Below are 57135 nucleotides of genomic sequence, written 5' to 3' on the forward strand. Positions count from 1 at the left end.
TGCCGGAGAGGATTGAGTGCTAGGTCAGCGGGTCCACTGATCGAGGTTTTTCGCCAGACTCTGCTGTCGTGGGCCAGCAAGTCTTTTGGGGTGGGACGCACTGCCAACAGCTGCTTTTCCGGTGGTCAGCTGACCACAGCTACAACACTCTGAAAAGAAGCGACATTTTCGGGCGCTACTATGGACGGCGCATGACCCGCTCCTCGCGCCACCTCTCACAAGATCGGTTGTGTAGAGATAGGTACCGTCCTGTCGCCGCCATGGGTCGCGGGGTCTTGGCGGTCATTTTTGATCGTACATGACGTTCTAAGGGCATTGGTCATGGTTGCCCGGGTAGAATGGCCGACAGCCCTTCTATGCGGCTGGTGTAGTAAGGTCAGTTGATGCACGGAGCCGATTGAGCGGCTTCGTGTTCGAACGAACAATCGCGGTGTTTGTCACGACTGAAAGGAGACATTGCTTTGTAATCTTAACGGCGGTCTCCGCAGGATGCTTCAGGACGAAGACCTCCCAGGCTTCGAGGACAGTCGAAATTTGCTGGTCGTAAAACGAATGTTTGCAGATCTTCGGCCGTAATCATTCTTGTAGGAAATATAGCTGGCGGCGCGGACAAATGGCTCAATCAAATTGTCGAGCATCCTTGAAAGAACGCCGAAACGCGGACGGATTGTAAAAGAAACAAATACTGTCTGACTGAGTTCCGGCTCGCGCCCGAATTCGTCGTGCAGCCGAGACGGCTTTTTGGTAGCGAGGGGAGCGGCTGTCCTCTGCTTTTACCCGCGCCGCCGAGGGTCATGGCCCGCGCGCCTCTGCGGATCATAATCACCGCGGCTGAAGCCTTCAGCACGTTCCGGGGGAGGGGGCGAGCAGGCGGAGGAAGCCGGCTCCGCGGCGAGGATGTAGGCGCTGAGCTGAAACCGCGGAGCGATAGCGACTAGCGGTCCTGGCGCTACAGATCCCCAAAGGCCGGACCTGACGGCTATGCAGTCGAATAGCGACAAGAAAAGACTCTCTGCCATCGGGCGTCGGATGAACCATGCCCTCAACGGCGAATGAGGCCAAATCGGTGGGCTTCGTCCAGCAGGACCCGCACCGAGGACGGTTGCCAGTTCTTGCCGCTGCGCACAGGCCGTTCTCCCATCTGGTCCAGTTGCGCGGCAATGTCGCGCAGCGACAGGTTGGGATCGGCAATGGCAATTGCCGCCACCAGCTTCATCAGATAGTCTTCGGGAGCCCGGCGAGGGGATCGAGCAAGGAGTTCCTTCTCCGCGAGCTTTTCGCGTACCATGCGATGAACAGCGCGACGAAGGCGTTCGACGGTCCAGTCGTGGCCACGGCGATTGAGAACCCGCACGACATTGTCCCAACTGTGCTGCGGCCGGAGTTGACGCACCATCGGCAGCCACGTCTGCGCCGATGCAATGAGTTCATCGAGATAGAGCTTCTCCCGTGCCTGCGAGATTGCCTTGATCGCCTCCGGCCGTCGTTCTCGCAGACCGGGATTTCCAGGAAGCTTGCCGCGTGCCTTCGCCGCCTTAATGCCGGCTTTGGTACGCTCAGCGATTAGCGCCCGCTCGAGCTGCGCGACGGCGCCGAGGACCTGAAGGGAAAACATGCCCTGCGGGGTCGACGTATCGATTGGATCGCGGATCGACCGGAAATGCACGCCGCGGGCCTCGAGGTCCTCGATCACCGACAAGAGATGACTGACGGATCGGGCCAGTCGATCGAGGCGCACGACAATGAGGACGTCGCCGGCGCTAAGTTCAGCGAGTAATCGCGTCAGCACCGGTCGAGCCCGCGATGCTCCGGAACCATGCTCCTGATGGATCCGATCGCAGCCGGCTGCACGCAGCTCGTCCAACTGGGCATCGTGGACCTGTTCATCCGTCGACACCCGGGCATAACCGATCAGCCGCTTGGGAGATTGTTGGTTGTCAAATGTTTGTGGCTTTGCCATCGCGCTTGTAACGGCCCTGTCTCGAAGTAGTTTGTACAGATAAGGCATGCGTTAGAAATCGAACAGTTGCAAGCGTGTTTTAGGCATCAAATAGCGGCCCGCCAGACTCAAATCGCCGCCCGAGATAAGCAACGGAGCGTCCGCACTGACAAACCCGCGCCAGCGGGCTCCTGTGGCGGAAAGGCCGGAAAAACAACCGTTTTGGAGATGCCGCGAGAGCAGGGGCCCTCGGGAGGTCGCCGGCACATTATGCCGGAAGAAGGGTCGGGATTATGCGGGGCAACTGCGGCGGCCGAATTCTGTCTCGGGGAGTCCGGTCATCCCAGACGAAATCGGCCGAAAAGCCTGGAAAACCGCGCATTTCCTGCGATCCATGGTGACCGACACCCTAATTTGCGGCGTTATAGCAATCACTTCCGATAAGCGGTACTTATCGGTGGCGAGCCGCCACGGGCTCTTTTATAGCATGTGGGGAACCGCAGTGACCTTATAGCTTTCGTTTAAGACATCATTTACCATAATTTCAATGGCTTACGATCTCTCGAAAATCAGCCTGAGTGTCTTAATGCGGCCGGCTTTCGACGCTGTTGTCGCTCTGACGCGTCTGGACGAGCGCATTGAGCGCTCCGTGGTAGGATCAGGCTGGCTAGAACGCCAAAACTTTGCCGACGCCTGCGCCTCGCTGTGGATCGACGGAGAACTCGTCCATCTCGAAGACCTCGTCCTCCACGACGCCACCCGCGATATCCGCACCCCCACTCACGAACTGACCATCGCCCGCGACGTGCTGCGCACTCGCCGACGCATTTGCGGCCAGGCGCCTGACTGGGCGCTATCCGCCGAAGGTTTGCGGACGCTGAGGCAGACATCGGAAACCACGTCGGCCGCCGCGGGCGAGGCGGAGACGGCCGGAGTCATCAGGCCCAAGGCCCCGATCGAGCCAGAAGGGGAGGGTGATGATGGTGATGACGTCAAAGATCTGCCGGGCGTCGACTATGCTGCAATCGATGCGCTGCTCGCGCGCTCGGACGCCGCAATCGAACGAGCCAAAAAGCCCGGTCGGACCCCGGCCAATAACCGCGAGCGAGACCCTCTCGTCTATGATCTCGACTGGGACGAAGATGCTCGGCTCGACGAATGGCGCGGCGCGCTGCGCCAGGCCGAAAACTTGCCGGCCGTGCTGCAGGCGATCGTCGCCCTCGATGCCTGGAATGAGTTGTCGGTGCTGCAGCACGCGCCCTGGCTTGGCCGGCTGTTTGCCGCCTCGATCCTGCGCCAGGCCGGCATCACTACCGGCGCCCATCTTGCCGCCGTCAATCTCGGGCTCAAAACGATACCCGTCGATCGGCGCCGCAGTCGCGATCGGAAGACTCGACTGCTCGCGATTGCCCAGGGGCTGATCGCGGCCGCGGAGATTGGCATGAAAGAACATGACCGGTTGACGCTGGCGCGAAAAATGATGGAGCGAAAGCTGGAGGGACGCCGAACCTCTTCAAAATTGCCAGAACTGGTCGAGCTGGTCATGGCAAAACCGCTGGTCTCTGCCGGGATGGTTGCGAAGACGCTCGACGTCACACCGCAGGCGGCGCGGCGGATTGTTTTGGAGCTTGGCCTCAGGGAGATGACCGGGAGGGGGAGGTTTCGGGCATGGGGAGTGCACTAAGGTCTAAGGTCACCGGGCGATTGTTGGCATTCCGTGCAGGGTCGTGGGCCGCTAGTGTAAGCGACTGAGGCAAAGGGACGATGAGCGTGCGTCTAACAAAGGCAGACGTCATTGAGTGTTTCGAAAAGTGCGATAGATAGTATCGGCTAGCAAGCAAGGCTATCCTAGACCACTATGAACGCAACGACAAGGATTGCTACAAGCGCTGCACAATTGATGACCTGGTTGGGGCATCGAGCTTAAGCCGCTATCACGTTCTCGCTACCCCGCAGATCGTCAGGTACATATTCTTTCCCGGAACCAAAGGAATAGATCCGACTGATAAGTTTTCCGTCCCAGACGAACTTGAAGTGGTTGCCCTGAACGGCCCGATCTAGGACCTCACCCCGAAGTACGCAGACACAAAAGCCGGCACCTCGCTCTGGCGGCCTATAGAGCAGGCCGTCGAAACCGGCATCCATGATATGCCGACCGCGCTTGTATCTCGTGTCAATATCAAGGTCCGGATCCCAATCGCGACCATCAACGAAGCGGCCTTTCACGGTGCGCGACAATTCTCGCATCTCAAGTCCAATCGGTGCCTCGCTAGTGCGAGACAGGAACCTCTCTCGTTTCCAAATGGAAACAGAAAGGGCTGTCTGAATGTCGCTAAATAGTTCTAGCACCGGATTTTCGGGGCCGAAAAACCGCGAGCCCTCCGGGTTGTGATATGTGAATGGGGCATGATTCCAGTTCTGAAGAAGTGGGGCGTTATCATCAACAATCGTAGCTCCACCTCGGAGAATGCGCTCTCGGTCTTTCAGGCGCGGATTGGTTAGGGACTCAATCTCAGCCAGTTCCTTACTCCGACCATTCGCTACCCGCGCAAAAACATCAATCGTCGGAAATCGCGACGGAATGAGAGTAAAGAACGTTTGCTTGACGTCGATCACAGTGAAAGAGTTAGCCGCCACGCTGCGCGTCCACATATTGTCTGACACGGAATATATCCATCACTTGGCCGCCGCGCATAACGTCGAGAGCACTCTGCCCGCGGAAAAACTGGTTAGGTCTTCGGATCCAAGTGTCAGCAGCTCTGCTGTCCGGGAGTAGAATCTCAAGGGCCTTATGGATCGCGAGTAGGTGAGAGACTCGCTCGACGGTGTCTCTTGGAATTGAGCCTCCTTCTTTCTTCCACTTAAAGAAGGTCGATCGGCCAGGCGATCCCAGCAGGAGAAGTTGGTCTTCGGTTGAAAGCTCCCACAACTCCGCAAGTCCTTGAAATGCCTCCATGACTGCCGGAATCGATGATCGCCCTTCGGCCGCTGCGGCGACGGGTTCGATATTAGCCACGCATGAATCTCCCGAAAAGTCCCAATATGGACTTGTATTTCAAATAAGTCCCGATATAGATTAGTCCATATCGGGACTAGAATCGCAGTGTAGTCCACTGACGAATCACGATCAAGAGTCGCCGGAGAACGGAGCGCAGTTATGGTAAAAGACAACAAGAAATTCGAGTTCACTGTCGATGGCGCGATTTATAGCATCGGCGATAAAGTCATGGACGGCAGTCAGATTCGGGAGACCGCGGGCAAAGTGCCTGCGAGCGAGTTTGTCCTCATACAGATCGTTGAGAAATCCGGGCGCTCGATTGGCCTTGAGGATGAGGTGAAGTTCGCCCCGGGTGAAACTGCGGTATTCCGGACTTTCGAAAGCGATCGGGTTTACAACTTCACTGTTGACGAACGCGGTTGGGAGTGGGGCGAGGGAGCAATCGCTGCCGCCGATCTCTATCGTTACGCGGACATTGATGAGGACCGCGAACTGGTCCTCGATAGTGATGGTGACACAATCATCCCGGTCGATGGCAAAATCGATTTGAGCGGTAAGGGCGTCGAGCGCGTCCGTAGCCGCGAACCCAAAACCGTGACAATTAAAGTCAACGGGCGGCCGCGGACCGTTGAGAAGCGTCGCCATAGCTATCGCGAAATCGCCGCGATTGCTTACCCGAATCCCGACTTCGAAAACTTCAACTACACCACGACCTACCTTCATGGGGTCGGTGGTGCAGAGGGTGATCTCGTTGAGGGTGAATCTATCATGGTCAAGAATGGGATGGTGTTCAATGTCCGTCGATCTGATAAGTCGTGACCCGTTTCTGAAGCAACTCGAAGACGAAGGCTTCGAGCTTGAGGTGAGCAACGGTCATTTGATTGTCCGTAGCATTCCTTATGTGACGGTCGATGGCTCCTTGGCCCGCGGCGTCCTCACCTGTGCCCTTTCGCTTGAAGCGTCCTCTGGGTTGACCTCGACGCCGCAGGGCGATCACACCATGTATTTCGCAGGTGGGATGCCATGTCATCGCGATGGAAAGCCGATGAACAATATCGTCAACGGTGCCGTTCAGCAGCGCTTCGCTGATATTGATGTTAGCTATTATTTGTCGTCGAAGCCGGAGATCACTCATCGCTACGAGACTATCTACGACAAGGTAGTAGCTTACGAGGGATTGATCGGCGGTGCCGCGAGATCTTTGGACCGAACGGCTAACGCCAGGACGCATGCCCGCGGGTTGATCTCAAATGACGACAGTCCATTCGCAATTCCTGACTCTGCCTCGGCCCGATACCGTATAGGCGCGGTAAACCGAAAGCTTATGGGACGGGTCGCCATCATAGGCCTTGGCGGGACCGGGTCCTACCTGCTCGACCTTCTTGCCAAGACATGGGTCACGGAGATCCACCTGTATGACGGGGATCAGCTTCTTAATCACAATTTGTTCCGGTCGCCTGGCTCGCCTGAAAGGGAATTGCTCAAGGAGTTCCCTTTCAAGGTGAACTACTACACGCAGGTTTACGCGCGTATTCACAAGGGCATCGTTTCCCACCCGGTCCGCGTTACATATGGCAATGTTGACGAGCTCTCGGGCTTCGACTTCGTCTTTGTCTGCATCGATAAGGGCTCGTCGCGGCGCGAAATCGCTGAGGGACTGGTCCGGTTGGCGATCCCGTTTATCGACACCGGGATCGGCGTTGGCCTGGAGGATGGCAGGCTGGACGGATGCGCGAGGGCGACGTTCATCCGCCCAGGCACCGACTGGAGCGAGGTCGAGAGGCTGCTTCCCTTCGGCGATGACGTAGAAGATGACGATGTCTACCGAACGGATATCCAGATCGCGGCCATCAACTCGCTAAACGCAATCATGGCCATCATGCGCTGGCAGCGGTGGGCGGACTATTTTCGTGATGAGCGTAATGAGATGAATTCGGTTTACATGATCGAGGGGAACAATATCTCGAACAGGGCTGCGATATGACGCGGATTAAAAGGCTGAGAACAGTCTTCACAGCGGAGATACCTGAAACTCTCGACGACGGGGTTTTGTATGTTTCGCGGGAGTGTCGCGTCGCACTCCACAATTGCGCGTGCGGGTGCGGTGAGGAAGTATCGACGCCTCTGGTCGCGACCGAATACAAGTTAACTATGCACGGCGACAACGCATCGCTCTGGCCATCGATCGGCAATCACGACTTTGCCTGTGCTTCGCACTACGTCATCGATCAAGGGATGATAGTTTGGGCCAACAAGATGTCACGGGCTGCAATCGAGGCCGGCCGAGAGAAGGATCGGCTTCTTAAGCGACCGCCCGCGCCTTCCCCTATTGCAGAAACGATGGGACCAACAGCCGGAGGTCTATTTGGCTGGTTCAAGTCCATCTTCCGAAAGTTCTTCAACTGACAGGCGGCGGACGCAGGCGAACAAAGACCTGCGTCCTTCTGACATTTAGTGGCTTGCGGTGACGGGAAGGCGGAAAGTTCTCGCTCGGGCTACCCAATCGGTCCACCGTCGGGCTCCAGTGATAATGACTCGCGTCGAGAGCCGGCATAGTGCAATCTGGGGTAGGGGGAATCAGGGGTAGGACATGCATCTCATCTTCGGCTTGGCAGCAGATGGTCGAGTTTATCCCGACGCGCACGACGCATCCGGAAGTTTGGATGAGGATGTCGTTGGACCCTTGGGTCTGGTTCAGACGCTTGAAACCCAGCTAGGAATGCTTGCACCGAGCGTTTCGAAGGCGGTGCGCATTTCGACTTATCTCGCAAAGCTCCGTGCTTGCGGTGGCGATCGTTTCTGGGCCTCGTCATTTTCGAGGGATCCCTGGTCTACGGCCGCCACCCTCCTTGAGTGGCGCGATACGCTGGTGGGCGGTGGCTGGCACGGTACCGCGACCGGTAGCAATCGCCTAGACGATCTCGCTGCCGCAGAGGCAGTCGAGCCAACATTGCCGGCGGGCTTGGAAGATCGCGCCATAGCTTTGCTCGACGTCCTTAAGACAAGGCCTGGCCTAAGAATTCACCAACTCGGTTTGGCAGACCGGCGGGATCTTTTGCCGCCACTGTGGGCACGCATTGTTAAGGCTCTCGAATCCGTCGGGGTCACGATCTTCCAACACGAGCAGCCCGACCTGGCGGCAGAGGGCTCTGACCTGCGCATAGTGCAGAGGGTTCTATCAGGGGAGCCCGTCCAGCCACTGGCAGGCGACGGCACTCTTACAATGGTGGAAGCCGATACGGAGCTCATGGCTGCTGAAACGATCGCCGACTGGTTAGCAGCCTTGCCGTCGGAGGACCTGCGCGGAAGCGTCATTCTCGCTTCCGACGGCGATACGGCGCTCCTGGACCATGCTTTGCGGGCGAGGGGCATTCCAGCCCTCGGGCTCTCCGCCTCATCACCCTGGCGTGGAGCACTGCAGGTTCTTCCTCTGGCTTTCGCCGCCGCGTGGCAGCCGTTCGATCCCCGCGCGCTATTAAACCTCTTTCTCCTTCCCAGGCCACCTGTTGCGGCCTGGGCCGCGCGTCGGCTCGCACGCGCGCTCAGCGAAGAGCCGGGGGTCGGTGGCCGCGTCTGGCGCGAAGCATGGGTCCAAATCGAGGATCGCCTGCTCGAAATCAATACGCGATCCGACGCGGATACAGCGCGCCGTAAAACCGACACGACGCTTGCGGAATGGCGCGCATGGACGGAGGTCGGGCGCTTTGCGAGAGGCGAGGGGATGCCACTGTCGGAGGCGTTGGCGATCTGCGGGAGAGTGGCCGCTTGGGCGATGCGTTCGGACGGTGGCGATGGCGACCGCTTGCTGATGGCAGTTTCGAATGCTGCGGCTGCTGTGTCTGACGCCCTGAGCCGCCTGGAGCTTTCGGTCATTCCCGCCCTCCTTCTCGAGCGGGTTGTCTTGCAAGTCCTGTCGGAGGGCGTTCCCAATCCGGACCATTTTGCGGAAGCTGGTGCTGTTCGTGCCATCAAGGCGCCAGGAGCATTGTGGTCCTCGGCCCTGCGTGTCATCTGGTGGAACTTTGTCGGTCCTGGCGAAAAGATTGCCATCACACCATGGGACAATGCCGAGCGTGAAGCGCTCATTGCCAATGGAGTGGAGATCGATGCTTCACCAGCGATTGCGCGTCGGATCGAGGCCGCCCATAGCAGTGTCATCCGGCGTTGCCACGGAAACCTCATTCTCGTGCGCCCAGCGCTTGCGCGCGACGCGCAGACGACCCTTCATCCAATGGCGCATCGTTTGCGGCCTCTGCTGAAAGAAAGCGGGGCGGCGATCACCTTCAAGGCGGAACGGCTGCTGCGTGAACCCGATGCCATGCTCGCCGGCAGGATACTTCCTCGCCAGCTTGTTGGACGGCAAGTGCAGCCGCCAGCAGGGGTTCCAGTCTGGACAATACCGCCGGGAACGACACGCCTTACCGACACCCGTCGTGAGAGCGCGACTTCGCTGACACGGATGTTGAACTGTCAATTGAGCTGGTTCGCCCAGGATATTCTCAATCTTCGGCCGGGTCGTTTTGCAGAAATCCCAGGCACCGACCAGCTCTTCGGAAATCTCGCCCACGAGATCGCCCGCCGGCTGCTCCTTCCGGGCGCACCACCGGCCGAAGCCGGTATCAGGACGGAAGCAATCAGGCATTTCGAAAGCCTGCTTCCCGAGATCGCAGCTCCGCTCCTCCAGCCCGAACATGCCGGAGAACTCGCGGCCGCTCGCGAAATGGTGCCACGTGCCTTGGAGGCGCTTGTTCGCCTGCTCCATGCTCAAGGTCTGGAGATCGTCGGGTCGGAGCTCGATCGGGAAGGTATCCAGGGGCAGCTCCTGCTTCAGGGCAGACTCGACCTCCTGGTTCGTCGCGGCGACCGGATCGCAGTTCTGGACCTCAAATGGACCCGCTCCGAACGGCGATATAGGGAGGAAGTCGCGTCCGGGCGTGCCATCCAGCTAGCCATCTATCGCGGGCTTTCGGCCAGCGACGGGACGGGTGCTCCGGGAGGCTATTTTCTGCTGCGCCAGCGACGCATAGTAGCGGGTCCGGGCTCCATTCTGACCGGCAATCCTATTGAAGCGGATATAGATGACCTCGCTACGCTTGGCCATGTGAAAAACGATTGGCGTCTCTGGCACGATCTCACCACGAAGGGGACTCTGATTGCGGCCGGCTTCCCCGATACAGGTGATCTGCGACCTGCTGGGCTTGCGATTGATGCAGCGAAAGAACCCTGCCGCTTCTGCAATTTGCGCGGCCTCTGTCGCGTCTACGAGGAGCTTGTTTGATGTCGCGACTGACGACCATTACCGCCGCCGCTGGCGCCGGAAAGACGACGAGGATCGTCAATGACATCGCCGACGAGGTTCTGGTGCGTACGCCCGAACAGATCCTTGCGACGACGTTCACCATCAAGGCGGCGGATGAACTTGTCGAACGCGCCCGTGCCAAACTATTTGAGCAAGGCAAGGCGGACGCAGCTGCCCAGTTGCTCGGTGCGCGCTTCGGCACTGTCAACGCCGTTTGCAGCCAAATCGTCAGCGAATTTGTCATCGACCTGGGGCGCTCGCCGTCGACCGCTGTCATCGGTGAATCCAACATGTCGCTGGTGTTCAGCGTGGCCGCGGACGGTGCAATCGCCGCACGTGCCGAGGTCCTGAACGAACTCGCGGACCACTTCGGCTACAATGATCCTCGTGCGCCGGGGACGGGAGAACCGCCTGACTGGCGCCGGACTGTGCGCAGTATCGCGACCCTCGCGCGGGCAAATGGAATTGAGGCTGACCAGTTAGCCTCGTCGGCGCAGCGATCAATTGAGGCCTTTCTGGCATGCTTTCCACCTCCCGCGGCAGACGCCGCGGACCTCGACGCAGCACTGGCCAACGCGTTGAAGGATGCCTTCGAAATGCGCCCGGCCATCGTGAGCAGCACGGGAGCGGATTCGGTCGAGACGATCAGGGCGGCGCATGAACGCATTTTACGCGGCGAAACGCTCAGTTGGTCGACTTGGGCGCGTTTGACCAAGGTGAAATGCGCGCCCACCAAGGACGGACAGCCTTATAATCAGGCGTTGATCCATCTTATCGCCGCGGCGGGGCGGCACAGCGAGCATCCGCGGCTCCGGTTCGAATGCGAGCAGTTCATCACGGAGACGTTTCATTGCGCCGCCGAGGCGTTGACCGCTTACCAGGATTGGAAGGCCGAGCGTGGGCTATTGGATTTTACGGATCAGGAAGCTCTCGCGCTAGAGATCCTCAAAACACCTCACCTGGCCGCAAGGCTCAAGGAACGTGTCAGCCGTGTCTTCGTCGATGAGTTCCAGGATTCGAGTCCCTTGCAGCTTGCCGTGTTCACACTTCTTGGGGAGCTGGTCGACGAGAGCACCTGGGTTGGTGATCCGAAGCAGGCCATCTACGGCTTTCGCGGCGCCGACACCGAGCTGACCCAGGCTGCGTTTCTCGGCGCTGGGGGGAAGCCCGAGGACAATCCGGTCCTGTCCAAATCATGGCGAAGCCGCAAAAGCCTGGTCGATCTCTTCAATGCCATGTTTACGCCGGTCTTCGAACGGATGGGACTGCCGGCGGCGAAGCACGCGTTTTCGGATGCGGCGCGATCCGACGCTGGCTTTGACAAGCCTTCAGCAGGATGGTGGTGGCTGATGGGCAAAGTCGACGAGCAGGCACAAGCCCTCGCGGAGGGAATCCGGCAATGTCTGGCCGAAGCCGACAACTGGCTTGTCGAAGACGACAAGCACGATCACAGGCCAATCACGCCAGGTGACATCGCCATTCTCTGCCGTTCCAATACCGATGTCGGACGTTTTGCCCTCGCCCTTAGCCGTGCTGGACTTCCGGTGGCAGTTGAACGATCGGGACTTGCGCGTACACCCCATGTGGAATTCGTGCTCGCCGCTTGTCGGCGCGTGGCTGACGCGACGGATCGCCTTGCCCTCGCGGAGCTCGCCCGCTTCTTCGCTGATGATGCCGGTTCCAATGCATGGCTGCAGGCTGCTACCTCTGATGATGCCGACGCAGCGCTCCGGGCAGCCGTGCCGATATCGGATGCGCTTGATAGGCTCGCAGGTCAATTGCTCAATTTCACGCCGGCCGAACTGGTCGACGCCGTACTCGCGTTGCCAGCACTGTTGAGCCATATCGAGAGCTGGGGCGATACCGCGATGCGCTTCGACGACCTCGAGGCGTTGCGCGGTTTCTCACGCGCCTATGAGGAAGAGTGCGCTGCATCCGGCTCGCCTGCGACCCTGCAGGGGCTGCTGCTTGCGCTCGACGGAGCGGAGCCGAAGCGCCCCCCAAGCCTTGCCAGTGATGCGATCCAGGTCATGACCTATCACGGATCGAAAGGCCTTGAATGGCCAATGACGATCTTGACCGGACTTGCCTGGGAATCGAAGGCGCGGCTGTTCGAGCCGGTCGCCGAGACGACCGGCGAGCTTGATTGGCGCAACCCTCTGGCGGAGCGGTGGATTCGCTTCTGGCCGTGGCCGTATGGTCAGAGTGGAAAAGGCGGCACGATCGATGTTGAGGTAGCGAACTCAGAGACGGGGCGGCGTGCTTTGCAACGCGCTGTCGAGGAAGACACCAGGCTTCTCTATGTTGGCGCCACGCGAGCCCGCGACTATCTGATCTTTGCTCCGCCGGCGAAAGGCCCGCTCAATTGGCTGAGCCTGCTCAATGCGCCGGAGGCCGCAGCGCATGTCGTTCCTCCCCAGAACGACGATAACCAGCTTGGGGTTGGGAACCAGAATTTCACAGTCAATGTGAAGGCGCTTGCGACGAGTGGCGAATTGACGGAGCGTGGCAGGCTGCCCACCTACGTGCGAGCGCGAACGACCGAGCCGCAGGTCCGTCCGCCCTTGTTTCTGAAACCAAGCGAGGCGGTAGGTGGAAGCTGGAAGGTCGTCGAAAGGGTTGACCTTGGCGGAAGGCTCCCGATACACGGGATCGCCGACATTGCAGCGCTAGGCGAAGCGCTCCATTCCATCATCGGCTATGATGATCCAGACCGCGACCGAAGTCAGCGCCTTGCCGACGCGTCGTCTATCCTGACGCGTTGGAACGTGATTGGCTTCAAAGCAGATGATGCGCTTATCGCCAGTGACCGACTAGCAACCTGGCGCCGCGGCCGATGGCCGGTGACCAGGTGCATTGCTGAAGTGCCCGTCACGTCACCCGCAGCCGATCAGCTTCTCAAGGGCCGTATTGATATGCTGGTCGAAACCGGGATTGATTTCGCTATTATCGACCACAAGAGCTTTCCCGGCCGTTTCGAGCTTTGGGAAGAACGAGCCGTTGGCCACGCGCCGCAACTTGCTGCCTATGCAGGTGCGGTGGAATCAATCACCGGACGGCGTTGCTCTGAACTCTGGATCCATATGCCCGTAGTTGGCACAATGTTCCGATTGGCTCCAGTGACGCGCGATCCCTGAAACATAAGCCATGGCCGCCGGCGCAACGCCGGCCAATCTCCTCGAAAGTGTTGAGGTTAAGGTGCAGCAACTTAACGACGTTTTTTGTCAGGCTACGGCTTCCATCGGAGGCCTCTACTTTCATCTACCAGTCCATGGAAGCGATCCCAAATTTCGCGAACGCGTATATTGCTATGAATTATATCACCAACTTCGGCAGATCTGGCCGTCGGACACTGCGTTCGTGTTGAACGGTGAAGTAGACAAACAAGGACACGCTCTGATCAAGGCAACCGGCGCCCGTCTCGCGTCGCCGGATCTGCTTGTTCACATCCCCGGATCGATGGACAACAATCATGCCATCATTGAGGTGAAACCTGGTTCTGCGCGGCTTGGCGGCATATGTAAGGATATTCTAACGCTATCTGAATACTGTCGCCTCGTAGGCTACCATCGCGCTATTTACCTGTTCTATGGCGAACTTCCAGAACGTCTGATCACCCAAGCGATCGAGATTGTCACAAAAGTCAACGGGCCGATCACTCCCATAGAGTTGTGGTTCCACCCTCAACCCGGAACACCGGCCGAGCTAGTCGGCACATTGATTCACGGTGACTCTGCGTCCAAGGGCTTTTGAAATGCCTGGGCGCGCTAACGCGTAGGGGAGTTGACTAATCTTGTCCTGAAAGGGAACAAGCAGATTATCACACGGGGCTTTATGCATGAACAAACAGATCGATCCGCAAGACCGAAACATTAAATCTCTTTTCCAAGACTTTTACCGCGTTCCCGATTATCAGCGGGAGTACGTTTGGGGTGAGACGGACCCTCGCGGTGAGGGTGGCGAAGAGGTCGAACAATTTCTGAGCGACATCTACAGCGAGTACCAGAATGCCAGTAAGAACGACGCGCCTGAGTATTTCATCGGGACCGTTGTTGTTTGTCGCGAGGCCGGCGATGTTTTCGACCTCATCGACGGTCAGCAGCGAACTACAACCGCCTATCTCACATTATGCGCGCTCCGCGATAAGCTGGTCGCTTTAAAGGCAGATGTTCCAGAGGAACTTCCCGGACAGATAATTTACAGCTCCACCAACTGGCAGGGCGAGACAACGCAAAGTCTAAGGCTCGACCTTCAATACGAAGATGCGGGCGACGTCCTAAGAAGGTATGCGGAAGGTGCAGGCACCGACGCCCCCAGCGATGGAACGAGGTCAATCCGAAATCTCTACAATGCATATCTGACAATCAAGGAATTTATTGAGACCACGCTTAAAAACGATCCAGCCGAAGTACGCCGTTTCTACGGCTACTTCACCAACAAGGTGAAGATCATCCGGATCGAAACTCCGACCGTAGCCGTGGCGTTGAAAATATTTGAGACGATCAATGATCGTGGCGTCGGCCTCGACGCCATGGACTTGCTCAAGAACCTCCTTTTCATGAACGCAAAAGGTGAGGAGTTTAGCAAGCTGAAAGCTGTGTGGAAACAGCTCACCGATGCTATCTATCAGGCGAACGAAAAGCCGCTACGGTTCTTGAGGTACTATCTGCTTGCGGCGCATGACGTAGACGGAAGGCTTCGTGAAGACGCGATCTACGATTGGTTTCGGAAGAACGCGGAGCAAACCAATCACGAAAAAAAACCGCTCGCTTTTGCCGGAAAGCTGCTTGACGCTGCCAAGGCGTATGCTCACTTCGCGAAGGGACAGAACGTCGCTGGCGAAGAAGAGGCAGGAATCATCAACACCCGTCTGCTCGGAGGAAAGTCCATAAAGCAGCACTTTATTCTCCTGCTTGCTGGTCGCTCCCTGTCCCCTGCGAATTTCAGCAAACTTGCCGACGATCTGGAGAAAACCATGTTCGTTTGGCTACTGACCGGCACGTCAGGTAAAGAGTATGAGAGACGTATTATCGAAGCTGCGCATCAGCTCAACAAAATCTCTGATGCGCAGCTTGAACTGTTTTTGGAGAAAACCTTGCGTGCCGAGCGTCAAACGCTGGCCCTTGAATTCCGGAGGACGTTGCTTGGTTTGAAGACCTGGCAGCTCCGCGGCTTCCGTCTCCGCTATCTACTGGCAAAGCTCACGCAGTATATCGACCTGCAGGCATACGGCTCGAGTGCATCGCGCGACCGCCTGTCCGACTACACGGCCGGCGGCAACGACATTGAGCACATCTTGGCATCGAATGCTTCTTTCGAGGCTATGGAAGAGTTTGGCGAGGGTGCCGCCGATATTCATATTCGCCAGTGTCTCGGCAACCTGTTACTCATCGAGAAAGCGATCAACAGGGCGCTTCAGAACGGCCGGTATTCCGGAAAAATCGTAGCGTATGAGCAGTCGAAATTTCTGCTAACGAAGTGTCAGGCGGATGCTGCAGCGCACGAGGTGGGCAAGGACGACAGGATTACGGCAACCGTGCGCAAGCTTGAAAGCTGGCAAACTTGGAATGCGGTAGCTGTCACAGAGCGTCAGGAGTTTCTGAGTAAACTGGCGGAGGTCGTCTGGGATATCCCAATGCCTTCAGCATCAAGCAACTGACAAGGAGTACCAGCGGCTGCACGAAGGGTTATGCGCGGACTACCTGACACGACTAAGGTGCTGAGCCAGCGCAGGTAACCACATGCGATAAAGCGCTTCGAGCCCCACCTGCAGTGCGGGCCGGCCCGTCAAAAACGTCCGGGTTGAATATCGCTCCGTGGGACTCTGTATGGAAATCGTTAGGGCTGCTTGATTACAGGCCGCATCTCTATCGAGATCTGCAGATCTCGACCGTCACGCCAAGACCGGTTGGTCCGTCTCCGGGCCCAAAGGGTGCCTGGTCTCCAATTCCAAGATCAGCCGTTCGTTTCAGTAATCTCTGTCTGTTTCTATAGGTTCATTACGCCCGTATGCTTCCGTCAGTGAATGGCAGTTTGTTCAGCCAGATGGAACCCTTGAGGTCCCGCCTAGTCATTGGTCTCCATTGCGCACTCATTCGAGTCACCCAGCGTGGATGTTGGTTTGATTCCTCGTCCCGAAATAGCGCCTGCTTAGGCTAAATCGATTGGATGCGCGGTAATCAAAATAGGTGGTAGGCCGTCTCCGTGATCATTCCAAACCGTCCTAATGCAATAACTGCGGCCATTCGGCATCCCGACAAAGCAGTCAACGACTAGCTTCATTCCGAAGGCATGTTTCTCTACTGAAGCGACAGGATTGCAAGCAGCGTGCTCTCGCATCGTTTCCTTAAATGACTCAATGTCTTCACGTTTGTGGCCAACGCCTTCAAAAAATTTGGCCTTCGCTGCTCCTATTGAATGGTTGTTGTTGAGAAGGTAGTCAGCGACCTTATTGTCGGCAATGCGAAGGTCTTGGGGGTTCTCAATCCACGATTGCTCGCCCAATGGCTGCCAAGGCGGGGTGTCATGCATCGATCGGCTCCAGATCACTCCCGAAGACCGTTACTGTCAAAGCCGGGGCAAGCGAAACCTCAACCTCGTATGCATCTCGCGACGGATAGCTATCGACGATGACTCCTTCTGTGCCTGCGGGAATATCGATTCTCGCGGCCGTGAAAGCACGCCGCAGCCTGACTAGGGAATGTGCGGCAAACCGATGGCCCGCTGTCCTACGGATAATGTCCTCAATCTGATGGGGCGCGAACGCTACGTCCCAATCCCAGCGACCGAAGCCACCTGAAGCATTGATTGCCCCGATCCACTCGTCGAGCGCGAGCCTTTTTGCCTTGTCCTGAGGGCTGTCAGTGCCCTTGACTTCCAGCGCCAGCATCGTCCCACCTGTGAGGCGCACAAGGAAGTCCGGAACATAGCGTCGCCGCGAACCCGCCCACATGTAGTAGATCTGGAAGCCGAGATGATCGTTCTTGGCATAAGCGATGACGTCGTCGCGCTTCTCGAAGATGTTCGCTGCATGTCCCTCCCAGGATGAATCCCCAACCAGGTGGCTGATATGCGACTTGGTTGTCGGAAAGCACGGCTTGGTGGTGTACCAGGTCCGCATCTGGCCGGTGGCGCCGATCGGGTTTTCCTCGTCGAACACCGGCGTCAGACGTTCCGTGTTCTGCTCTGTCACGTTGCTCAGCACATGCTGAACGACGAGGTCGATGTTGAGTGCGATCAGAATCCGCCGCCGAAGCGGGTCGGAGTGGAACAGCGACGGGATGTCGAGGCGGTCGGAGTTGAGGAACGCCTCAACGATCTTGACCAGCTGCGCTGCGAGATACTCGTAGTTACCCGAAAAACCGTGGCTGAGTTCGGCGAAGGCCTTCCGTGCTGCCTGAAAGACGAGACGTTGCAGACGAAAGCCGTCAGGCAGTTTCTCGAGGTCGATGGCTGTCACCTTGCCCATGTCGGTCGCGCCGCCGAGCGCGGGGGCCAATTCCGCGCTGATTGGCGTGCTGGCAGGGTCGAGCACGAGCGGTGTTACCTTGCCCCAGTCCATGGCAAGTTGTGGTCTCACGACCGTTTCAACCCGCAGCACGTTCGGCCAGCGAAGTTCCAGGTGGGCCCGCTCGGGCAGGACTTCGATCTGAGTGGTCGGTTTCGGAGGCGGTGGAGCTTCCCCGCCTTCGCCTGTTTCCGAAATGGAAAGCGGCACACCGAAAACGTTGACGTATTCGGGCAGGAACAGGCCATTCTCGTCCGTGTCATAGGACACCCGACGCAATCCGCGCCCGACGACCTGTTCGCAGAGCAGCTGCGAGGTGAAGGCCCGGAGACCCATGATGTGCGTGACGTTCTTGGCGTCCCATCCCTCCGACAGCATCGCAACCGATATGACGTTCTGCAGATCCTGTCCGGCCCCATCCCGCTTTCCGACGTTGTCCACGATCTCACGCAGCAGTTCTTCCTTCTTCAGGGCGCGGAACTGCTGGCGGCGGGTCTCGGGGATGGTCGCAGCGTCGATGATTGCCTTCAGCCGCGCCTCGTAATCCTTGTCGGAGGTCGCGGTCTCGCCGATCTCAGCCTTCTCCAGCACCTTGGAATCGACCCGGAGCGTTCGGGTCGGTGCGTGCAATTCCGGCCAGTGCGCATCGCCCTTGTTGAAATAGGTCTCGATGCGGGCTGCGGTTTCGGTGCGGTTGCAGACCGTCAGCATGACCGGCGGGGAATGATGCCCGGCCTCCTGCCATTGCGCCCGAGTTTCCCGCCAGTCGGCGCCGAGCAGCGTATAGGCGTCCTGGACCAGCTTCGGCAGCGCTTCATGCGCTTCGGCCTTGCGGTTCAGATCTTCGGAAACGGTCGGGTCGCGGTAAATGTGGTAGAGTTTCGAGCGCAGCGTCTTAGCATCCGGAACCGCATCGTCCCTGACCACCACGCGCGGGGTCTTCACCAGCCCGGCCTCGATCGCGTCGTTTAGGCCGAAATCCGAGATGATCCAGTCGAACAGCGCAGTATCGGTGCTCTTCTTACCCGTCGGCGCGAAGGGCGTTGCCGACAGGTCGAAGCAGCGCTGGATGCGCCGGGTCTTGTGGATGCGGTCGAGCCCCTCGATCCAGCGCGTTGCCTCGTCGAGGTCGATGCCATGCTCCTCGGCATGCTTCTTGCTGATCTTCACCTCGGGCGGCTTGCGATAGGCGTGGTGTGCCTCGTCGTTGATGACGATGATGTCCTTGTGCGCCGCCAGCTTGCCCAGCACGCGCCGTGTGAAGGCTTCGTCGGATTCGCGCCCCTTCTTCACCACCGAGCGGTCCGCTTCCTTCAGCGGCATTAGCGTGTGCCAGTTCTCGATCATCACCTCCGCCTGGTTCAGTTTCTGGCGCAGGGCCTCGGACGGGCACAGGTTGAACTCGTCGTAATAGCTGCCCTCGCTGGGCAATAGCACCTGCAGCCGTTCCTTCACGGTTAGGCCGGGCGCCACGATGAACACCGCACGGCTGAAATCCTTGTTCCGCTTCGGATAGGTCAGCGCGTTCAGCACCTGCCAGGTGATGATCATCGCCATCACCGTGGTCTTTCCCGCGCCCGTCGCCATCTTGTTGCAGAGACGCTCCCATACTCCGCCATCGCCGGGGATCGCGATGCCCTGCTTGTAGCCTGCCGCACCCTCGACCCACCAGATCAGCGTCTCGATGGCCTCAAGCTGGCAGAAATAGAACGGATGCTGTCGCGCTTCGTGGTCGTGCCAGTGCTCCAACAGCTTGCGGGTGACGATGGTCACGCCGGGCCAGCCGTCTTCGCGCCACTGATCCACGCGGATGCGGATCGTGTTCACCAGATCCAGCACCTCTGTGCGTTTGGTGTTGTTGCGCGCGTCAAAGACCTCGTAGCTTGCCGGCCGCCGCTCGGGCTTGATCTCCAGCTTGCCGCCCTTGGCCTCGACCCAATGCTGCGCCGGGCAAACGAAGGGCGAATTGATGATGAGGGACATGGGCTTATCCCTCCAGCGACATGATCTTGAGCGACTCGATCCCGCGGTCGTCCACGATCTTGACCGCGATGCGTCGGTTCTCGCCCGCTTCGAAGGGCAGCGAGACGGTGCCGTGGAACTGCTCCAGCAGGTCTTCGTCCAGCTCTGCCCTCACGGTTTTGCGCAGGCGGTTCCAGCCGCCCTTCGCATCCGCTATCGGGAAGAACACCTGATGCGGCATCAAGGATCGGTTGTCGTAATCCACGTCAAGCGACCACATGGCGATCTGCTTGGTGCCGCCCGAGACCAGATCGCCCTTGCGCGGATCGAAATAGTCGAAACCGTTGACCTGAACCTCCCACAGCCCGTCCTTGCGCTTGCGCAGGTCCACATCGGGCTGGCCCATCAGCCAGAAGGACTGGTTGGAACTGCGGCCCTTCTTCAAGTCTTCGGTCAAAAGGTCGGTGTTCATCTGCGCCTTGAGCAGCGTTACGCCCGGCCAGTTCACCTCGGCGATGTCTTTCGCAGCCTCAGGGTCAAAGGTGAAGGCGCAGAATAGGATGAATTTCGGCGACGGGCGCAGGGTCTCGGCTTCGGTCAGCGCCAGTTCCACCTGCCGCTGCTCCAGCGCCGCGTGCTCGGGGCCGAAGCTGACGACGACGCGTTCGCCCGTCTCGGCCAGCAATCCGCTGGCGTGTATGTGTTTCAGCCCCGGCAGCGTCTCGAATTCGGCGAAGCGGAGCATGGCGCCGCCCTTGCCACGCACGCCGGTCTTCAGCAGTTCGTCGCGCCAGAGCGCTTGGCGCGACGTCTCGCCGGAGCGGGCGACGGTTTCGTCGGCCTCTTGTGGGGGCAAGCTGTCGTCCAGCGACAGGACGGTAGGCGCCGGCACCGCCTCGACTGAGAATGGCCCGCAGATGCGCAATTTGGATTTGTCGATGCGCGGCTTGTCGTAAAGCGTTTCCTGCTCGGCGTGGTCACTTATGCTCTGGTCCATGCGGCGCAGCATCGCCTGCCGGGCTTTGTGGAAGCTTTCGAAGGGCGCACGGGCTGTATCGGGCCATGCGTCGGGCCAGTCTAACGGCACTTCCCATTCGTGCAGGGTGTCACCTTTGGCGAAGTCTACTGGCTCACCCTTGCGCACGCCTTGGCTGGGCTTGAGTGGCTTTGGTGGAGTGGCGGCCAGCGCACTGATCAGATCGGCCAGCGCCGCGGCGATTTTGGGATGGTCTTCATCAAATATCTTGTCGATATCCGTATTGCTGCCAATCGACCCCAGGCTAATGCGCTTTGCAGTTTCATGATCAAATCCGCCCTTCAATCCTTCGTGCGGGTATTTTAGAATGTAGTAGTCAAAGCTGGCAGTCATCAGCCGCTGCTTTGCGAGCGTGATGGCAATACGTGAGGTATCGCAAGTGATCCAGCGGCGCCCCCATTTTTCAGCTGTAAACGCCGTAGTTCCGGAGCCGCAGGTAATATCTAACACTAGATCACCTGGATCTGTCGTCATCAATATGCAGCGCTCTACAATGCGGGTGTTGGTTTCGACGACGTATTGCATGTTGGATGCGCCACCAAACCCAAGCCAAACTGAGTGAAACACCTTGTATTCGAAATCAGTCGCAAATTTCTTCAAACGAAGCGACGTAGTTTTCGGAACTATCCGCCCAGCTTTAGCCGCGCGATCAAGTCCTTCGATCGGCACCTTCCAATGTTCATTCGCGCCGCACGGCCAGCTCTTTCCCATGAAATTGTATGGGCAGGTGGTCGTACTTCTGAAGCCATCCGATTTCAGCGGGTCTTCAGAATAGTCGCCATCCATATCCGGCTTTTTTTCATAGAGAGTTCGGTACTTCAGGCGATCTTTGTTCTTCGCGTAAAACAACAGGATGTCGCAAACCTTTCCGAGGTGGCTGCCAGTCACAGATCCTGTTTTCGAGAATGATATCTGCGAGACAAAATTTGTAACGCCGAATATTTCGTCAAGCACTCCCCTGACCAAATGTACATTCTCATCAGATATCTGCACGAAGACTGCTCCACTATCGTTCAGCAGCTCTCTTGCCAATATTAAGCGGTCACGCAAATAGGTGAGGTATGAATGGATGCCGAGTTCCCACGTGTCCCGAAAGGCCTTGATCATCTCGGGTTCTTGGTTGAGGTCCTCATCTTTATCCGAGTCTGACAGCTTTCTTTTGTTCGTGAAGGGCTGGAAGTTTGATCCGTATTTGATGCCATAGGGCGGATCGATGTAGATCATCTGCACCTTGCCGCGCATGCTCTCCTTGGCCAGAAGCGAGTTCATGACCAGAAGGCTGTCGCCCGCCACCAGCCGGTTCGACCAGCCCTTTTCATGGTGATAGAAATCCAGTGCTTGGCGCAGCGGCAGGTTCTCGAACGGTGCGGCGAACAGGTCCGGCTGCCGCCACTGGGTCGGCGCATCCTTGCCCTTCAGCCGCTTCGCCGCATTGGCGAGGATCGTCGCCGGGTCCACCCGTTCATGGACATGGAGCGAGACGGTATCGACCTCGAAGCTCAATCGCTCTGCCTTGCCAGTCCAGTTCAAATAGGGCGCCTGCAGCCGCTTCAGTTCCCGCAGCGCGTCCTCCATCCGCTCGGGATCTTCGCTGGCCAGCGCGTCGTCGATCAGCTTCTCGATTCCCGCGCGCGCAGAGTCAAAATTCAGCACCGGGTCGAGATGCGGGTCATAGGCCCAGACCGTCTTGTCGCCATCTGGATCTGTACCGGCATGGACCATCCCGACCTCGGGGTTGTTCACCCGCGTCTCGCCGTGGCGGTAGGACAGCACCTCCACGAGCCCGTCCGCCCTGCGCGCGACCTTCTTCCCGGCCTTGGCCCTTCGCTGACGCGAGGCGGCCTCTTCGGTGTGGATCAGTTCGAACTGGTCGTCCTCGTCACTCTCATCCTCGTCTAGGTCGTCTTTATCATCGTCCGGTTCATCCGTGACACGGAAGATCGACCCGCCACGTCCCTGGCCACTCCCCAGCACGCCCTCATCGATCAGCGCATCGCGCGCGGCGATGTAGTCGTCTTCGGCAAGGTCCGGCATGTGCTCGCGCAGCAGCGCAAGCATCGCCCCGTTGCCAATGGTGGAGCCATCTTCGGGTGTCAGGGACAGGATTAGATTGGAAATATCGGACATGGGGCCAGGAACTCATAAACGGTCTTGTTCTTCATTACCTATCGCGCCGGTTGTCCGTTTGCACCTAGGAATTCTATTTCCTGATGCCCGACTGAAGATCATAAAGCGAGCAAGTATGCGAATGGTCGCTTCGGCGAAGCTCTAGCGCAGCATCGAGGGTTGTCGCAAATGGCCCCTGAGGAGCGTGAGCGAGCCGCTCTCAACGCGGAACGTTTGCTTTACCCGCTGCACTCCAACAAACGGCCTGACAGGTTGCGGTCCCCTTCCGGACAGCCCATAGCAGACCAGATGCTTGATCTGGCTGATTTATTTACCGCCTTGCATCCGAAATTCTGGCGGGTCGTTGGTTCATATCCCTTCAAGGCGTCTATCTTGAACCTCATCCAATTCATTTCGTGGACATGGGTTTGGGTTTTGGTTGGTACAGGCGCCGTTTGACGAGCGCAAAGCGTTGCGGAGATCCTTGTCCACCACCGCAAGATCGAGCCATTCCGGATCGAAGTAGCCGCCGCACCACCGGATAGTTTCAGTATATTCCGGATCTTCCTTGTCGGCGATGATCTCCAGGAAGCGCTCATAGCCGGAAACGCCGCCAACATCTTCGGGTGGCCGCGCCCTTTCGCCAGCAATGCAGCTTCCCTGTTTTGGCGAAGGCGCGAGTGTCAGGAATTCCTCGACCGCAACGGTGTGCCGCCAGCCATCCCCGAAATCATAGTTATAGCTGAAGACAGAACCTTCTTCAAAGTCCAGCAAGCGAACCTCTGTCTGATCGAAGACGCGAGGATCGTCGTCGGTCGCGTCCTCTGTGAGGACCTCGATATCACCATAGCGTAGACCACCAATCCGAAACTCGTAGAGATGATAGTTCCACCAGTTGAAGGCAGCCTGAATTCCGAGATGCAGGTGCTGAAGATTCCAGTCGATGGGCAGGACTAACCGACGCCAGACTTGCGGCTGGATCTCGTCGATGGAAACTTTGATCTGCACGGCGTTTGCGGGCTTGAACATGACAGGAATGAACAAGGTCGCAAGGAGATCGTCAAGAAGGTCGCTCGACGATATGGCTGGGATCGGCACGCTCCTGGCAGCAACCTGCCGGCTTGTGCAGGCGTCGATGCTCACTATCTCTGGTATGGGCCTGAATTGGAGCATCGCCATGGATCAAAGCGCGGCCGATATGGTGTCGAAGGTGTGCATCGAAATTCTTCCGCCGGAACGGGAAGACACCTGCACTCCGGACGCAGCAATCTGTCCCTGCTGTCGAAAGTTGCGCCCGGCATCGAGCATGGATGACGATGGCTGTGGGATTTGTGACGAATGCCTGGCGCCCTGACCTCCAGCAAAGAAGCGTCTGCTGTTTCTGCCTCATTTGAAGCCGCGCTTGCCAGACTATCTGACGGCTATATTCACGGGAATTTCGGTGGTCGAGCATGGGGCGTGACCGTCAAGCGGTCGGAGGACGGAAAGCGGACTTGGCTCTATGGCGAGGAGCTTGGCGGAACAGATATCATCAGCTTCAACTTCTATCGATTGGCTGCATCAGGCTCGCTGCTGAAGCCGTGCGAAATGTCATCCACCAAGGTGATCGAGTTCGTTCTCGGCTTTGAGCCGAGTACGCAGAAAGCTGTGCCTTCATCATAGTGGCCGAAAAATAAGCAAAAGATTTATGTTGCAATGCAGCATACGCATGGCTGCATTGCGATCTGAATGCTGGCGATCAAAGAAGCCTCTGGTATCCTCAGGGCATCGAAGCAATGCACCTCCTCCCGCAGGGCTTCGTGTTTCAGGCGACCCACCCCTCCTCCCAAGGGACGTCTGACGGAACAGCGGCACTCCTCCTCCCAGCCGTTGTTCAATTCTTTCGAAAAGCCTGCCGCACCTCCTCCCGCTGCAGGCTTTTTCGTTTTACGACAGATTCGTGGTCTGAGATCAGGCGTCAAAGCAGACTACCCTGTTCCACCGGCTCTCCGGATTTCGACACGATCGTAGATCCGTATGGTTCGCGTGAAGAAATGATGAGCGCATCATTCTGTAGTGGTCGAGCGAGGTGCTTTGCCTCGTCCCAAGGCGCCCGCATCCAGATGTCGGTTTCTTCCTTTGTCAGCAACAGTACCGGCATGGCCTTCTCGTGGATGGGCTTGACGAGATCGTTGGGATCCGTGGTGAGAAACCCATAGAGGTCGTCAGTGGTCAGGCCGTCCCTGACCTTCCGCACGCTTTTCCACTGCGGCACATGAATGCCCGCAAAGAACATCAGCGATTTCGCCTCATCGCGGGCAAACCAGGTATTGGGTACCTTGCCGCCGGTTTCCTGGCTTGCCGGATCCGGTTCGGCAAAGCTTGTGACCGGGACCAGGCATCGATGCTCGATGCCAAACCATCGTGTCCAGTGGGGAAGGTTAAGCTTGCGGACATTGGTCACGCCCCGGTCCGGTTCCATGCGGATGAGCTCGTCCATTTCGACTGCCTGACCCTTGGCTCTCAGTTTCTCCGCCCGAGCTTCCGCAGCCTTCTTTTGCACGAAAATCGGCGATGGCAGGCCCCAGCGCGCATGCACGAGCTGCTTTCTTCCGTCAGCCGTGTTGCGGACGACCGGCCCCATCTGGTCGGGGTTCATCTGATAGGCCGGCATCAGATTGATCAGGCTTTCGGCATCCTGGGCCCACTTCGCGACCCAGTCCTTGTCTTCCATCCGGTAGAGATTGCACATCCAACGCCATCCACGTTCGCAAGGTCGTGGAAGACAATCTAACGGACGATACCGATTTCGCTAGTCGAGCGTGAAGACGTCGGCATTGTCCTGACGTTCCCGCAAGCCCTTGTAGGATGGATGCCGCAGTTTGCCGTCTCCGGTCCAGGCCCGAAACTCGATCTCGGCGATCAAGGTCGGCGCGACCCAGACGATGTCAGCTTTCCCGGCGAAGGACACAGGTGGCTGCTTTTGCTTCCAGCGCAGATTGTCGAGCGTCTTGCGCAGCCTATCCATCTCGGCTTGCTTGAAGCCCGTGCCGACGCTCCCAACATGAACAAGATCATGGTCGCGGTAGGCGGCAAGCACGAGAGACCCGAAGCCGCCAAGCGACGCCGTGGATGGCTCATAGCCGACGATCATGAAGGCTTCGCTCTCAACGCATTTGACCTTCACCCAGTCGCCGGTGCGGCCGGAGCGATAGGGCTGATCGAGGTTCTTGCCGACGATGCCTTCGAGACCAAGGCGGCAAACGTTCTCAAGCAGGACAGCGGGATCCGCGTCGAACGTCTCCGAAAGACGGATGGCGCCATCTTTCTCGGTGAGCGTATCCTCAAGAAGATGCCGGCGCGAGCGGTATTCGATCCCGCGCAGATCATGGCCGTCGAGATAAATTAGATCGAAGGCGTAGAGAATGGCGTCCGAGGCGCGGTTGCCAGCGGCCTTTCCAGAAGCGCCGAGCGATTGCTGCAGCAGCTCAAAATCCGGTCGCCCTTCTTGGTCAAGCACCACCGCCTCGCCATCGATGATCATCGTCGCCGGCCCGAGCGCCCGAGCGGCCTCTGCTATATCAGGAAAGCGATGCGTCCAATCATGGCCACCACGTGTAAGGATGCGCACACCTTGCGGCTCGATATGGACCGCCAGGCGATAGCCGTCCCATTTCAGCTCCCAGCTCCACTGATCACCTTTTGGCGGATGTGCCTTCAGCTCAGCCAGCGCTGGCTCAACCCGATCGGGCATGGGATCGAAAAGCAGCTGTGGCTGTGCCGGATTGCGTTTCCTGCGTGGCTTCGAGCGGATCGGAGCTTCGCCGTCACGAAGAAGCGGCTTTGTTCTAGGTGGGTTTGACCTGGGAGGCTTTGTCATGGCTGAAGTGCAGCACAAAAAGCTTAAGAACATTGCGACGAACTGACTTCTTTCCCCGCTATCCACCGGCAGGGCCCAAACGCCCGGAAACTGCGCCAAAAATTCTTTTCGGCCTTACGCGATTGATTCCGTTCGCAATCTTCAAGATCGCTAATGCTAGGCGAATATTCCTACGCTCAATGTGTCTTGACTCTTTGCTGGCACAAGAACAGATAGTGAACATATCGCCCGCCCGACATGATGTCGATCCCGCCAACGCGACCTTGAAGGGAGCCGTGAACGATGAATGCTGCCCGTGCCACGAGGGCCCCTGAGGAGGTTTCCGATGTGATCGCCAATCTGCGCGAGCGCATCGCATCAATGGAGGGTGCGCAGGCCAGACGTGCCGGCTGTCTGCCCTTCGGTCTGTCGGAGATCGATGCGGTCCTGCCGGGCGGTGGTCTCGCCCATGGAGCGCTGCATGAGTTCGCGGGCGGCGGTTCCGGTACTGTTGATGGCGCGGCGGCGGCACTCTGTGTGGCCGGCATTGCCGCGCGAACCAAAGGCCCCGTCGTTTGGTGTTTGACCCGACCGGATCTATTCTTTCCGGCGCTTGCCCAGGTGGGCCTCCATCCCGACCGGGTGATTTTTGTCGAGTCCGACAGGGAAGAGGATGTTCTGGCCAATATGGAGGAGGGACTGTCGTTCGGCGGTCTCGGAGCGGTCGTCGGCGAACTTGTCCGCCTGCCGATGGTCAGTTCCCGCCGATTGCAGCTAGCCGCCGAGCGAACCGGGACGATGGCTCTTGCCGTCCGGCGATGGCGACGGCAGACCGAGGCGAATGATTTTGGCCAGCCGACGGCGTCAACAACCAGATGGCGGGTCAGTGTGATGCCATCGGAAGAGCTGCCGGTACCGGGGGTGGGCAGGCCTCAATGGTTTCTTGAATTGATGCGCGTGAAAGCGGGTGAGTGTGCTGAGTTTCTCGTGAGGGCGTGTGATGACAAGGGTCGTCTCGATCTATCTTCCGGATCTGCCGACGGATCGTATTCGGCGGGCGGATCCCTCCATTTCGCCTGAACAGCCAATTGCCGTGATCGCAAGAAGCGGGTCGAAGCGATGGGTTTCGGCTGCCGACCCGGCTGCCCGGGTGGCAGGCGTGCATGTCGGCATGCCGGCGGCAAAGGCGCAGTCGCTGTTTCATGGCCTGATGATGGTCGACGCGGATATCGAAGCCGATCGGGTAGCCCTCGAACGCATCACACTGTGGGCACTAACAATCTATTCGCCGATCGTCGCGATTGACGGGATCGACGGCATCGTGATGGACACCGAAGGCGCCGACCACCTGCAGGGCGGCGAGCTGCCAATGGTGACAAAGATCGCCAACCAGTTTCTGGGCAGGAAGCTGACTGCCCGCGTGGCGGTCGCCGACAGCTGGGGTGCAGCCCATGCCTGCGCCCGCGCAATCAAGCGCGAGACGATTGTCATTCCGCCGGGTGAGACAGTGCGGGCCGTCGAAAAGCTGCCTATATCGCTCCTGCGCCTGCCGGCAACGATTGTCAGCGATCTCCGCATTCTCGGATTTCAGACGATCGGGGAGCTTGCCAATACCCCGCGCGCGCCGCTGACGTTGCGCTTTGGGCCGGAGGTTGGGCGCCGTCTCGACCAGATGCTCTGTCGCATCGCCGAGCCGATCAAGCCAATCCGGACGCCTGAGCTGGTCGAAGTCTCGAAAGCCTTCGCTGAACCAATTGGCGCTGCCGAAACGATCAACAAATATGTCGGCCGCCTCGTCGTCCAACTGGTCGATGAGCTTCAGAAGCGCGGCCTTGGGGTGCGCCGCGCCGACCTGATCGTCGAGAAGGTCGACGGCACCAGACAAGCCATTCGCGCAGGCACTGCCAAACCTGCCCGCGACGTTGCCTGGCTGACGAAACTGTTTCGGGACCGGACGGAAAAGATCGAGCCGGGTTTCGGGATCGAGAGGCTCACCCTTGTCGCCGTCATGGTAGAGCCATTGGAGGAGGCGCAGAAAGTCTCTGCTCTGGTCGAGGATGACATCACCGATGTGACACCGCTCATCGATATCTATGGAAATCGGGGCCAGCGGGTCTATCGCGTCGCGCCGGTTGCATCCGATGTGCCGGAACGTTCCGTCCGGCGGATCAGTCCCGTTGCTGAACCGATCCCTGTTGCCTGGGTGAGCCATTGGCGCCGTCCAGTCCGGCTTTTGCCACGACCCGAACTGATCGAGGCGATTGCGCTGATGCCGGACCGGCCGCCTGTTTCCATCGTCTGGCGCGGCAAGCGCCGTAAGGTCAAACGCGCCGACGGCCCGGAACGCATCTTCGGGGAGTGGTGGCAGCGTGACGCCGAGATGGAGGCGGTGCGGGACTACTTTCTCATCGAGGACGAGGCAGGCGAGCGCCTGTGGGTGTTCCGCTCCGGCGACGGAGTGGATCCCGAGACCGGGTCCCATCGCTGGTTCTGCCACGGGATCTTCGCATGAGCTACGCCGAGCTGCAGGTCACGACCCACTTTTCCTTTCTGCGCGGCGCCTCCTCTGCACAGGAATTGTTCGAGACGGCGAAACAGCTCGGCATCGAAGCACTCGGCGTCGTCGATCGCAATTCGCTGGCCGGGATCGTCCGCGCCCTGGAAGCATCTCGCGCCACGGGTCTGCGCCTGGTCGTCGGCTGTCGGCTCGATCTCGCGGATGGGATGTCTGTGCTGGTCTATCCGATGGACCGATCCGCCTATTCGCGCCTGACGCGCCTCATCACGCTGGGCAAATCGCGCGGCGGCAAGAACAACTGCATCCTGCACTGGGACGATATCGTCGCTTACTCCGAGGGGATGATCGGCATTTTGGTGCCGGATCTGCCGGATGATCTTTGCGCGATCCAGCTTCGAAAAATGGCTGAGCTGTTTGGTGATCGCGCTTACGTCTCTCTCTGTCTGCGTCGGCGACCGAACGACCAGTTGCGGCTGCATGAGATTTCCAACATGGCGGCTCGGTTCAAGGTCAGAACCGTCGTCACCAATGATGTGCTGTTTCATGAGCCGGGCCGGCGGCAATTGCAGGACATCGTTACCTGTATCCGGCACAACACCACGATCGACGATGTCGGTTTCGAGCGCGAACGCCACGCCGACCGCTACCTCAAGCCACCGGAGGAAATGGCACGCCTGTTTCCGCGCTACGCGCAAGCACTCGCGCGAACCCTGGAAATCGTGCATCGCTGCAAGTTCTCGCTTGAGGAGCTGACCTACCAGTACCCGGAGGAAGCCATCGTTCCGGGCAAGGACGCCCAGGCGTCTCTCGAGCATTATGTCTGGGAATGTGCGCCGGACCGGTACCCGGAAGGTCTGCCGCCGGACGTGTTGAAGACCGTACGCCACGAGCTCGATCTCATCCGCACCATGAAATACGCGCCGTACTTCCTGACGGTGTTTTCGATCGTGCGCTTTGCCAGAAGCCAGGGCATTCTCTGTCAGGGCAGGGGATCGGCGGCCAACAGCGCCGTCTGCTATATTCTCGGCATCACATCGATCGACCCCTCGACCAATGATCTCCTCTTCGAGCGTTTCGTCAGCCAGGAACGCGACGAGCCGCCGGATATCGATGTCGACTTCGAGCACGAACGGCGCGAGGAGGTCATCCAGTGGATCTACAAGACTTATACCAAGGAGAAGGCGGCACTTTGTGCGACCGTCACCCGATACCGGGCCAAGGGCGCAATCCGCGATGTCGGCAAGGCGCTTGGCCTGCCTGAAGATGTCATCAAGGCGCTGTCGTCAGGCATGTGGTCCTGGTCGGAAGAAATTCCCGACCGAAACATCAGGGAACTCAATCTCAACCCGGACGACCGGCGCTTAGCGCTCACCCTGAAACTGGCACAGCAGCTGATGGGCGCGCCGCGTCATCTCGGCCAGCACCCCGGCGGCTTTGTCCTCACCCATGACCGGCTGGACGATCTTGTACCGATCGAGCCGGCGACGATGAAAGACCGGCAGATCATCGAATGGGACAAGGACGATGTCGAGGCTCTGAAGTTCATGAAGGTGGATGTCTTGGCGCTCGGGATGCTCACCTGCATGGCCAAGGCTTTTGATCTCATCCGCGAGCACAAAGGGCAGGATCTTGATCTCTCGAAAATCAGCCAAGAGGATGCGGCGACCTATGCAATGATCCGCAAGGCTGACACGCTCGGCACCTTCCAGATCGAAAGCCGTGCGCAGATGGCGATGCTGCCGCGGTTAAAACCGCGCACGTTCTACGATCTCGTTGTTCAGGTGGCGATCGTGCGGCCGGGCCCAATCCAGGGCGACATGGTGCATCCCTATCTCCGTCGTCGCGAAGGCAAGGAGCCCGTCGAGTATCCGACACCCGAGTTGGAGGCGGTGCTCGGCAAGACACTTGGCGTGCCGCTGTTTCAAGAGTCAGCGATGCGCGTCGCCATGGTCTGTGCCGGCTTTACCGGTGGTGAGGCCGACCAGCTGCGCAAATCCATGGCGACCTTCAAGTTCACCGGCGGCGTCTCGCGCTTCAAGGACAAGCTGGTGTCAGGCATGGTCAAGAACGGATATTCGGCCGAGTTCGCCGAAAAGACCTTTTCGCAGTTGGAGGGCTTTGGCTCATACGGCTTTCCGGAAAGTCATGCGGCCTCCTTTGCGTTGATTGCCTACGCTTCGAACTACATCAAGTGCCATTGCCCCGACGTCTTTTGTGCAGCCCTTCTCAACAGCCAGCCAATGGGATTTTATGCTCCGGCCCAGATCGTCGGGGACGCGATCAAGCATGGCGTCGAGGTGCGGCCGGTCTGCGTCAACCGCTCGCGATGGGACTGCACGCTGGAAAGGATTGGAGGCAGCGATCGTCATGCTGTGCGCCTCGGGTTTCGGCAGGTGAAAGGGCTGGCTGTCGCGGACGCCGCACGGATCGTTGCAGCGCGCATGAACAACCCGTTCGCCTCAGTCGATGACATGTGGCGCCGGTCTAGCGTGCCGACCGAAGCGCTTGTTCAACTCGCGGAGGCCGACGCCTTTCTGCCATCGCTGAAACTCGAACGACGCGATGCGCTTTGGGCGATCAAGGCGCTGCGCGACGAGCCGTTACCCCTGTTTGCCGCCGCCGCCGAACGTGAGGCAACAGCAATTGCCGAGCAACAGGAGCCGGAGGTGGCACTTCGGCAGATGAACGACGGCCACAACGTGATCGAGGACTACAGCCACATCGGGCTGACTTTGCGCCAGCATCCGGTCGCCTTTCTGCGCAAGGGCCTGTCGGTACGCAATATCATCACCTGTGCCGAGGCGATGAATGCTCGGGATGGCCGATGGGTTTACACCGCTGGACTCGTGCTGGTGCGGCAGAAGCCGGGATCGGCCAAGGGTGTGATGTTCATCACCATCGAGGACGAGACGGGTCCGGCCAACGTCGTTGTGTGGCCGTCGCTATTCGAGAAGCGTCGGCGTATCGTACTGGGATCCTCAATGATGGCGATCAACGGGCGGATCCAGCGAGAAGGGGAGGTGGTCCATCTCGTCGCCCAGCAACTCTTCGATCTCTCAGCCGATCTGGTTGGCCTTGCCGATCGAGATACGGAGTTCAGGCTGCCGACCGGGAGAGGCGACGAGTTTGCCCATGGGGGTGGGCCGGATTCACGTGATCGGCTAAAGCCGGTCGTTCCGCGGGACATGTTCACACCCGATCTTCATATCGATACGCTGAAGGTGAAGAGCCGGAATTTTCATTGAGCGATCTGGGTAAATGTCTGGTCGGAGGCGCTATTGGTTCAAAGCGATGTTACTTCTCAGTGGCCACTTCGCTGAAAATCTAGATGTTGACCGAGGCGTCGGGGAATTTCGCGGTGATCTCGAACGTGCCGCCCAAAGCCTCCATATAGCGTCGCAGGCTGCTGACATAGATATCGCCACGCTGCTCCAGCTTTGCGACAGCCGGCTGCTTCACATAGAGTGCGCGTGCCAGATCCTGCTGAGTTTTTTCGGGCCACGCGCAGCTCGTGTAGCGCCAAGTCTTCGAGAATTGTCTTTGTCGCTTCATCTTGCGGGCACGGCCTTCTGGGCCATTCTGTTGTGCAAGGTGTCGGATGAGAAGGGGAGGGAAAGGAAGTTGCTGCCGTTTGGCTTCTAGAAGCCCCGACTGCCCTTACAATATCGTCCTGAACGGCCTCGATCAGCGTCGTGTACCACTCACCAAACTCGTCGTTTATTGGGGGAACAAGAGGCGTGCGAAGCATACGCTAAGGGCGAACGGAATGAGAATTTAGGCTCCCGCAATGCGACGCTCTCGCTGAGAACGTCGCGCAGTGTTCAGGCACTGTGATGATTAGTCCGGACCTGCGAGCGAAGCTCGTCTCGTCGCCCAAGAACCTAGAGAATTAGTAACGTAAGGTTGTTACTTAGGTGTATTGGCGGTGGCGAATGTATGGCGACCGGGCAAATGAATAGACGCTCAATGCAGAAACAGAGAATATGACCGTACACACTTTCAAATCCTCTTCCAGCTCTCCCGAAATAATTAAGATCAACAAAGGCTTAATCCGCGAGAATTACCGGAACCGAAGGCAGACAAATGTGATGGTGGACACCAACATCCTGCTGACGATTGAAATCGCGTATAACGGATCGCAGCGGCATAAGGACTTGAAAGACGCAGGCATTGTCGATCTGGCAAGGTTGATCGAGACGACGTCAAAATACGGCGTTTTCATATCGCCTGCTGCTGCCTACCAGGAGCTTCCGCCGGGGCGACGGGCTCCGGTCGAGGCTGCGTTCGAAAGGTTTTGCAGAGACTACCTGCCCAAGTTCCGGGATGACCCTAACTCAGTGAAGGTTCCTTTCGCCGGCGAAAGTTTTGAGCCCGAGGCCTTCAGTGCACTATCACCGGAGCGTCAGACGACCATCGCCTGCTCTTATGCGTCACTGCTGGCCTTAAACATTATTTATCGCCTGGAAGCGTTGGACGGGTTTGAAAAATTCACGCTCTACATCGACTACTGCGAGGAAGTCCTTAACCTCATCAGCCTGAAGGAATTGTCGATCGCGCGATACGTATTCGCTCCTGAAAAGGGTATGACTGACGTTGTGAGGACGCGGAAGTCGGCCACTGTGAACAATTTCACGAAACTGAAGAAGGGCGGCGCCAAAGGCTTGACCCGGGTCCAAGAGCTACACCGTATCGCGCTGAACGGTGCTAATGACCTAAAACTGATCTCCGCCGCTGATATCGTGAATAATTCACGAGAGCAGTTCATGTTTGGAGTGATCGAGCACGATGTGTGGATCGCGACTCGTGACGAAAAACTCTACGAGTTCTGCCGCGCATGTCCAGGTTTCGTTGGCTGGGGGGCCGGGGGACCCCTTGCCCGCTTCGTTGACACACACGCAGATATAAAAGGCACCCGCTATTGGAAGGACACCATAGACCTGCAACAGCAAAGGCTCGAAGCGCGTTACGCAACGGTTGATCGAGCCAAGGAAATGGACGACATCGTGGCGGCGGCTTTCAATATTGAAGCTGACCTCTTGGACGATAGGGCAATCGGGTACTTTTCAAAGAGATCATGGAGATCTCAAGGGTGACGAGCATTTGCGTCTAAAAACCTCGACAGAGCTATGGTCGGCACTGAGCAGGTAAAAAACCGTGCCACTAAGAGTCCGTGCCGAAACTGGTCATGATTGGCGTGCGATGCGTCTGACGAGGATCATGACGGCTGCCGCGTAGAGGAAAGCGGTGGCGGATTCGATGGTCGCCTCGGCGTCCTTCCATAGCCTGCGGTTACGGCTGATCCAGGCGAAGAAGCGCTCGACCACCCATCGCCTCGGCTGCACGGCGAAGCCGATCTGATCGGGCTTTCGCCTGACAATTTCGACTGCAATGGACGTGGCTTCGGCCACGCGCGGGCCTTGGTAGCCTGCATCGGCGAAGACCTTGCCGACAAATGGAAATGGCCGCCGCGAGGCTTGCAGCACCGGGCCCGCTCCGTCGCGGTCCTGGATATTGGCCGGATGCGGGAACAGCACCAGCGCCCGACCGTCGGTGTCGACCAGTGCATGGCGCTTGCGGCCCTTGATCTTCTTGCCCGCATCATAGCCGCGCGGCCCGCCGCTCTCGCAGGTCTTGACCGTCTGGCTGTCGATGACCGAGGCCGTGGGCGAGGCCTCGCGTCCGCATCGCTGCCGATCCTGCATCAGAAGCTGGTGATTGATCTTCTCGAACAGGCAGTCGTCGCGGAACCGGCAGAACCACCGGAACACCGTGCTTCTCGGCGGAAAGTCGGACGGCAGAAGCCGCCAGCCGATGCCGCCGCGCATGACATAGAAGATTGCATTCATGATCTCGCGCAGCGGCCATCCGCGCGGACGTCCCGTCTTCGCCGCAGCCGGCATCATCGGCGCAATCAAATTCCACTCGCGATCCGTCAGATCGGTTTCATAACGCAGGCTTTCTCGGTTATGCTGGCGACGGGTAGCTGGCGTCCACATCAGGTCTCTCCGATTAGGCTTCGACACCCAATTCGGAATCACGACCGCGCCAGCTACTCAACCCTTTCGAGACGGGCTCTTAGGTATGCTTCCGGATCACCGAGCATGTTTTGTATCGGAGACGTCACCGGGAATATGCCGTGGATCTATCAACCGATACAAATATACGTCTATTTCGCTCTCTTCGGGTGGTGCAGTTACATCGGCGTTCAGACAAAGAGAACTTGGTCGAAGTTTCGCGGAACTGATAGTGTCACCAATGCCAATTCCCAGGGTTAAGATCGGAACGCTCAAGATCATCCTTTGCTTTCTGAGCGGCATCGGCGATCCCCTTCGCGAGATCGGCGGCAGCCTTCGCGGCGGCATCTGCTGCAGCTTTGGCGTTGTCGACTGCGCCCTGAACGCCTTTCGTCCCCTCCCGCCAGGCGTTGTCAGGAAGATCTTTGAGGGAGTCGAAAGGCCGCTCGTAGAGCTTGGTCAATTCTTTTTTCGTTTCCTCCGCCACATGCTGCCCCGCCCGAACGGCGTCCATGATTGCTTTGGCAAGCAAGTTCTTATCTAGTAGCGTGACATTCCAAGACTTAAGAATGAAGTTGTCATCGGGCTCGCAGGCAATAGCGGGAACGGCTTCGTTAAGGGCTGTCTTGAAAGCGTCAAACTGTTCCTTCGAAACCGGACCCGCATCACCCGTTTTTGGAACTATCGAGTAACCTGCGGAGAGCTCAAGATAATCCGCCCCCACCACGACGTCCTTCGGATCCCATGCGACCTCAACACCTCTGCGACCGAAGTTCGTATACTCGCGTTCGTCGGGCCTTGGCTCCTCGTTTTTGCCGAAGGGGTAGAATGTCGGGAGGCTGGAGATCAAAATTGAAGGCGCTTGTTTCCCGCCGCCGATGTTGCGCTCAACGTCAATCCTCAACTGATGAATGGTAAGCCACGCATTCGCCGCGATGTCGCTAGGCGCGCTCGGGGTAACGCCAATGGTTATACGTCGGCAGGCAAGCTCGGGTATCAGAACAATCGCCGAGCCGGCGGCGACCGTTTGCTTCGCCACTTTTATCGAGACTGGAAGATCGAGTGACGTTTTGGCGTGAAGATCGATATCATTGCCAAAACCTCCTCCAACAAAGGCGGCATTCGTGTGGGTGTGCAGTTCCACTTTCAGGCTTGCATCTACTCGAAGTGCGGTTTGAAGGCCAACCCCAGGCACCCACTTGATGTCTGGTGGCTGAACGTCGAACAATCCGGAGAGAAATGACGGCCCACGTGGCGTGACGACAAGGCTGACCTCACCTAAGAGGTCGTCCTTCAGCAAGGCTGGGTGAGCGATCTCTCCGCTCGCATTGGAACTGCTGATCGAGCCCGTCGTTGCCTGACGGAGCTCTGAAGCCATCTCTAAAATCGGAGTATTGTGGATTCGGACATAGACGAGATCGCGATCGTCGCGGAAAGGGCGCAGACGGTCGGAAACCGATTTCCTGCGGCGCTCAAGCGCTTCAGAAGTCGTTTCTTTTGTTTCGGCCAAGTGCGAGAAGACCTCGTCGATAGTTTTTCCGCCGAGCATCCAAATGCCGTTTGTCGTCGATACGGGGATTTCGGCTGCAATGCTTCTATGAAGCTTGTCGCGATTGATCTTAATCGCAAGATCATACCCGCCGCTCACTTCGAACTTGTTGTGACTGGAATTCGCTTTGCCAATGTCCAGTTCTAAGTCACTCACAATGCTTGGCCCCGGAATAACGAGTTCCTTGCCCCAACCCGTAAAAGCTCCGTCGGCGATTAGTTCGGCTAAGAGGTCCCCCGAACTTAATGATAAATTTCCCCAATTGAATTTAGGCTTAACTGCGTACGGGACGAGATGAAGGCGGATTGCGTTCCGGCCTTTGTCGTCCTTGTCGGGCAGCGGAAGGAGCATGGTATCGAGTTCAGCAAATGCTGTCGTTCCTGCCCACCAAGACGTCTTTTTATCGGCTTGATAATGAGCGGAAAGCGATAATTTGGCATGAAATGAGCCATCGTTCGTGCTCAGCACCGCTTCTTCGACCCGCACTATGACTGCGCCATCATAGTGTCCTTCGGGATCCTTATCGCCGAGGCGAACGACGCGTTCGATCCCATTGAGCCCGCTTACAAGTCCTCTCAGCGCGCGCTCGGGTAGAAAGATGCGGTTGCTCCAGTCGTCTGGCTTGGCCCCGGTTTGTAGAATGGCTTCGGTGAGGGCCAGCGAGCGCTCTTGCAACGCAAGTGTCTCTTCGAGTCTCCGCTCTTCAAACAGATGATAAAGATATGTCCCAGCTACACCGCAGACCAACACGACGATGGCGGCAAGTCCAATTAAAAGTTTCCTCATGTCGTTCCCCCAGGTTGCCACAATGGTGCACATTATTATTGTATTTTTCACCATAAATCTTGCACCGGCTGGCGAACTCAAGCGTCCCTAAGATCGACCCGGACATATCCGGGCGATCATACATGAGTGTACGGCCGGCTCACTGAGCCGGAGCCGCTTCGGCATAGCCGATCTCGTCGAAGACGGTGAAGGTGATCTCGCTCGGGCCGGCAAGCTCCTTCATGCGGCGAGCGATATGGAACGCGATGACAACAATGCACCCGGAAGCGCTGCTTCGACACAACTTACTATTGACGCGCCCGGCTGCGATTGGACGACCCCATGAGTTTAACTGCGTGCTATCCCTTGACCCAGGATAATAGAATTCGATCGCATTGAGAACGACCGTTGCGCGGTCGCTCGATGGTAATATCTAAAAGATCATGCCGCCCGCGACGTCGATCGTGCTTCCCGTTATCCAATCCGCGTCGCTAGATACCGCGAAGGAGACTGCTGCGGCGATGTCAGTAGGCTCGCCTATTCGACCTAGCGGCGTTTTACCGATCAAGTAGCCATCGGACGCAACGTCTCGGATATCGGCGTTGCCTTCCGTGGCGGTGAAACCGGGGGCGATCCCTACTACCCGAATCTTGCGAGATCCCAGCTCAAGCGCGAGAGACCGCGTGAGCGTGTTGACCGCTCCCTTCGTTGAGCAGTAAGCGTGCACAGTAGGATAAGGACTTTGCGCCATTCCGGAGCTGATATTAACGATCACGCCTCCTTCACCCAATTCGCGAGCCGCGGCCTGCGTCATAAGAAGAAGGCCGCGCACGTTAAGAGCAAAGTGCTCGTCGATGCTCGCAGCGGTTAGGCTTTCAAGGCTGTCCATTTTATAGACAGCCGCATTGTTGATGAGAATGTCCAACTTTCCGAACTTCTCGATGGTAGCGCGAACGAGGGACGAAATTTCGGCCGGGTTGGAGATGTCGGCTTTGATTGCGAATGCGGAGCCGCCAGCCGCCGTAATTCTATCGACGACGGCCTGCGCCATGTCCGACGATCGGGCGTAGTTCACGATTACAGAGGCGCCATCCGCAGCCAAGCGCTCAGCAATGCCAGCGCCAATGCCCTTCGACGACCCGGTCACGATCGCGACTTTCCCAGTAAGCTTTTGCATATCTTAATTTCCTATCAATCACTAGGAAACACATTTATGGGACTTGAACACAGCCGTCAAGAGTTTAATAATGATCACTATGATTGACGACCTTTATCATGCGCCTAGGAAGGGTGGACGGCCCCTGTCCTTTGACCGGGATGCTGCTCTCCAAAAGGCGATGGTGCTGTTCTGGCGGTACGGCTATGAAGGGACATCTCTCGCCACATTGACCGCCGCGCTCGGGGTCAAACCGTCGAGCATCTACACCGCCTTCGGAGACAAGAAGCGGTTGTTTCTGGAGGCTGTCGAACTCTATCTCGCGAGCGGGCCGGCAGTTGAGGACGTGGTCAGCGACGGAAAGTCGCTCACGGAGGTCGTCCACGAGTTGCTTGTCAATGCGGCTACCAAGTTTACCGGAGAGGAAACCCCTCGGGGCTGCTTGCTGGCAACGTCGGTCATAAGCTGTTCACAAGACTCGATGGATCTGCAGGAGATGCTTGCCGGCATCAGGCGCCATCTTGAGGCACAGCTACTGATTCGAATTTCCTACGCCATAGATAAAGGCGAAATAGGCCCAGACGTAAATCCGGTAGCGCTTGCGGGGCTCATCATGGCTGTTGCGCAGGGCATGTCGACCCTCGCACGCGATGGCGCATCGCGATCCCATCTTATGTCGATCGTCGATATCACGTTAGCGTCATTACCTTTTCGAACATAAGTCTTAGGTGCCGTTGCTCTTGAATATCAAATAAAGCGGCGGGCCTCGCGCGACGTGCACTAATGGCGCAGGCTCATCGCGCCGTACGAATCGTTCGCGCTCAGCATCCTGGTTCCACGTGTGTAACAACGCCTGATCCCGCACTATATGGAGTCCCCGCCATTCCGCCGTATCCGCTTATACGCTTCTAACTGAGCGGCGAGATGTGCTTCACAGAGTATCAGGAATATCTGTGCCAGTGATGACGCTAAAGGCGGAATGGTGACCTTCGATGCTGATTTTGAATTGGTCATGGCGCGGCTACGGCCGCTAACGACTCCACAACACAGGTGCACTTCTGGCTTCGATACTGCAGTTCCCATAAATAGACTTTGGCAATATGTTATAACGCCACAGTGCAATCATCGGCACAGGCCGGCCTGCAGCCGGACGACGTTATCGTCGCTCTCGACCAGCAGCCGGTGACGGACGTCGGGCAACTCCTCTCAATACTCGTGAAGGAGCATGCCCGTGCTCTCATCACCGTCGTGAGGAACGGCCACCGCCTCTTCGTGGCCGCTGACGTGCAGACCCAGTAGCAGCCCGCAGACCGTGTTCTGTCCGCTGAAATTCCAAGGTCGCTCTCGTGCTTGATGAAGATCAACGACGAAAATCTGCGGCGCTGTCACGATCGGCACGTCGCAAACCTGAAGGAGGTTGTCATGAACGACATTCAACTCAGACAGAACATTCTCGACGAAATGGAATTCGAGCCCAGCATCGACGCGGCTGATATCGGCGTCGCGGTCGATAGCGGGATCGTCACACTGACTGGTCACGTGCGCACCTACGCGGAGAAAGAAGCCGCAGAGCGCGTGGTTAGTCGCGTCAAGGGCGTGCGCGGAATAGCTGCCGATATCGAGGTCCGGATTTTCGGGCCGAAGGAAACAGACGACGACTACATCGCCCGGCGCGCTGTCAAAATGCTCGACTGGAACGTTTCCGTGCCAAAGGATTCGGTGCAGGTGCGGGTCCTCAAAGGGTGGATCACCTTGCGGGGAGAGGTCGAGTGGCAATATCAAAAGAACGCGGCCTACGACGCCGTGCGGGATCTCGCCGGCGTAGTAGGGGTGTCCAACCTAGTGGAGCTGAAGCCGCATATTACGGCGGTGGATGTCAAGAAACGCATCGAGGATGCTTTCCAGCGCGACGCCGCTCTTGAGGCCGATGCAATCAGAATCGACGTCCAAGGCAGAAAGGTAATCCTCTCCGGCAAGGTGAAGACCTGGTCGGAACGGCAGGCGGCGGAGCGCGCTGCATGGTCCGCTCCAGGGATCAGCACTCTCGACGACCGACTGACGGTCGGGTGATCGAATATCGGGATTGGCTAGACATTACTGCTCTGCCCACACTCAGCAGCAAGGGCGCCGCTGAGCGCCCTTCGCATAGAGCCCAATTTCCTTGATCGACTTGCGCGCAGATCTCGTCTTCGGAACGAAATTCCGCACCACCCGTTGCAGAGCCTCCGTCGCGAGCACAAGGCGACCATTGATGTTCTTGGAGAGCGACCTTGGGTGGCGACGTAGGCTGGGATCTTCCGCGAAGAAAGATATGAGTCCCCGCAACGGCAGCGCGATTGAGGTTCGGGTTTGATTTTTCTAAATTGAAATCCTGCTGTCGAGCAGAATCGCTATTAGGCCTCGCGGCGAGCAGCAGCCTGAGACGGGTCGACATCTCCGATGCAGTGTACGGCTTCTTCAGCCAGCCGGCGCCCGCTTCGATCTCCTTGTCCGCGGCATGGGGTTCAGAAAAGCCCGACGTCAGGAGAATTTTCACCCTCGGCCAGCGCTCCCGGACATTCCGGGCCAGTTCGTCGTCGTTCATTCCCGGCATGGCCACATCACTGAACAGGAGCGCTACGTCATGCCCCGCCTCCAGCTCCTTCAACGCGTCGATCCCGTTCGTAGCTTCGATCACGAAGTAGGCAAGCGTCTGCAGGCGGCTGACCGTCACTCGGCGAACTCTCGCGTCGTCCTCGACCACCAGGATAGTTTCCGTGCCCCGAGGCGGGGCTTCCTCAGCCCGCTGCTCGTTCGGATGAGAATCCTTTCCGGCGTCGGCGCGTGGAAGAAAGAGGCGCACCGTCGTCCCTTCGCCAAGTTCGCTGTAGAGCTGCAGGTGCCCTGCGGATTGCTTTGCGAAACCGTAGACCATGCTCAGCCCAAGCCCCGTTCCCGAGCCCGTCGGTTTCGCGGTGAAGAACGGTCGAAAGCCCTCTCCATCACATCGGACGTCATTCCGGTGCCGGTGTCGGTCACGGAAATGAGGACGTAGCTGCCGGGGCGGATCGCCGGGTACATCAGGACATAGTCGGAGTCGATCTTGCAACAGAGCCCTTGCAGGCGGGCACCTCAAAGCAGACAGGAGCTGCGATGGAGGACAAGGCTTCGCAGGTTCTATCGAGCACGAAATACAGCACTGCTACCAAGCAGTTGGCAGGATCCGTGCTCTCACAATCCAACAAAAAGCGCTGATGAACGAACAAGAACTTTCGAACCAGTTTCTGTTGTTTTTCCCGGGCTTCTCGTCAACCAGTCTTATTCCGTTTCCTGCCACCTTAACTCATCATCTTCCGGAAAAGCGGCAGTTGGTTGCGAACATCCAGTGCCTCGGTCGGTGGACTCCGCTGAAGCGCCTATTTGAAGTCACTCTGCCCCACGCTTCAATGCAGCTAGGAATGGGAAGCGATGAGCAAAGTGCGTAGGAGATCAAAGTTTCCCACTCCTTGTGGCCTGCCGAGGTCGGCGATCGATGACAGGCGTAATCGAGAGACACTGGCCCCGAGACATCAATGCCGCTTGGGGGAGACGTATCTGACAACGTTGGTTGTAAATCCGCTTTTGTTTGCCGATGCACATTCAGTGCCATGGCTGGATCGCATGGTTCAGATACACGCAGATAGACATCGCGACCGATCGCGCGCGTGCCCGGCCTCGCCGAAAAGGTGCCAGATGTGACGGCAGCCTTGCATGCAAAGCTCGACGAGCACCGGGCGTTCGTACGGGAGCGTGGAGAAGACTTGCCGGAAATCCAGAATTGGCGCTGGGCACGCTCCTCCTAGTGCGACAGAGGACCGGATTGGGTAGCGACTACCACCAGCCATACTGCCGCAGCTACGCCGGCACGCAGGAGAAAGGATTCGAGTGCGAGGTGGCAACCTCGCCTTCGACTTGGGGTGTCCCACGGCAATCGCAGCCTTTGCAGCGTCAGCTATCTGTTTCGAGTCCTGTTCGTTCTGCAAACGATGCGATCTTAATACGTCCTGGAGAATGATCGCCGGGTCATGCTGCAGCCGTCAACGAGAGGCAGCTAAGGGTGAAGCCCGGTCCCATCGCCGTCAGGACAGTTCTCCTGGGTAGTCCTTGCGCAAGAAGCTTCTCGAGTACGAACAGCGCGGTTGGCGAGGACATGTTCCCATAGTCCGAGAGAACCTCACGTTCCTGGTCGAGGGTTCCCTGGCTTAGTTTAAGCGCCGATTCCAAGGCGGTGATAACCTTTGATCCACCGGGGTGGCACGCAAACCGGTCAACGTCGGCAGGAGCAAGATCTGATCGGGCGAGTATGGACGTTACGCCCTTCAGCACATGAGTTTCGGCGAACGGTGGTATCGCACGATCGAAGATCACGCCCAGACCCTCCGGATCGACGCTCCATCCCATGATGTCTAGCGTGTCGGGCCACGTATGCTGGCCTGCAAGTTCGACCTCGGCCAGACCGGTCTCACTAGCACGCACCACGCAGGCGGCGGCCCCGTCGCCGAAGAGGGCGGTCGCCACGATGTTCGCCTTCGTAAGCTTGTCCATGCGAAATGCCAACGTGCAGGTCTCGACGGCGACCACCAGCACGACTGAGCCTGGCCGGGATGCCGCCAGCCGTGACCCGATTGAAAGCCCAGAGACTCCGCCGGCACAGCCGAGGCCAAACACGGGAACCCGTTCGACATCGTCCCGGAAGCCCAGTTCTCGGCTTACCCTCGCTTCCAGACTAGGTGTCGCAATACCAGTCGAGGAGACGGTTACGATCGTGTCGACATCGCCTGCTGCAATGCCCGCCGACACGAGAGCTTTGCTGGCGGCGGCGACGAACATTGCACCCGCGCCCTCGATATGAGCGAGGTTTCGTTCGGGCCATCCCGACGTCTCGAGATACCACTCGATCGGCCGGACGGCATAGCGGCGCCGAATTCCCGAGGTTTCGAACACCCTTGCCAGCTTTTCGAAATCGTCAAATCGCGATGAGAACGCGGTGTGCGAGGCTCGCGCCGCGTCACGCTGGTCGATGACATGTGGCGGAACGGCGGTGCCGACGGATACCAGCTTGACGGGTTGCTGCATAAGACTCCTTGCGACGGCGCGGGAAGAATTTGGTACGCCGCGCGAGGACGAGACCGAACCGTAACGCCTCGATCCTCAATAAGTTGCAATGCGGGCGAGCCTGACGCCGCACTTCGTCGGAAGGCTTCAGAGACGACGACGCGTGAAGAATGCCTCCCGCGGCTTCGTGTCTGCCTTGATCCACGTCAATGCGCTCAACAAGTTGGCTCCGTAATTGTCCGATCGAAAAGGAGACAGCGCGATGCTTGCTAGAGACATCATGACGACCCCGTGACGACGCTCGACGAGGGACACAACGTCAGGGAAGCCGTCGAGATCGTCAACGCCAGCAAGATCGGCGCGGTGCCCGTCATCGATGGCGAAGGGCGGCTCACCGGCATCGTCACCGGGGAGACCTGCTGCGCCGGGTGGCGTCATCCTGGGCGAGACGGGCGGTACCGCATACGCGCGACCGCGAAGATGCACTGGCGGACTATGTGAAGGCCCGAAGCTGGCGCGTCAAGGACGTGATGTCGACGCCCGTCGTCAGCGCCGCCCCGAGCGCAACCGCGAGCCAGCTCGCAGAACTCCTGCAGGCCCACGACATCAAACACCGAACGGCAGACTCGCCGGCATAATCAGCCGTCACGACTTGATGCGAGCGCTTCTCGATGTTCGACGGCAGTGTACTGCTTCCGGCGACGAGGCCCTAGGGACGGCCGTTCGTGGCCGCCTGGAAACCGAGTTCGAAATAAGGTTCCCCATCGTCAATGCGACCGTCTCCAACGGGGCAGTCACCCTGAGGGGAGAGGTCGAGACGGAGCTGGAATGCTCGGCGGCCAGGGTGGCGGCGGAAAGCATCCGCGGCGTCGGCGGCGTGGTAAACAACATCACCCTGGCTACCGCATGGTGAGCTCTCTCAAACTATGAAATCGTCCCTGGAGTTTCCGTCATGTTTGTCAGGGTCATCGCAGACGCCGTCGTGTCGAGGCTTCTCCTCATCATCCTGATCCTCATGGTGGGGACGGTCGTGAGCGTCCTACTGGTGAGGCCATCCCACGACTCCCGAACCGGGCGCGTCGAGCGCTCTCTCTGACCCGTGAGTGCGCGATGAACATCTGGCCCTCCAGGATTTAATTGTCCGGCCGCGTCCCGCAAAAGACCGGAGGCGCGACGGATTCGATGCTCTCCGAACTATTCGGCTTCATCTGGCTGATGGGAAGGCGTCATCAGGCGTTGGTCGCAGGGCTGTCCCTGGCTCTTTTCGTTATCGGCGCGGCGCCTCTCGAACTCCAGCGCCGGATCGTCAATGAGGCGACCGAGCAAGCGTCATACCGGTCTCTTCTCTTTCTCGTATCCCTCTATCTCGCGGTCGCAGTGTTGAAGGGCGCGATAAAATTCACCTCCAACCTCTAAAGAAGCTGGGTGGGCGAAAAAAGCACGCTTTGGCTCGGGGCGCGCGTTCTGCATCGGGCCGAGACGCCGCCATCGGAATCCACGCTCGAGGGGGTTGAGCTGTCGATCATCTTTGCGGAAGCGGAACCGGTGGGCAGTTTCGTTGGGACCAGCATCTCCGAGCCGCTACTCCAGATCGGCATCCTTGTCACCGTGGGCGGTTATCTGATCTATCTCCAGCCGCTGATGAGGATGGCCGCCCGCAAAGCCGATCACCCGCTACAGCGCAATGAAACGCGCGGGCGCTCGGCTTTACTCCCTACCGTCACCTACGCCACGTACTGGGACACGATCCAGTAGAACGGCCACCTTTTCCCGCGTGCAAGTGGCCATATGGGGGTGGCGTAATAACCAGGCATACGCGAGGTCGGTATGGCAGGTTTGATCTCTCCTTCCAGGTCGCTCGCGTCATAGATCGCGACGACGCCGGGCACCGAGAACGCATCGCCGACATCGATGTTCAGGATTCGGGCATGTGGCTGGTCGGAGCGTCGCAATGCGATATGCAACATACCGCGGCGCCATGTATCGACATACTGACCAACACCCGTCAGCAGACGTGGATCTTCGGTGCGCTTGTCCCGCTTGCCGACAAGTTTGGGCCGCAGCTCGACGGAATGGTCCTGCTGGCTCATTCGTAGAACTCCACACCCTTTCGCAACTCTTGCCATTGCGCGTCGTCGTGGCCGAAAATGATAGAAGCTCCCCGCTCCCGAAGAGCTTTCAGGCGAGCGAGTGCCTCTGCGGCGAGTTCGATGTTCCAAGTATTTCTCGGAGCGATACCGGTGTCGACGCTCGCCTGGAGCGGGGCAGCATCTGAAGCGAGTATAAATGAACCATCTTTTTCCAGCTCGACACGGGCGACGGTCATTCCGGGGGTATGACCCGGCATGGGCAGCAAGACGATGCGCCCGTCGCCAAAGACGTCATGCTCGGCATTGAAGGTCTGGAAACCCTGGGGCTGGTCCCATTCTCCTCGAAGATAGCCTTGATTTTCTGCACCGCTTGCCGTGGCGGCCTGCGCCTCCGCTTCGTGGCAGAGGATCGTTGCGCGCCGAAAGTACGCGTTGCAGCCGCAATGATCGGGATGCAGATGTGAACAGATCACAACATCTATGTCCTCGGGATCGAGAGCAAGAGTCTTCAACTGATGAACGACCGTCCGCTCTGGCGAAAAGATCGGGGTCATAACCTTGCTTAACCCACCCCATCGCGCGCCTGGATCGATGGCGGCCTCTGGATTGCATCCGCTATCGAACAGCGCGTTGCCTTGGGGATGGCGCATCAGGGTGGCGTGAACCGGCAATTCAATCGCTTCTTCCTTCAGCGCCCCAGGGACGTAAATGGACCGGCGCATACGAAGCCGGCCGGCCTCGAGAAAATGCATCTTCATCTTAAAGGTCCTCTCTTGCTAGCCAGTTCGCGGACGGCGTTGACGATGTTTTCATAGCCCGTACAACGACAGATGTTTCCTGAGAGCGCTTCCCTGATCTTATCATCGGTTTCCAGCGGATGGTGGCGAAGAAGGTCGATGATCGCCAACGATGAAACTGGGCCTACAAATTCGCATTGCAGGCCATGATGCTGGCGGAACGCTTCTTGGATTCGTCCGAGTATCGACGCTTCCCTGGCCATGGTTTCGATTTCGCTCCCGTCTGCCTGCACTGCAAGCATCAGACAGGAGCGTGCGCTCCTTCCATCGAGAATGACGGTGCAGGCACCGCAAACGCCATGTTCGCACCCGACATGGGTTCCGGTCAGGCAAAGGATCCTGGCGCAGGAAGTGGCTCAGCAGCGTTCGTGCTTCGATCGTGCGCGTCATATACGCTTCGTTGACGCTGACGGTGATCGTCTTCTCACTCATCTTGCTTGAAGCCTTTCGTGGTTCGCGCGGCTCCAGGCGGCGCGAAGGGCCCGTTTGGCAAGGACGCCTGAGAGATGCCTGCGGTAATCTGCAGAGGCATGGATATCCGTGTTGGGCGTGAGGATTCCAGCCAGGCGATCCGCCACCGTATCGAGAACCGGCTCGGAAACATCCGTCCCCTCGATGATGCCCTCGATCTCTTCAAGCCGCAGCGGGGTTTCACCAACGCCCATCATGCCAACGCGAACGTCAGACGCCCTGCCATCTACACAATGCAGCGTCGTCGCAAAGCAAGCGAGTGCGAAGTCCCCGTGGCGTTTTGCAAACTCCTCAAATCCCCATCCGGCATCCGGTCTCATCGCGTCGAGCTCGACGCGAATTACAAACTCGTCCGGTTCCAACGAGTTGACCAGCGATCCGACAAAAAAATCGGCTGCAGGTATTTCGCGTCTGCCGCGCTGAGAGGAGGCGATGACCGTCCCACCGAGGAACCGTGTCATCATCGGCATCTCGGTCGCTGGATCCGCATGCGCGACGCTGCCGCCGAAGGTGCCGCGGTTGCGCACGGTCATATGGGTGACGTGATGCATCGCCTCATGCACGATCGGCAAGTGTTGGCGGATGATCGGGTCTGTCGCGGTCATGTGATGGCGTACCGTCGGCGCCGATTCTCACCCGATCTCCGTGCAGTTCGATCCGATCTCCATGAACCGAAGTTACTACGCGCGGCGCCCAAAATCCCGCGGCCCTGCTCGGATGGATACGATCTCTCTGAGCAGTTCGAGGTTCTCGCCGGTCATGGTGGCCACGTCTTCGATCGTGCAGATATGCATCGAACGAGCCATCAGGCGGCCTTTTGCGCAGTGGAGACCGTCGGAAGCATATTCCACGGCAACAGGTCTTCAAGCCTATCTACCGGTTAATCTTTGATCTGGGTTAGGACGTCCGTGAGGTAGCTCTCGGGGTTGCGGCCATGCAGTTTGTCCGTTCCAATGATGGTCAAGATATTAGCGTTGCGCTATCCCGTTCGTAATTTGCATCGTGTAAGTCTTCACTCCTGATGCTCGTTCTCGGGCCGCGCCACGCAACGCGCGGCCCGTCTTTCGGTTTTCTCAACCCGGGAAATTGCTACTCGGATTGATTGATTATTACGAGTTTATATGCAACCTTCGGTACGATCGCCGACGGTCGGCGCACATCAGGAGGAAAAACCATGATCCGTACTAATGCAGTTGCAGCACTTGTGTTTGCTGTAGCAACCTCAGCTCTTGCTTTCGATGCAAGCAACTTCAAGGATTTTTCAAGCATCGCATCGGCTTCCAGCAGTTGGCAGAACCAGTCCGGCTCGACGATGATCATTCAAGTCGACTCGTTCGGAAACGTCTCCGGCCAATATGTAAACAGAGCCCAGGGCACCGGATGCCAGAACTCGCCCTATCCGCTAACAGGAAGGGTAAACGGGACGTTCATCGCATTTTCGGTCGGCTGGAACAATTCGACGGAGAACTGCAATTCCGCAACCGGATGGACCGGCTACGCACAGGTCAACGGCAACAACACTGAGATAGTCACGAGCTGGAACCTCGCTTACGAAGGCGGCTCCGGTCCGGCCATTGAGCAAGGACAAGACACTTTCCAGTACGTGCCGACGACTGAGAACAAAAGCCTCTTGAAGGATTAATCTCCTCTGCCCTGCCGGCGCTGGCCCGTCAGAGATTGTGGAGCAAGAATTCATCGAATATGGCCAAAGGCTTAGACGAAGCTGCTTTCCCTGCCGAATAAAAGCGCCGCGTGCTCGTCCGCGCGGCGCAAATCCTTATTTGATGAGTTCAATGCGGCCAAAACGGCAAGCTTTCCGGACAAAAGTAAGCATCCGAGGATGCGCCGCCTTGGGGCAAACGCGGCGATCTGATCAAGGTCGTTTGGCACGATGGCCAGGGGGCCTGCCTGTTCACGAAAAAATTGGAGCGAGGAAGGTTTATCTAGCGTGACGGCCAGGGCGCTTGTCTGTTCACGAAGAAGCTGGAGCGCGGCCGCTTCATCTGGCCGTCAGCCGCTGACGGCACGGTGGTGATCACACCGGCGCAGCTCGGTTATCTGCTCGAAGGTCTACAGAAATATCCCTGCTTGTGAGTCTGACGAATCATCACCGGACAAGATCGAGGTGCTGGATCCGAGCCATCCGTTATTTGGACGCTCCTTTAATGTGATCCGTGAGGTGGGACGTAGAGGCGGCAACTTCGCGCCGTCGTATGAGGTTGAACATCGTGGTGGATCGACCTTGCTGATACCCGTGTCTGCGACACAGGGATATGTCGAAGCCTGAAATACTGACGCGCAAAGGACACCATTCGCCCAATTGTGAGGAGAAGGTTTTGCCAATCACTGTGCAACGCCTCCGCCTTGCAGCGGGCATCTAGGTAAAGGCACAGCGCAACAGATGGACACACGAACCTAGTTTGCTCAGCGCCGTACAACTTGCCGCCAGGCTCGATATTCCCGTCAATTGGATTTACGTTCAAATCAGGCGGAAGCGCCTGCTCATCGACCAGCAATCAACCGGAGCATATTTGTTCCAAAATTCCCCGGCGGTCGTCAACGCGGTTCGCGACCTTCGCAACCGTACCATTCATCAACTCGATCTGAGAATCATTCAGCCTCACCAGGAGGGGCATCAACATCCGTTGTCGCTGGAGGGAATTGACTGGCGCGCACGGCAGGAAACCTGGCGCCCCAGCCGGGTTTGACTGAATTTTTACATTGAGATTGTTGAGAAATCTGATTCAATGTCGTTATGACATTGCCGCCGCTTACCCTGCCATCGGACCTTGCCAGCGCTCATCCGGCGCTGCTGGCCGAACCTGCTGCGCGGCTGCAAGCTGAGGCGGAAGCGGCCAACGCGAAGGCGCGGCTGTCGAACATTGAGGCGCTCAACGTGCATTTGCAGTTGCTGATCGGCAAGCTGGAGCGCGAGAAGCACGGGCCGCGCCGCGAGCGCACGCAGCGGCTGATCGATCAGTTGGAATTTGCAGCTCGAAGAGCTCGTGGCGTAGGCCGCCGAGGACGAACTGAGCGTCCAAGAGGCCGCGGCCAGAACGCAGTCCGTGCGCGCCTTCGCCCGCAAGCGTCCAGTGCGCAAGGCGTGGCCCAAAGACGTCGAGCGCGCACGCATCGTCATCGAAGCGCCGACGGCATGTGCCTGCTGTGGCGGCTCGCGGCTGTCGAAGCTGGGCGAGGACGTGACGGAAACGCTGGAGGATATCCCGCGCCGATTCAAGGTGATCGAGACGGTGCGCGAGAAATTTACCTGCCGCGATTGCGAGGCGATCAGTCAGGCTCCCGCACCGTTCCATGCGACGCCCGCGCGGCTTCATCGGCCCTCAGTTGCTGGCGACGATCGTGTTCGACAAGTTCGGGCAGCACATCCCGCTGAACCGCCAGAGCACGCGGTTCAAATGTGAGGCATCGGTCCGTCGACCCAGACCCTGGCCGGTGAATGTTGATCCGAATGTCTTCGAGCTGCGGCAAATGCTGGAGCATCACTGTCGCACGGCATACCAGGAGGCAACGTAGCCGGCTGCGGCGACCCCATGCGAATGCGGGACGTCGCGGACGATGCTACCGACAATGGCGTCCCTTTGATCGACGCCATTCGGCCAGTTCGGCACGATGTAGCCGCGATAGCTGTAGATCCAGGTCTCGCCGGCCACATCGCCCTTTCCAGTGAATTGCAGCTCGACAGGGTCTCCCGGACGCACCGTACCGGTCAATTCCAGCGACCACCCGGGCCCACCAATGGTTCCGCCGACCTTGCGCCGAGCCAACTCGGTCAGCACCAGCGTTCCCTGGCCAAATTCCAGTGCATTGAAATCAACCGATAAATCGGGATTGTTGATCAGGCTGCGATAACTCCAAGTGCCAGTGAAGCTCATAGTTCCTCCCAATGGCGATCGACGCCCTAATGATGGCCGGAAACGGTGCCACCCTGGCCGTCCGGCAGGGTGATCCTGATGTTCTGCATCATGCCCTGGTCCTCATGATCGAGGATGTGGCAATGCAGAACGAACTCGCCGATATAGCGCTGGTAGTGCGTCCGCACGGTGATCGTGTAGCGCGCCGACGGATCGGTGCCGGGATTCTTGATCCACAGCGTGTCCTTCCAGACATTTTTCAAGCCTGGATATTGCGGATCGCCGTCGTCATCGGCGCCAAGCGCGCTGACATCGTTGCCGGCCGCATCGACAATTTTGATGATCTGAAACGGATTGACATGGATATGGAATGGGTGGCTGACGAAATCCGAGCGGAGCGTCCATTCGTCGACTCCGCTCAGCGGCAACGTCCGGTCGATGCGGTTGGGATCATAAGGTTTGCCGTCAACCTCGAAGAAGGTGGCACCCGGCTGTTTCACATCGATGTTAAACACCAGTTGCTGCTCGCCGGTGACCTCGCCCGCGTCGATGTCCGGATGGGGAATAAAGCTTGAGAGCGACATCTCGTTCTTGAGGTCATCGATAACCTTGCCGGCGACATTCTGTGACATCGTGCGCTCAGCCGCCGAAATCAGCCAATCCTGCAGATAGGTGCCGATCTCGCCATTGACGGCATGGCCGCCTACTGCAGTGACTATGCCGAGAAGCCGTCGGCTTGGAGCCTCCTGGTTGACGCTGGCCGCTGCCGGTGCGGCGCCATCGATGATGCAGTAGTCACCCGCTCCTGGCAACACCACCAGCGCGTCAACGCGGTAGCCCGGTTGCAGGATCGCTTGCTGCCGCATCTGCACCTGCGCCATTGTCAGCCCGTCCTGGGCCACCACCCCATACGGAATAGTATCCTTGCCGCAATTCTGATCGATCCATCTGTCGGTGTCCGCTGCCGCAAGCGTGCGGAACGCGGTCGTCCCGGTCTTGCGCCGGATTTCGAAATTGATGGTGTCGCGAACCCCGGCGTGTATCATCCGCCACCGCTCGACCGAGCCAGCCTCCGCTAATGCCAACTGACCAAGCACCTGGCCGTTGACGCTGGTGAAGCGGCCCGAAGCCGGCCAACTGCCAGGTCCGAACTGATCGTAGCTTTCGATGCCGCCCACCTGTCCTGGCTGGCAATCATAAGTGATGTCGCCATTGTTATCGGTGCAAGCATATTGAATCTGCTGTAGCACCAAAACCCGTTCGGCGATATCGGAGCCGCCCGGCTGCTTCAATAGGCGGTCGATATCGCCAGTCTCGGTCGGTGTCGGCATGCGATCGCCACGGATGATCAACGCCCCGGACATGCCACTCGACACCTGCAATGCGGTTGATCCGTGTAGGTGTGGGTGATACCAGAAGGTGCCGGCGGGATGCTCAACGGCGATGTTGTATTCATATTGGAACGAAACGCCGGGACGGATTGAGATCAGCACATTATCGCCATTGCCAGACGGATTTACCCAGAGACCGTGCGAATGCAGGTTGGTACCGTTGAAGCAATGGGGGGTATTGGCACTGCCACCGCCGATGCCGCAGGTGGAATCCTGAGGGAACAGGTTGTGAAGCGTTACCCGCACCGTCTGACCGGGCCGTAGATCGATGGTCGGTCCAACCAATGGCGTGTCGGCACCGGATAAGCCGGTCTGGCGGGCGTCTTGATAGCCGCGCAGTTTAACGTGGTCGTAGCGCGCCGTGGCCGGATTGTAGATCTGTCGGTCGAGATAGGTAGCGTTCATATCGAGCAGAACCTCGCCCGGAAATGTCTCCCGGCTTTGTTCGAAGGTTTTCAGCATCCCCTGGGATTTTGTGATAGGTTGCAGCATATAGGCCAGGGGGTTAGTCACGGCCCTGGCCTCTTGAGCGACTGCGAATAGCGCATGGGTGACCGAAAAAACGCTCGCCATACCGAAGATCGCAATTTTGTCAGACACAGACAAACAACCCTCCCAAACCTCTGCCCGGAGTTTTGTTCTCCCCGGGTCGAACCGCATCCACAAAGTTCTACTGCGTCACCATGCGTTCACCTGCAATTCGACTTTGACTCGCGCGCTTTCTCGGGAGAAGACAGCTGCCGCCGCGCGACGAGAAAGTTTCAAGACTCATGCCACTCTGGCCGGATCGAGCCTCAGAAGGAATCTTGTGCCTATGCTTCAAGGACTTCCACGAGAGCGCGGTAGGAAGTCGGGCGGAACAGCACCATGGCGCGCACCTGACAAACCTGACAGCAGGTGTAGTAGGCCCGACATTTTTGTGGGGAGCATCGTTACGTGCGGCAATACGCGTCTCACCTTGTTTGTTTGTCGAGCTGCACTCGAGCAACGCCTTGACGCTCATATCGCGGTCACCGCCGCGGGCATTAATGTCGGCGTCACATACCGTTCATCACACCGCCTAATCGGAGAGACACCACGGGCAGACTACGCCAGTTCTTCCGGCTCTCTGCGCTGCGCGATGATCTCGAAACAAGGTTGCTTGCTCAGGAGTATCGCGCCCTGCTCCTCGACGATCATTTCGACGACGGCAGGAGGGAGCCCTTCCACAATCTTCTCCTACGGACGTCTCTTATGGACGTCCAACGCGATATCTCAGATGCACGGAGCCGAGGCCAGCGGCTTCGGCGCTGATAAACGTGAGCCTCGCCCTGCCGGCAAGCCCATCCTCGCCGCCCTCGAATATGGCCGGTGTATTCGACTTGCCTCCGATCGCAGGGAAGATGACCAGGCTGACCTCGTCAACAAGACCCGCCTTCAAGAAATGGCCATTGGTTTGCGCCCCGCCTTCCAGCATCAAGCGCTTCACACCGAACTCGGTTCCAAGAAGGTCAAGCGCGTTTTTCAGATCGACGCCATCTTTCTCCGAGACGATATAGGAAACGCCAGCCTGGGTGAGGCCCGCCAGGTAAGCATCATCCACGTCAGATCCTGTCAGGACCACAAGGTGAGCTCCCTCAATGTCGCTCTTGTCCCAGCGTAGCCGACCGTCCTTATCCACGATGACAGCGAACTCGCCGGCGTCCGGGTTGGCGATATGGATCGGTCGCGCGGCTGTGCCGGTTGCTTGATAGGGGCGGTCGACGGCGTCCGCGAACTCTTCTCCCGTCGCTCTTCCCGAAAGCCAGGCGTCGGCACCGATCTTCTCATGCAGGCCGTCATAGATCTTCACGAGCTCATCGACCGAATGGCCGGTTGCCTCGGCCCAATCATTGACGATCAATCGGCCATCCAGCGGCGACATCATGTGACAGATTACATAGGGTCTGGGCATTGGATTACTCTCCTCTACAAACATTCCACCGTCAGTGGCCTGCCTTCAACCAGGCTGCGAATTTATCCATCCAGTCGGGGTGCCAACGTGAAAGCGCGGGTCGGTTCAGAATCATGTCATCGGCCGCCCAGCGGATCCGTCTGGCATCTATCGCAGACGTAACCGCGTTATCCGGACAGATGATGTAAAAATTCTCGTCGAGCAGACGGACCAGGAAGTATTCCACCAGTTGCTCTGCGGTCCATGCCTCATCGGGTTTCGCAATGCCCTGCGGCTTGAGTGCGATGTTCATGGGTGTCCACGTGTAGCCAGGGACGAGGAGATGAGCCGAAACACGACCTCCCGTCTCCTTCAGAAGCTCGTGCGACAGCTGTTCGGTCAGGACTTTGACAGCTGCCTTTGCCACCGAATATGCGGCGTTACCTGGAGGAGTCGTAATACCTTCCTTGGAGCCGAGGTTGACAACGGCCGACTGGCGACCGGCTTCGATCATGTAGGGCACGAAGACGTGTTGCGCGGCCAGAACACCTCCGAAGTTTACATCGATCTGGCGTCGCCACTTTGCAGGATTGTCCCAAGGGCCGGCTCCTTGCGTTATGCCCGCGTTGTTTACTAGGACGGCCACGTCGCCAAACCGCGAAATCGTTTCGTCCCGCAACCTGGTCAGTGCCGACAAATCTGATACGTCGCCGCTCACGATCAGGATGTCCGTGTCGAGTGTCGAAGTAACATCCTCAAGTGCGTCGGCGTCGAGATCCAGCAGCGCGAGCTTCATGCCGCGGGCCGCGAGAGCCCTCGCGATTGCCAAGCCGATGCCCTTCGCAGCTCCCGTGATGACCGCAACGCGGCCAGGAGCAACGACGCTGTTCATTCTCTCGCTCATTTTTTGTCTTTCCCGTCATTGGACCGTCACCGCTGGAAGGTGTGCCGGACAAGCCGTCGCCGTGGAATTTTTCTCCGAGAAGCGTGCCGGCCGATGGCACCAGCGCAGAGAAGTCCATCAACGCTACTCGGGCGCTTGGGTCGTCGGATCATATCCGCGGGCTGCGAACGACCGTTCGATCGCACTATAAGAATAGGGTAGCGCGACGGCTACTTGAAGTGAGCGGGATCGCACGCACCGATGAGCCGTGTTCACTCAAGGGCCTTCGTGACGTAGGGAATGCCTGGCCAGTTCGACCGCGGACGGGACCAAAAAGGTAACGCACTCCTGGTCCCTGCCAGATCGGTGGATGATTTTCACTCGCCGCCCCGATCAATTTTGCTCATGTAACCAATCGGCTCCACGGGCATTTGGTCACCAGCGCCTCGAGACGATCGTGGTGCTGACCAAACCAAAGGAGTGAAATCATGACAGGGAATAAACCACTCGCAATGATCACGGGCGGCTCATCTGGAATAGGCTTCGAGCTTGCCAAACAATTCGCCAAGAATGGATTCGATGTCGCCATTTCAGGCTCAAGCGACAAGGTGAACGAGGCCGCCGATGCGCTACGAAGCCTTGATGCCGAAGCATATCCGTTCAAAGCGGATGCCTCGACGTACGATGGCGTCGAGAGGTTCTGGACCTTTACGCAGGGGCTGGGGCGCCCCTTGGAAGCCGCGGCTCTGAACGTCGGTATCGGTATTGGCGGCGCCTTTGTCGATAACGATCTCGAGGATGAGCTTCGCCTGCTTGCGATCAATGTAACCGGGACCGTCCATATGGCCAAACGCGTCGTCCAACATATGGTCAAGAACGGCCGCGGCAGGATTCTCATCACCTCCTCGGTTTCGGCGACCCTGCCCACGCCATACGAAACCGTTTACGGCCCGTCGAAGGCATTCGGTTACATGGTCGCGGAATCTCTGCGCGAGGAGTTGCGCTCGACCGGGGTCACGGTGACGGCACTCCTTCCGGGCGCCACCAACAGCGACTTCCACGCGAACGCTGGAATGGGCGGTACGAAGCTCGGTGGCCAACAAAAAAACGACAAGACGCTCGTCGCCAAGCAGGGCTTCGAGGCCCTCATGAACGGCATCGACCATATCGTCGGCGGAGATCAGAAAACCAAGCGGCAGGTGTTGGAAAACCGGACGACCCCCGAGCCCGTCAAAGCCGCGCGGCAAGCCGAATTGACCCAACCGCAGTGAAGGAGCACGTCATGTCACATCTGAAAAACAAGGTCGCCATCGTCACAGGGGCTTCCTCGGGCATTGGAGCGGCGACCGCCAGAGGATTGGCGGAAAAAGGTGCGCGCGTCGTCCTTGCCGGCCGCAATGAGGAACGCCTCAGTCAGATCGTCGAAGACATCACCGGTTCGGGAGGTATTGCCAGCTACAAGGTTGCTGATGCCACGGATTTTGAGAGTACCAAGGCCCTCGTCGCGTTCGCCACAACGACGTACGGCCCGGTCGATATATTGGTCAACAATGCCGGCCTCATGCTCTTTTCCTATTGGAAGGATGCCGCCGTCGGCGATTGGAACAAGATGATCGATACCAACCTGCGTGGCTATCTGCATGCGATCGCCGCGGTGCTGCCGTCGATGTTGGAGCGCCGGTCCGGCCGCATCCTGAATATGAGCTCTATCGCCGGCGTTCATGTCGGCGAGGCGGCAGGGGTTTACGGAGCCACGAAGTTCTTCATACGCGGTATTACCGAAAGCCTCAGGAAGGAGGTGGGCGTGGGTAGCGGGATCCAAGTGTCTATGATCAGCCCTGGCGTGATCGATACCGGCTGGGCCGACAAGGTTCATGACGAGACGGGCAGAAAGATCGCCGGAGAGCTCAACAAGCAGGGTATTCCGCCGTCGTCGGTGGCTGAAGCCGTGGTCTATGC

51 protein-coding genes and 3 pseudogenes (1 of these 54 only partly in view) are annotated in these 57135 nt (G+C 58.4%); 28 read left to right on the top strand and 26 right to left on the bottom strand.

The features are described from left to right. Positions 1-1042: 1042 nt before the first annotated feature. A complete protein-coding gene (locus tag QWJ46_RS26625; RefSeq protein WP_008534020.1) occupies positions 1043-1960 on the bottom strand; it encodes a recombinase family protein in 918 nt (305 codons plus the stop codon). A gap of 517 nt (positions 1961-2477) precedes the next feature. On the opposite strand from QWJ46_RS26625, the gene QWJ46_RS26630 reads away from it, so the two are divergent. Next, a complete protein-coding gene (locus QWJ46_RS26630; RefSeq protein WP_026188831.1) occupies positions 2478-3623 on the top strand; it encodes an RHE_PE00001 family protein in 1146 nt (381 codons plus the stop codon). Between the two features lie 239 nt (positions 3624-3862). Here the strand turns inward: QWJ46_RS26630 and QWJ46_RS26635 are convergent, their stop codons facing one another. After that, positions 3863-4603, bottom strand: a complete 741-nt coding sequence (locus QWJ46_RS26635; protein WP_237358602.1) for an RES family NAD+ phosphorylase — start codon at positions 4601-4603, stop codon at positions 3863-3865. After that, positions 4566-4895: an MbcA/ParS/Xre antitoxin family protein gene (locus QWJ46_RS26640; RefSeq protein ID WP_010034430.1), complete on the bottom strand. Its 330-nt coding sequence runs from the start codon at positions 4893-4895 to the stop codon at positions 4566-4568. Before QWJ46_RS26640 ends, QWJ46_RS26635 begins: the two co-directional genes overlap by 38 nt. A gap of 201 nt (positions 4896-5096) precedes the next feature. On the opposite strand from QWJ46_RS26640, the gene QWJ46_RS26645 reads away from it, so the two are divergent. From QWJ46_RS26645 to QWJ46_RS26675, 7 genes are all read left to right on the top strand, one after another. Beyond that, positions 5097-5756, top strand: coding sequence for a multiubiquitin domain-containing protein (locus tag QWJ46_RS26645; RefSeq protein ID WP_004680484.1), 660 nt, complete (start codon positions 5097-5099; stop codon positions 5754-5756). Beyond that, the gene (locus QWJ46_RS26650; protein WP_004680483.1) at positions 5731-6921 is read left to right on the top strand and encodes a ThiF family adenylyltransferase; all 1191 of its coding nucleotides are present in this window, start codon (positions 5731-5733) and stop codon (positions 6919-6921) included. The genes QWJ46_RS26645 and QWJ46_RS26650 overlap by 26 nt, the downstream gene beginning before the upstream one ends. Continuing rightward, positions 6918-7343 (top strand): DUF6527 family protein, encoded by a 426-nt coding sequence (locus QWJ46_RS26655; protein WP_010034424.1) that lies wholly within the window; start codon positions 6918-6920, stop codon positions 7341-7343. The genes QWJ46_RS26650 and QWJ46_RS26655 overlap by 4 nt, the downstream gene beginning before the upstream one ends. Before the next feature lie 184 nt (positions 7344-7527). Then, positions 7528-10215, top strand: a complete 2688-nt coding sequence (locus QWJ46_RS26660) for a PD-(D/E)XK nuclease family protein (protein ID WP_004680481.1) — start codon at positions 7528-7530, stop codon at positions 10213-10215. Continuing rightward, complete coding sequence (locus tag QWJ46_RS26665; protein WP_004680480.1) at positions 10215-13373, top strand: exodeoxyribonuclease V subunit beta; 3159 nt, start codon at positions 10215-10217, stop codon at positions 13371-13373. The genes QWJ46_RS26660 and QWJ46_RS26665 overlap by 1 nt, the downstream gene beginning before the upstream one ends. Before the next feature lie 10 nt (positions 13374-13383). After that, positions 13384-13989, top strand: a complete 606-nt coding sequence (locus QWJ46_RS26670; protein WP_004680479.1) for a hypothetical protein — start codon at positions 13384-13386, stop codon at positions 13987-13989. A gap of 85 nt (positions 13990-14074) precedes the next feature. Continuing rightward, entirely contained in the window at positions 14075-15895 is a 1821-nt protein-coding gene (locus tag QWJ46_RS26675; RefSeq protein WP_004680478.1) for a DUF262 domain-containing protein, read from the top strand. A 491-nt stretch (positions 15896-16386) separates the two neighbouring features. Here QWJ46_RS26675 and QWJ46_RS26680 read toward each other — a convergent pair whose 3' ends face one another. The 4 genes from QWJ46_RS26680 to QWJ46_RS26695 form a co-directional block, all read right to left on the bottom strand. Next, complete coding sequence (locus tag QWJ46_RS26680; protein ID WP_004680477.1) at positions 16387-16767, bottom strand: DUF6883 domain-containing protein; 381 nt, start codon at positions 16765-16767, stop codon at positions 16387-16389. After that, positions 16760-19726, bottom strand: a complete 2967-nt coding sequence (locus QWJ46_RS26685) for a BPTD_3080 family restriction endonuclease (RefSeq protein ID WP_004680476.1) — start codon at positions 19724-19726, stop codon at positions 16760-16762. The genes QWJ46_RS26680 and QWJ46_RS26685 overlap by 8 nt, the downstream gene beginning before the upstream one ends. 4 nt (positions 19727-19730) lie before the next feature. Further along, positions 19731-22868, bottom strand: a complete 3138-nt coding sequence (locus QWJ46_RS26690; protein ID WP_004680475.1) for a site-specific DNA-methyltransferase — start codon at positions 22866-22868, stop codon at positions 19731-19733. Positions 22869-23216: 348 nt separating this feature from the next. Beyond that, positions 23217-23990 carry a plasmid pRiA4b ORF-3 family protein gene (locus QWJ46_RS26695; protein ID WP_244414447.1) on the bottom strand — a complete coding sequence of 258 codons (774 nt, stop codon included), beginning with the start codon at positions 23988-23990 and terminating at the stop codon, positions 23217-23219. Between the two features lie 195 nt (positions 23991-24185). Here QWJ46_RS26695 and QWJ46_RS26700 point away from each other — a divergent pair, with 195 nt between their 5' ends. After that, positions 24186-24509 carry a hypothetical protein gene (locus QWJ46_RS26700; RefSeq protein WP_004680472.1) on the top strand — a complete coding sequence of 108 codons (324 nt, stop codon included), beginning with the start codon at positions 24186-24188 and terminating at the stop codon, positions 24507-24509. A gap of 295 nt (positions 24510-24804) precedes the next feature. On the opposite strand, the gene QWJ46_RS26705 is transcribed toward QWJ46_RS26700, so the two are convergent. Continuing rightward, on the bottom strand, positions 24805-25578 hold the full coding sequence (locus QWJ46_RS26705) for an SOS response-associated peptidase family protein (RefSeq protein ID WP_010031308.1): 774 nt from the start codon (positions 25576-25578) through the stop codon (positions 24805-24807). Positions 25579-25638: 60 nt separating this feature from the next. Further along, a complete protein-coding gene (ligD, locus tag QWJ46_RS26710; protein ID WP_018247130.1) occupies positions 25639-26706 on the bottom strand; it encodes a non-homologous end-joining DNA ligase in 1068 nt (355 codons plus the stop codon). A gap of 282 nt (positions 26707-26988) precedes the next feature. On the opposite strand from ligD, the gene QWJ46_RS26715 reads away from it, so the two are divergent. The 3 genes from QWJ46_RS26715 to QWJ46_RS26725 are packed head-to-tail and all read left to right on the top strand — an operon-like array spanning position 26989 to position 32448. Then, complete coding sequence (locus QWJ46_RS26715; RefSeq protein ID WP_004680469.1) at positions 26989-27765, top strand: ImuA family protein; 777 nt, start codon at positions 26989-26991, stop codon at positions 27763-27765. Then, positions 27686-29197, top strand: coding sequence for a DNA polymerase Y family protein (locus tag QWJ46_RS26720; RefSeq protein ID WP_004680468.1), 1512 nt, complete (start codon positions 27686-27688; stop codon positions 29195-29197). Before QWJ46_RS26715 ends, QWJ46_RS26720 begins: the two co-directional genes overlap by 80 nt. Then, positions 29194-32448 carry an error-prone DNA polymerase gene (locus QWJ46_RS26725; protein ID WP_004680467.1) on the top strand — a complete coding sequence of 1085 codons (3255 nt, stop codon included), beginning with the start codon at positions 29194-29196 and terminating at the stop codon, positions 32446-32448. Before QWJ46_RS26720 ends, QWJ46_RS26725 begins: the two co-directional genes overlap by 4 nt. A gap of 79 nt (positions 32449-32527) precedes the next feature. Here QWJ46_RS26725 and QWJ46_RS26730 read toward each other — a convergent pair whose 3' ends face one another. Beyond that, on the bottom strand, positions 32528-32755 hold the full coding sequence (locus QWJ46_RS26730) for an XRE family transcriptional regulator (RefSeq protein WP_004680466.1): 228 nt from the start codon (positions 32753-32755) through the stop codon (positions 32528-32530). A 431-nt stretch (positions 32756-33186) separates the two neighbouring features. Between QWJ46_RS26730 and QWJ46_RS26735 the strand changes: the two genes are divergently transcribed. Next, entirely contained in the window at positions 33187-34296 is a 1110-nt protein-coding gene (locus QWJ46_RS26735) for a hypothetical protein (RefSeq protein WP_018247131.1), read from the top strand. A 90-nt stretch (positions 34297-34386) separates the two neighbouring features. On the opposite strand, the gene QWJ46_RS26740 is transcribed toward QWJ46_RS26735, so the two are convergent. From QWJ46_RS26740 to QWJ46_RS26755, 4 genes are all read right to left on the bottom strand, one after another. Further along, positions 34387-35199 (bottom strand): IS5 family transposase, encoded by an 813-nt coding sequence (locus QWJ46_RS26740; RefSeq protein WP_018247132.1) that lies wholly within the window; start codon positions 35197-35199, stop codon positions 34387-34389. Between the two features lie 253 nt (positions 35200-35452). Continuing rightward, entirely contained in the window at positions 35453-37552 is a 2100-nt protein-coding gene (locus QWJ46_RS26745) for a hypothetical protein (RefSeq protein WP_225881307.1), read from the bottom strand. Positions 37553-37691: 139 nt separating this feature from the next. Further along, positions 37692-37835 (bottom strand): hypothetical protein, encoded by a 144-nt coding sequence (locus QWJ46_RS26750; RefSeq protein ID WP_155774532.1) that lies wholly within the window; start codon positions 37833-37835, stop codon positions 37692-37694. Between the two features lie 129 nt (positions 37836-37964). Next, positions 37965-38708, bottom strand: a complete 744-nt coding sequence (locus QWJ46_RS26755; RefSeq protein WP_018247133.1) for an SDR family NAD(P)-dependent oxidoreductase — start codon at positions 38706-38708, stop codon at positions 37965-37967. 70 nt (positions 38709-38778) lie between these two features. Here QWJ46_RS26755 and QWJ46_RS26760 point away from each other — a divergent pair, with 70 nt between their 5' ends. The 3 genes from QWJ46_RS26760 to QWJ46_RS26770 all read left to right on the top strand — a co-directional run bounded on the left by QWJ46_RS26760 (position 38779) and on the right by QWJ46_RS26770 (position 40757). Next, positions 38779-39408 (top strand): TetR/AcrR family transcriptional regulator, encoded by a 630-nt coding sequence (locus tag QWJ46_RS26760; protein ID WP_010030804.1) that lies wholly within the window; start codon positions 38779-38781, stop codon positions 39406-39408. Positions 39409-39803: 395 nt separating this feature from the next. Continuing rightward, positions 39804-39986, top strand: coding sequence for a PDZ domain-containing protein (locus tag QWJ46_RS26765; protein ID WP_010030806.1), 183 nt, complete (start codon positions 39804-39806; stop codon positions 39984-39986). A gap of 123 nt (positions 39987-40109) precedes the next feature. Continuing rightward, on the top strand, positions 40110-40757 hold the full coding sequence (locus QWJ46_RS26770; protein WP_004674356.1) for a BON domain-containing protein: 648 nt from the start codon (positions 40110-40112) through the stop codon (positions 40755-40757). Here QWJ46_RS26770 and QWJ46_RS26775 read toward each other — a convergent pair. After that, positions 40723-41601, bottom strand: coding sequence for a response regulator (locus QWJ46_RS26775; protein ID WP_004674359.1), 879 nt, complete (start codon positions 41599-41601; stop codon positions 40723-40725). The two genes, QWJ46_RS26770 and QWJ46_RS26775, sit on opposite strands and share 35 nt — an antisense overlap. A gap of 319 nt (positions 41602-41920) precedes the next feature. On the opposite strand from QWJ46_RS26775, the gene QWJ46_RS26780 reads away from it, so the two are divergent. Further along, complete coding sequence (locus QWJ46_RS26780) at positions 41921-42151, top strand: hypothetical protein (protein ID WP_004674360.1); 231 nt, start codon at positions 41921-41923, stop codon at positions 42149-42151. A 219-nt stretch (positions 42152-42370) separates the two neighbouring features. Next, on the top strand, positions 42371-42508 hold the full coding sequence (locus QWJ46_RS26785) for a hypothetical protein (protein WP_257784652.1): 138 nt from the start codon (positions 42371-42373) through the stop codon (positions 42506-42508). 220 nt (positions 42509-42728) lie between these two features. On the opposite strand, the gene QWJ46_RS26790 is transcribed toward QWJ46_RS26785, so the two are convergent. Beyond that, positions 42729-43781 (bottom strand): type III polyketide synthase, encoded by a 1053-nt coding sequence (locus tag QWJ46_RS26790; protein WP_004674362.1) that lies wholly within the window; start codon positions 43779-43781, stop codon positions 42729-42731. Positions 43782-44051: 270 nt separating this feature from the next. Between QWJ46_RS26790 and QWJ46_RS26795 the strand changes: the two genes are divergently transcribed. The 4 genes from QWJ46_RS26795 to QWJ46_RS26810 all read left to right on the top strand — a co-directional run bounded on the left by QWJ46_RS26795 (position 44052) and on the right by QWJ46_RS26810 (position 45515). Next, positions 44052-44261, top strand: a complete 210-nt coding sequence (locus tag QWJ46_RS26795; RefSeq protein WP_008534154.1) for a CBS domain-containing protein — start codon at positions 44052-44054, stop codon at positions 44259-44261. A 154-nt stretch (positions 44262-44415) separates the two neighbouring features. Further along, on the top strand, positions 44416-44673 hold the full coding sequence (locus QWJ46_RS26800) for a BON domain-containing protein (protein WP_004674366.1): 258 nt from the start codon (positions 44416-44418) through the stop codon (positions 44671-44673). Between the two features lie 269 nt (positions 44674-44942). Beyond that, positions 44943-45176 (top strand): hypothetical protein, encoded by a 234-nt coding sequence (locus QWJ46_RS26805; RefSeq protein ID WP_004674368.1) that lies wholly within the window; start codon positions 44943-44945, stop codon positions 45174-45176. Positions 45177-45185: 9 nt separating this feature from the next. Continuing rightward, complete coding sequence (locus QWJ46_RS26810; protein WP_009992643.1) at positions 45186-45515, top strand: hypothetical protein; 330 nt, start codon at positions 45186-45188, stop codon at positions 45513-45515. Here the strand turns inward: QWJ46_RS26810 and QWJ46_RS26815 are convergent. From QWJ46_RS26815 to QWJ46_RS26835, 5 genes and pseudogenes are all read right to left on the bottom strand, one after another. Next, on the bottom strand, positions 45485-45850 hold the full coding sequence (locus QWJ46_RS26815; RefSeq protein WP_004674370.1) for an aldehyde dehydrogenase large subunit: 366 nt from the start codon (positions 45848-45850) through the stop codon (positions 45485-45487). The genes QWJ46_RS26810 and QWJ46_RS26815 overlap by 31 nt on opposite strands. Then, the gene (locus tag QWJ46_RS26820; protein ID WP_004674371.1) at positions 45847-46608 is read right to left on the bottom strand and encodes an N-acyl homoserine lactonase family protein; all 762 of its coding nucleotides are present in this window, start codon (positions 46606-46608) and stop codon (positions 45847-45849) included. The genes QWJ46_RS26815 and QWJ46_RS26820 overlap by 4 nt, the downstream gene beginning before the upstream one ends. Then, positions 46605-46889 (bottom strand): (2Fe-2S)-binding protein, encoded by a 285-nt coding sequence (locus QWJ46_RS31300; RefSeq protein ID WP_004674373.1) that lies wholly within the window; start codon positions 46887-46889, stop codon positions 46605-46607. Before QWJ46_RS31300 ends, QWJ46_RS26820 begins: the two co-directional genes overlap by 4 nt. Positions 46890-47075: 186 nt before the next feature. Then, the gene (locus QWJ46_RS26830; protein WP_004674374.1) at positions 47076-47723 is read right to left on the bottom strand and encodes a xanthine dehydrogenase family protein subunit M; all 648 of its coding nucleotides are present in this window, start codon (positions 47721-47723) and stop codon (positions 47076-47078) included. Positions 47724-48001: 278 nt separating this feature from the next. Next, positions 48002-48109 (bottom strand): annotated as a pseudogene (locus tag QWJ46_RS26835) (transposase domain-containing protein); the annotation flags it as partial. Between the two features lie 183 nt (positions 48110-48292). On the opposite strand from QWJ46_RS26835, the gene QWJ46_RS26840 reads away from it, so the two are divergent. The 4 genes and pseudogenes from QWJ46_RS26840 to QWJ46_RS26855 all read left to right on the top strand — a co-directional run. Next, positions 48293-48760 carry an avidin/streptavidin family protein gene (locus tag QWJ46_RS26840; protein ID WP_004674376.1) on the top strand — a complete coding sequence of 156 codons (468 nt, stop codon included), beginning with the start codon at positions 48293-48295 and terminating at the stop codon, positions 48758-48760. A 224-nt stretch (positions 48761-48984) separates the two neighbouring features. Further along, a pseudogene (tnpB, locus tag QWJ46_RS26845) lies at positions 48985-49212 on the top strand (IS66 family insertion sequence element accessory protein TnpB); the annotation flags it as partial. A gap of 326 nt (positions 49213-49538) precedes the next feature. Further along, positions 49539-49826, top strand: coding sequence for a hypothetical protein (locus QWJ46_RS26850; protein WP_010031604.1), 288 nt, complete (start codon positions 49539-49541; stop codon positions 49824-49826). Between the two features lie 47 nt (positions 49827-49873). Continuing rightward, positions 49874-50541 (top strand): annotated as a pseudogene (locus QWJ46_RS26855) (IS66 family transposase zinc-finger binding domain-containing protein); the annotation flags it as partial. A gap of 77 nt (positions 50542-50618) precedes the next feature. On the opposite strand, the gene QWJ46_RS26860 reads toward QWJ46_RS26855, so the two are convergent. From QWJ46_RS26860 to QWJ46_RS26880, 5 genes are all read right to left on the bottom strand, one after another. Beyond that, on the bottom strand, positions 50619-51011 hold the full coding sequence (locus QWJ46_RS26860; RefSeq protein ID WP_004674379.1) for a hypothetical protein: 393 nt from the start codon (positions 51009-51011) through the stop codon (positions 50619-50621). 26 nt (positions 51012-51037) lie between these two features. After that, positions 51038-52987: a multicopper oxidase family protein gene (locus QWJ46_RS26865; RefSeq protein ID WP_018446454.1), complete on the bottom strand. Its 1950-nt coding sequence runs from the start codon at positions 52985-52987 to the stop codon at positions 51038-51040. A gap of 480 nt (positions 52988-53467) precedes the next feature. After that, the gene (locus QWJ46_RS26870; protein WP_009982859.1) at positions 53468-53590 is read right to left on the bottom strand and encodes a hypothetical protein; all 123 of its coding nucleotides are present in this window, start codon (positions 53588-53590) and stop codon (positions 53468-53470) included. 22 nt (positions 53591-53612) lie between these two features. Then, a complete protein-coding gene (locus QWJ46_RS26875) occupies positions 53613-54314 on the bottom strand; it encodes a RibD family protein (RefSeq protein ID WP_004674381.1) in 702 nt (233 codons plus the stop codon). 31 nt (positions 54315-54345) lie between these two features. After that, on the bottom strand, positions 54346-55197 hold the full coding sequence (locus QWJ46_RS26880) for an SDR family oxidoreductase (protein ID WP_004674382.1): 852 nt from the start codon (positions 55195-55197) through the stop codon (positions 54346-54348). 467 nt (positions 55198-55664) lie between these two features. On the opposite strand from QWJ46_RS26880, the gene QWJ46_RS26885 reads away from it, so the two are divergent. Next, positions 55665-56447, top strand: a complete 783-nt coding sequence (locus QWJ46_RS26885) for an SDR family oxidoreductase (RefSeq protein ID WP_004674384.1) — start codon at positions 55665-55667, stop codon at positions 56445-56447. 11 nt (positions 56448-56458) lie between these two features. After that, positions 56459-57135: the 5' portion of an SDR family oxidoreductase gene (locus tag QWJ46_RS26890; protein ID WP_004674385.1), read on the top strand. Its footprint extends 271 nt past the window's final position; 677 of the gene's 948 nt are visible here — the first part of the coding sequence; the start codon lies at positions 56459-56461; its stop codon lies beyond the right edge, outside the window.

The organism is Rhizobium sp. CBN3 (assembly GCF_030518245.1).
In the GTDB taxonomy this organism is placed as follows: Bacteria; Pseudomonadota; Alphaproteobacteria; order Rhizobiales; family Rhizobiaceae; genus Rhizobium; species Rhizobium aethiopicum_A.

What these genes read in the sequence shown, in the direction of transcription:
- QWJ46_RS26625 (WP_008534020.1), bottom strand. Translation starts at nt 1,960, where the DNA reads ATGGCAAAGCCACAAACATTTGACAACCAACAATCTCCCAAGCGGCTG.
- QWJ46_RS26640 (WP_010034430.1), bottom strand. Translation starts at nt 4,895, where the DNA reads ATGGAGGCATTTCAAGGACTTGCGGAGTTGTGGGAGCTTTCAACCGAA.
- QWJ46_RS26645 (WP_004680484.1), top strand. Translation starts at nt 5,097, where the DNA reads ATGGTAAAAGACAACAAGAAATTCGAGTTCACTGTCGATGGCGCGATT.
- QWJ46_RS26650 (WP_004680483.1), top strand. Translation starts at nt 5,731, where the DNA reads ATGTCCGTCGATCTGATAAGTCGTGACCCGTTTCTGAAGCAACTCGAA.
- QWJ46_RS26655 (WP_010034424.1), top strand. Translation starts at nt 6,918, where the DNA reads ATGACGCGGATTAAAAGGCTGAGAACAGTCTTCACAGCGGAGATACCT.
- QWJ46_RS26660 (WP_004680481.1), top strand. Translation starts at nt 7,528, where the DNA reads ATGCATCTCATCTTCGGCTTGGCAGCAGATGGTCGAGTTTATCCCGAC.
- QWJ46_RS26665 (WP_004680480.1), top strand. Translation starts at nt 10,215, where the DNA reads ATGTCGCGACTGACGACCATTACCGCCGCCGCTGGCGCCGGAAAGACG.
- QWJ46_RS26670 (WP_004680479.1), top strand. Translation starts at nt 13,384, where the DNA reads ATGGCCGCCGGCGCAACGCCGGCCAATCTCCTCGAAAGTGTTGAGGTT.
- QWJ46_RS26675 (WP_004680478.1), top strand. Translation starts at nt 14,075, where the DNA reads ATGAACAAACAGATCGATCCGCAAGACCGAAACATTAAATCTCTTTTC.
- QWJ46_RS26680 (WP_004680477.1), bottom strand. Translation starts at nt 16,767, where the DNA reads ATGCATGACACCCCGCCTTGGCAGCCATTGGGCGAGCAATCGTGGATT.
- QWJ46_RS26685 (WP_004680476.1), bottom strand. Translation starts at nt 19,726, where the DNA reads ATGTCCCTCATCATCAATTCGCCCTTCGTTTGCCCGGCGCAGCATTGG.
- QWJ46_RS26690 (WP_004680475.1), bottom strand. Translation starts at nt 22,868, where the DNA reads ATGTCCGATATTTCCAATCTAATCCTGTCCCTGACACCCGAAGATGGC.
- QWJ46_RS26700 (WP_004680472.1), top strand. Translation starts at nt 24,186, where the DNA reads ATGCCTGGCGCCCTGACCTCCAGCAAAGAAGCGTCTGCTGTTTCTGCC.
- QWJ46_RS26705 (WP_010031308.1), bottom strand. Translation starts at nt 25,578, where the DNA reads ATGTGCAATCTCTACCGGATGGAAGACAAGGACTGGGTCGCGAAGTGG.
- ligD (WP_018247130.1), bottom strand. Translation starts at nt 26,706, where the DNA reads ATGACAAAGCCTCCCAGGTCAAACCCACCTAGAACAAAGCCGCTTCTT.
- QWJ46_RS26715 (WP_004680469.1), top strand. Translation starts at nt 26,989, where the DNA reads ATGAATGCTGCCCGTGCCACGAGGGCCCCTGAGGAGGTTTCCGATGTG.
- QWJ46_RS26720 (WP_004680468.1), top strand. Translation starts at nt 27,686, where the DNA reads ATGACAAGGGTCGTCTCGATCTATCTTCCGGATCTGCCGACGGATCGT.
- QWJ46_RS26725 (WP_004680467.1), top strand. Translation starts at nt 29,194, where the DNA reads ATGAGCTACGCCGAGCTGCAGGTCACGACCCACTTTTCCTTTCTGCGC.
- QWJ46_RS26730 (WP_004680466.1), bottom strand. Translation starts at nt 32,755, where the DNA reads ATGAAGCGACAAAGACAATTCTCGAAGACTTGGCGCTACACGAGCTGC.
- QWJ46_RS26735 (WP_018247131.1), top strand. Translation starts at nt 33,187, where the DNA reads ATGACCGTACACACTTTCAAATCCTCTTCCAGCTCTCCCGAAATAATT.
- QWJ46_RS26740 (WP_018247132.1), bottom strand. Translation starts at nt 35,199, where the DNA reads ATGTGGACGCCAGCTACCCGTCGCCAGCATAACCGAGAAAGCCTGCGT.
- QWJ46_RS26745 (WP_225881307.1), bottom strand. Translation starts at nt 37,552, where the DNA reads ATGAGGAAACTTTTAATTGGACTTGCCGCCATCGTCGTGTTGGTCTGC.
- QWJ46_RS26755 (WP_018247133.1), bottom strand. Translation starts at nt 38,708, where the DNA reads ATGCAAAAGCTTACTGGGAAAGTCGCGATCGTGACCGGGTCGTCGAAG.
- QWJ46_RS26760 (WP_010030804.1), top strand. Translation starts at nt 38,779, where the DNA reads ATGATCACTATGATTGACGACCTTTATCATGCGCCTAGGAAGGGTGGA.
- QWJ46_RS26770 (WP_004674356.1), top strand. Translation starts at nt 40,110, where the DNA reads ATGAACGACATTCAACTCAGACAGAACATTCTCGACGAAATGGAATTC.
- QWJ46_RS26775 (WP_004674359.1), bottom strand. Translation starts at nt 41,601, where the DNA reads ATGGTCTACGGTTTCGCAAAGCAATCCGCAGGGCACCTGCAGCTCTAC.
- QWJ46_RS26780 (WP_004674360.1), top strand. Translation starts at nt 41,921, where the DNA reads ATGAACGAACAAGAACTTTCGAACCAGTTTCTGTTGTTTTTCCCGGGC.
- QWJ46_RS26790 (WP_004674362.1), bottom strand. Translation starts at nt 43,781, where the DNA reads ATGCAGCAACCCGTCAAGCTGGTATCCGTCGGCACCGCCGTTCCGCCA.
- QWJ46_RS26800 (WP_004674366.1), top strand. Translation starts at nt 44,416, where the DNA reads ATGCGAGCGCTTCTCGATGTTCGACGGCAGTGTACTGCTTCCGGCGAC.
- QWJ46_RS26805 (WP_004674368.1), top strand. Translation starts at nt 44,943, where the DNA reads ATGCTCTCCGAACTATTCGGCTTCATCTGGCTGATGGGAAGGCGTCAT.
- QWJ46_RS26815 (WP_004674370.1), bottom strand. Translation starts at nt 45,850, where the DNA reads ATGAGCCAGCAGGACCATTCCGTCGAGCTGCGGCCCAAACTTGTCGGC.
- QWJ46_RS26820 (WP_004674371.1), bottom strand. Translation starts at nt 46,608, where the DNA reads ATGAAGATGCATTTTCTCGAGGCCGGCCGGCTTCGTATGCGCCGGTCC.
- QWJ46_RS31300 (WP_004674373.1), bottom strand. Translation starts at nt 46,889, where the DNA reads ATGCTTGCAGTGCAGGCAGACGGGAGCGAAATCGAAACCATGGCCAGG.
- QWJ46_RS26830 (WP_004674374.1), bottom strand. Translation starts at nt 47,723, where the DNA reads ATGACCGCGACAGACCCGATCATCCGCCAACACTTGCCGATCGTGCAT.
- QWJ46_RS26840 (WP_004674376.1), top strand. Translation starts at nt 48,293, where the DNA reads ATGATCCGTACTAATGCAGTTGCAGCACTTGTGTTTGCTGTAGCAACC.
- QWJ46_RS26860 (WP_004674379.1), bottom strand. Translation starts at nt 51,011, where the DNA reads ATGAGCTTCACTGGCACTTGGAGTTATCGCAGCCTGATCAACAATCCC.
- QWJ46_RS26875 (WP_004674381.1), bottom strand. Translation starts at nt 54,314, where the DNA reads ATGCCCAGACCCTATGTAATCTGTCACATGATGTCGCCGCTGGATGGC.
- QWJ46_RS26880 (WP_004674382.1), bottom strand. Translation starts at nt 55,197, where the DNA reads ATGAGCGAGAGAATGAACAGCGTCGTTGCTCCTGGCCGCGTTGCGGTC.
- QWJ46_RS26885 (WP_004674384.1), top strand. Translation starts at nt 55,665, where the DNA reads ATGACAGGGAATAAACCACTCGCAATGATCACGGGCGGCTCATCTGGA.